Origin of the sequence: Streptomyces sp. B5E4 (genome assembly GCF_039871555.1) — a bacterium.
In the GTDB taxonomy this organism is placed as follows: Bacteria; Actinomycetota; Actinomycetes; order Streptomycetales; family Streptomycetaceae; genus Streptomyces.
Window position 1 is genome coordinate 229,960 of sequence record NZ_JBDPMI010000009.1, and the last position, 44,156, is coordinate 274,115.

Consider the following 44,156-nt stretch of genomic DNA (forward strand, 5'->3'; position numbering starts at 1 on the left):
GTCGCCCACCCCGCGCTCGGCGAGCAGCCGGCGCGCGATGGCGTTGATCGGCGCCCAGTCGAGCTGGGTGGCACGCGCGGCGGGGTTGAGCTCCAGCCAGGTGCCGCAGTAGATGCCCGAGCCGCCGCCGATGTCGAGGATCGAGACCTCCCCGGCATCGGCGATCCCGAGGGCGTCGGCGGCGATGTCGACCGCCGGCACCGACGACGCGGCCAGCGCCGTGACCAGCGCCTCCCAGTGCGGGTTGTCGACGACCTCGACCACCGAGGTGGACAGCGGACCGCCGGCGCGTACCACCTCGGGCAGGTCCGTGAGGGAGCCCATGTGGCCCATCTTGAACTGGGCGAAGCTCGTCAGGCTGGTCGGCAGGTGGTCCACCAGGTAGGTGGCCGCCTCTTCGGTGTTGTGGTAGTCACCGCCGCGCCGCTCGACCAGGTCCATGCTGACCAGTCCGTCGAGCAGGGCCTGCGTGCCGCGGACGGACAGCCCGGCGCGGCCGGCGAGGGCATCGACGGTCCGCGCACCGTCCTCGATGTGCGTGAACAGCGCGTACTTCGCCGCGGTCCCCACGATGCCGGTGGCCCAGTAGCCCGTGATGAGCCGCAGCACCCGATCGGACGTGGGACGGCCGTCGCTCATGCCGCTCCTCCCTTGTTGGCCTGCTGGACAGGAGACGTGGTGCGGGGCGCGGCGGACCCCTCGTAGTGCCGCGACGAGCTGGTGTTGTTGCGCAGCGCCGGGCGCAGCGCCTCGATGACCCGCTCGGCCTGCTGGACGGACAGCTCGGCGTGCATCGGGATGGCGAGCTGGCGCTGGGAGAGGTCCGCCGAGACGGGGCAGGTCTGGTCGGTGTCGTACGCGGGCTGCAGGTGGCTGGCCCAGGTGCCGTGGCCGCAGCCGATGCCCTGGGCGCGCAGGTCGGCGGCGACGCCGGCGCGATCGACGCCGGGGTCGAGCGTCAGCAGGTACGACTGCCAGGCGTGGGTGCGGTCCGCGGGCACGAACGGGACGGTGACGAGCTCTTCGTCCTTGAGGAGTTCGCCGTAGCGGGCCGCCACCTGGTTGCGGCGGTCGAGCAGTTCCTCGATCCGGCCGAGCTGCACCTGGAGGATCGCGGCGGAGATGTCGGACAGTTTGTAGTTGTAACCGATGTCGGTGAAGATCGGGATCGGCAGGCCGATGACCCGGGCCTTGTCGAAGATGCTCCCGATGCCGAACGACGAGCGCAATCGCACATCCGCGCCGATCGCCGGGTCCTCGGCGAGCAGCGCGCCGCCCTCGCCGCAGGTGATCCCCTTGCGCCCGTGGAAGGACAGGCAGGCCACCGGTGCCAGCGAGCCGGCCGGGCGGCCCTGGTACGTGGCGCCGATGGCGCACGCCGCGTCCTCGATGAGGAACAGCTTGTGGCGGTCGGCGAGTTGCCGCAGCTCGGCGTAGTCGGCGGGCAGTCCGACGGTGTCCACGGCGATGATGCCGACGGTGCGCGGGCCGATGAGGTCGGCGACCGCCTGCGGGTCGACGGTGCCGGTGTCGGCCCGTACGTCCGCGAACCTGGGGGTGGCGCCGACGTAGTGCACCGCGTGGGCCGGCGCCGGGAAGGTGTAGTCGGCGACGATCACCTCGGCGCCGGGCTCCACCTTCAGCGCGAGCAGGGCGAGGTGCAGCGCGGCGGCGCAACTGCTCAGCGCGACGGCGTCGGCGACGCTGTAGCGGCGGGCCAGCTCGGCTTCGAGGGCCTTGCCCCGCGGGCCCTGGCCGGCCGTCCAGTCGGAGTCGAACACCTCCTCGACGGCTGCCAGCTCCTGCATGCCCAAACTCGCGTGAACCAATGGAATGCTGTCCATCGTGCCCTCTCGGGTGGTGCTGGTAGGAGACCGGTTACCCGTAGCGAAGCGGCGTGATCTGTTTGACGTCGTAGCGGTCCCGCAGGAGCTGCACCGCGCCGGGGTCCACGGTCTTGCCGCTGGAGAAGATCTCGCAGATCTCCTCGAAGTAGCGCTCGTGGTCGGGCGGCGGGGAGCTCTGGAAGAGCATGCGCGTCGGGGTGCTCGTGGGGTTGCGGAAGGCGTGCGGGGTGCCGCTGTCCACGAACATGCAGCTTCCGGGCCCGGCCCGCAGCGGCTTGCCGCCCTCCGGGGACTCCCAGTTGTGCCAGGTGTCCTCGGTGCGCGCGACGGGCTCGAAGGCGAACAGCTCCAGCTCGCCTTCGAGGACGTAGAAGAACTCCTTGGCGTCCTCGTGCACGTGCGCGCCGACGTCGAAGCCGGGGGGGACGATGACCTCGAAGGTCGAGGCGAAGCCGTTGTCCGCGCCGGTGACCTTGAAGGTCACCTCCTGCGCCTTCGTGATGAGCTTCCGTCCCTGACCGGGGGGGACGACCAGGCTGGTCATGCGATCTTCCCTTCGTGGTGTGTGACGGGGCGCGCGGCGTGCGCCGGCTCAGCCGACGGCGGCGGCGACGGGGGTACCGGCCGCCTGCTGCTGCGGGCCCTCGCCGACCCAGCTCCCCACCGACATCTCGGCGGTGATCCCGGGGCCGAAGCCCGCGATCATGCCGCTGGCGCCGGGCAGGACCGTGTTCTCCTCGAAGAGGCGGCGCAGCGCCTCCAGCACGACGGCGCTGGCGATGTTCCCGTAGTCGGTCAGGGTCGACCAGCTGTGCCGGAACATGTGCCGGTCGGTGTTGAGGAACTTGCTCAGGTCGTCCAGGATCCGGGGCCCGCCGGCGTGGATGATGTAGAAGTCCAGGTTCTCGACGTCCCAGCCGTGGTTCGTGGCCAGTTGGCGCAGCACGGGCGCCAGCGGCTCCATCGTGCCGGGGACCCGGCGGTCGAGCTGGAAGTGGAAGCCGGTGGAGCGGACCGCGTAGGAGATCCACTCCTCGGTGTCCGGGATGAGGTACGAGGCGTTGCGCTCCAGCGTCACGCCCGTGCCCCCGCGGCCGCGGACGACAGCGGCGGCGACCGCGTCGCCGAAGAGGCCGTCGGAGAGCAGCGAGCCGATGCCGTCGTCCTCCGGCTGGTAGCACAGCGAGCACAGCTCGGCGGAGACGATGAGGACGTTGCTGCCCGGGTACGCGCGGCAGAAGTCGTGGGCGCGGTTGATGGCGGCGCCGCCCGCGGCGCAGCCGAGCTGCGCGATGGGTATCTGCCGGGTGTCGGCGCGGAAGCCCATCTTGTTGATGAGCCACGCGGTCAGCGACGGCATGAGGAAGCCGGTGCAGGACACGTAGATGATCGCGTCGATGTCCTTGGCGGTCATGTCCGCGTTCGCCAGAGCCTCTTCGATGACCGGCGGGGTCATCCTCTTCGACTCGACCTCGTAGACCCGGTTACGCTCTTCGAGACCGGGATGGTCGAGGGTCTTCTCGATGGGCTGAACGATGTGCCTTTTCCGAACCCCGGTCTTCTGGATGAGTCGAAGCGCCAACGGAAGCTGCGGCTTTCCCGAGTGCACCTTCTTGGCGAATTCCAGGGTCTCTTCCATGGTGATGACGTATTCCGGCACGCTCACCGCTGGCTTGCAAAGAGTCGACATGCCTGGCATCCACCTTCTGTAGGTAGAGACTTCCCCGAAGTTTCCTGTCGCGCCCACTCGGGGTTACAGCAAATTCGGCCGTGCACCGTCGTTATAGCGGCGGTGCACAAGCGCTATATATCTTTGCTCATTTCGCTTGCGATCGGCTTGGTGGCGACTTGGCAACCCCATTGCAATGCCCGCCGATCATGCGGGGGTGCAGGTCACGCCCGCACGGCGCCCTCCGAGGGGCGTACGGCCGGCCGCGCCGCCCGGACGGGGGCTGGCGGGGACGCCGGCGGCCGGCTCACCGCCGGCGCCGCCGAGTCTCCTCGCACAGGGCGCTGTTGCGCAAGTTGCGTACGACACGGAAGGGCCGGTGCGCCCCGGGAAGGGGGACACCGGCCCTCGTCGTCGGCGGTGTTCAGCGCGAGCCGACGACCTCGCTGCGGCGGCCGGAGACCGCCTCGGTGACGGAACGGGCGATGTGCTGGCCGGTGAGCCCGGCCTGTTCGAGGATGCCGCCGCGGCTGTTGTGGTCCAGGAACTCCTGGGGCAGGCCGAAGCTCGTCACCGGGGTGGCGACGCCCGCGTCGCGCAGGTCGCGGCAGACGGCGTCGCCGAAGCCGCCGGAGATGCCGTTGTCCTCGACGGTGACGACGAGCCGTACGTCGCGGGCCGCGGCGGCCAGCGCCGGGTCGACCGGCTTGACCCACCGCGGGTCGACGGCCAGCGCGCCGATGCCCTGGTCCGCGAGCCGGGCCGCGGCGTCCGCGCACACCCCGGCCATCACGCCGGCGCCGACGAGCAGCACGTCGGTGGCGGTGCCCTCCTCGGGGCGGGCCACGATGTCCATGCCGCCGAGCTTGCCCAGACCCGGGACCTCCTCGCCGGCCGGCGCCTTCGGCCAGCGCAGCAACGTCGGTCCTGTGGAGTCGTCCAGCGCCTCGGTCAGCAGCTCCGACAGCCGCTTGGCGTCGCGCGGGGCGGCGACGCGCATACCCGGGATCATCTGGCTGATCGAGCCGTCCCACATGCCGTTGTGGCTGGCGCCGTCGGGGCCGGTGACACCGGCGCGGTCCAGCACGAAGGTGACCGGCAGCTTGTGCAGGGCCACGTCCATCAGCATCTGGTCGAACGCGCGGTTGAGGAACGTCGAGTAGAGCGCCACCACCGGATGCAGCCCGCCCATCGCCAGCCCGGCCGCCATGGTGACGGCGTGCTGCTCGGCGATGCCGACGTCGAAGACCCGGTCCGGGTGCGCCTTGGCGAACGGCGCGAGCCCGGTGGGGTGCAGCATCGCCGCGGTGATCGCCACCACGTCCTCGCGCTTGCCGCCGATCTTCAGGATCTCGTCGGCGAACACGTGCGACCAGGTCCGCGCGGCCTTCTTCACCGGTGCGCCGGTCAGCGGGTCGGTGTTGGCCCCGACCTGGTGCAGGTGGTCCTCGTCGTTGTTCTCCGCGGGCGCGTAGCCGTGGCCCTTGCGGGTCAGCACGTGCACGATCACCGGGCCGCCGAAGTCCTTGGCGTGGGCGAGCGCCAGCTCAAGACCGGCCTGGTCGTGGCCGTCGATGGGACCGACGTACTTCAGGCCCAGGTCCTCGAACATCACCTGCGGCTGCAGAACGTCCTTCAGACCCTTCTTGATCCCGTGCAGCGTCTCGTAAAGGGGGGCGCCAACCAGGGGGGTCTTGGGCAGCGTCGACTTGATGGAAGCGAGCACGTTCTCGTACTTCTGCGACGTCCGCACCTGCGCGAGGTGCGTGGCGATGGCGCCGTGCGTCGGCGAGTACGAACGTCCGTTGTCGTTGACGATGATCACGACACGGTTCGACTTGGCCGCGGCGATGTTGTTCAGCGCCTCCCAGGCCATCCCGCCGGTCAGCGCCCCGTCGCCGATGACGGCGGCCACGGTCCGGTCGTCCTCGCCGCGCAGCTTGAACGCCTTGCCCAGCCCGTCGGCGTACGACAGGGAGGTCGAGGCGTGCGAGTTCTCCACGTGGTCGTGGGGCGACTCGGCCTGGCACGGGTAACCGGACATGCCGCCCGGCTGCCGCAAGGTGGCGAACTCTTCCTGCCGGCCCGTCAGCAGCTTGTGCACGTACGACTGGTGGCCGGTGTCGAAGATGAGCGGATCGCGCGGGGAGTCGAACACGCGGTGCATGGCGATGGTGAGTTCCACCACTCCGAGGTTCGGACCCAGGTGGCCACTGTTCGCCGACACCGTGGAGATCAATCGGTCCCTGATCTCCGCGGCCAGACCGGTGAGCTCATTCGGCCCAAGGTCCTTGAGATCCTGAGGACCACGGAGCGAATCTAGAAGTGTCATGGAACAACACTCGGGGCGCGAACCGAATTCAGCAAGGAGTCCCGCGAGGCAACATGTTGCCGGTGGCCCGGTATGGCAGACTCTTGTCATTTTTGCGGGCGTTTGATCGATCGGACCGGGTGCCCGCGACCGCCAAGCCGCCACCAACTCGCGGCACAGTCCTGCCCAAGGACCGCCCCCATACTCAAGACTGTGGAGCGGTGCGGCGAGGCAATAAAAAAAGTAACGCGGGAGCGCTCGTCCGCCGCTCCACTATTCACTTTCCCGTACGTACCGGCGAGGGCCACCGGACGTCGAGTACCGCGACGCCGGGCGGGAAGCCCACGCCCCCGCCGATGAGGAGAACGACGTCTCCGCTGTTGCGGCGGTCCCTCCGCCACGAGGTGTTCGAGGGCGCTGAACCGGTCGCCGGGGCGGTTATGGCCCGTCGCCGCGAAGTAGTCGCACGTGGTGCGGGAAACGGGAATCCTCAGCATGTCGGGGCGCCGCTGCGGAAAAGTCCTCCCGGCCGCCGGCACCACCACGCGGGCCACGTCGTCCACGCCGGCGCCGGCCGACGCCGGGGACGAGTCGACCGCGGACATCAGACCGGCTTCCTGGCGCGCGTGCACCCCGGCGGAGGGCCGCCGCAGCGGCCGGACCCCGGCGCGGCACCACACCTCACATTGCACCCGCGAGCCTTGTCGTACAGGTACACGGACGCATCACAAAGCGGCCAGGAAGCCACGTGATCCATGAAACCGGCGCCCCGTCCCCCTGCATCGCGCCGGCCGGCCTCGCCTGCTCGACACACCTGTCAGAGACATTCAGCCAGGAGCGCTCATGACGACCCAGGATTCGGCGACGACTCCGTTCCCGACCTCGACCCCCAGCGCTCTCGACTTCACGTCGGGGGACGCGCTCTACATCGCATCGGCGGCGGCCGAAGCCCTGCCCACCCTGCCCCTGACGGACGCCGTCCGTGAGGGACTGATCTCCGAGGCGGACGCCAAGATCACCGGATACCGCTGCGTCACCATCGCCGAGGATTCGCGCACCGTCGTCGACGTGGGGGCCGCCGCCGCCCGGTCGGCCATCGCCCGGGCCGGCGTGCCGGCCACCGGCATCCGCAACGTGCTGCTCGCCAGCGTGTTCCCCCTCGCGTACCCGCCCATCTACAACGTGCCCGCGGCGATCTCCGAGGCCGTCGGGGTCCCCAGCGCCTTCATCGCCCAGATATCCAACGCGTCCTGTACCGCCGGTCTCGACGCCCTCATCCTCGCCGCGCACCGCCTGCTGCTCACGGGCGACCCCACCGCCCTCGTCGTCGCGGCCGACCTCTGGCGCATGCCCCACATCGACCGCTTCAACGTCGAACAGGGCTACATACTCTCCGACGGCGGCACCGCCGTCGTCCTCAGCCGCGAGGCCGGGTACGCACAGCTGATCGCCTCGGCGACCCTCACCGATCCCGCGCTGAGCGGGCTGCACAGCCACGTGCCCTCGGACCGGACGCCCGTCGACGTCACCGCGCGCGCTCGCGCGTTCCTCAAGACCCGGATGGGCACCGAGGTGGTGCTTCCCCGCCGCCGGGCGGGTCTGGACGCCACGATCGATGCCTGCCTCGCCCAGGCGGGCATCGGTCTCGCCGACGTCGACCACGTGGTCGTCCCGGCGATCGGGGAGCCCTTCCTGAAGCGCAACTACGTGGACCCGCTGGACATCCCCGTCTCTCGCACCACGTGGGACTACACCGAGGTGACCGGCCACATCGGCGCCGCCGACCAGTTCGGCGCCCTCGCCCACCTCGTGGACCGGGGCCGCTGCCGCAGCGGCGATGTCATTCTCATGATCGCCGAGGGGGCTGGATTCCAGTGGAGCGTCATGCTCCTCAAGGTCCAGTAGGTCCTGCCGCCGGGCGACGCCACCGGCGCACGGGATCCGTACTCCGCCGGCGACGGCTCCGGCGCACACCGCCTCACATTTCGGCCAGTTGCCTTGTCGTAGGGGATGGGACGACGAACACGTCGTCCGGCGGCAGGAAGCCCGGGTGCCCCACGACGCGAGGCTCCGTCCCACGCGATCACGTGTGGACGGCACCGCCTGCTCGCCGCATACCGCTTACACGACCCACAGGAGATACCCATGACGGCCTCGGTTCCGGCACCGTCGTTCACCGAGCCGGCGTCCGCGGAGCGCCTGGAGAATGTGGCCGGCGCGCTGAAGGGCAACGGATTCGACGCTGAGATCCTCGACGACGCCGCCGCCGCGCGGGCCCGTGTCAAAGAACTGGTTCCCGAGGGCGCCACCGTGTTCACGGGGGCCAGCGAGACGCTGCGTCTGTCCGGGATCGACGAGGACATCAACAAGAGCGGGCGATACGACGCCGTCAGGCCCCGCACCCTGGCCATGGACCGCAAGGCCCAGAGGAAGGACATCCGGCGGCTGCTCGGCCACCACGACGTCATCCTGGGCAGCGTCAACGCGGTCACCGAAACCGGCTCCCTCGTGATCGGCTCGGCCAGCGGAAGCCAGCTCACCGGCTACACCGGCGGCTCCGACCACGCCATCTGGGTCGTCGGCGCGCAGAAGGTGGTGCCCGACCTGGGCACCGCGATGCAGCGCCTCGAAACCCACTGCCTCCAGCTGGAGGACGAGCGCGCCATGAAGGCGTACGGGATGGGCAGTGAGATCAACCGCGTTCTCATCCTCAGTGCCATCAACCCGGCGCACTTCCCCGGGCGCGGCACCGTCCTGCTGCTCCGCGAAGCCATCGGTTTCTGACACCGCGGCTTCGACGGCCCCGAAGAGACCACCTGACATCACGTCGGCCCCGGCCGGTTGCGCGGCAGCCGCCGGGCGGCCGGCGTTCTTCCCCCGACAATCCACCGGAACCGGAACAGACCGAGCGCACCAGGAGGAACAACCGTGTCTGCCCTGCAGGACAAGGTAGTGATCGTGACAGGCGGCGCCGGCGGGCTGGGCGCGGCGACCGCCGCCCGTATGGCCCGGGACGGGGCCAAGGTGGTGCTCACCGGCCAGAACGCCGAGCGGGGCGAAAAGGCCGCCGCCGAGGTCGGAGGTGTGTTCCTCCGTCACGACGTGACCAGCGAGGACGACTGGAAGGCCGTGGTGGAGGAGACGGTCGCGCGCTACGGCCGGCTGGACGGCCTGGTCAACAACGCCGGGGTCAGCTCCTGGTCGCTGATCGAGGACGAGACCCTGGAGAAGTTCGAACAGGTCCTGAAGGTCAACCTGACCGGGGTGTTCCTCGGGGTGAAGACGGTCGTCGCGCCGATGCGCGCCGCCGGCGGTGGCTCGATCGTCAACATCGGCTCCGCCACGGGTCTGACCGGCCACCCCCTGACCTCGGGATACGGAGCGTCCAAGTGGGGCGCCCGCGGCCTCACCAAGATGGCGGCGGTGGAACTCGGCCGCTACCGGATACGGGTGAACTCCGTCCATCCCGGCCTGGTCTACACCCCGATGACCGCGGCCAACGGTGCGAAGCCCGGGGAGGGCAACTTCCCGCTGGCCCCGATGAACAGGCTCGGGCTGCCGGAGGAGATCGCCGAGGCGGCGTCCTTCCTGATCTCCGACGCGGCGTCGTACATGACCGGCACGGACGTCACCGTCGACGGCGGCTGGTCGGCCGGCGAGACCCCGCTGATGAAGCACGCCCCCGACCCCGGTGACACCGCCTCCTGATCCACCGCCTGCCCGCCCCCGCGCCCGCACGGCCGCAGCTCTGCGGCCGGTCCCGCGATGCGGGGCGGCGATGCGGTTCCGGCCGTTCGTGCCCCCCGGCCCCTCAGGGCCGGGGGGCACCCGGCTGTCAGCCGAGCAACCCGGCCATCCCGTCGAGGCGGCGCAGGGTCTCGTCACGCGGCCCGGCCGGCAGGTTGAACGTGATCTCGTCCACGCCCGCCTCCGTCAGGTCCGCGACGGCCTCCGGTTCGGGCGGGGCCGCGTGCACCACGACCGGCACCCGCCGTCCGGCGCGCTCCCGCAGCTCGGCGATGGCGGGGGCGAGCGCCTTGGGGCTCGCGGCGAACGGGAACCAGCCGTCGCCGTACTCGATGACCCGGTCGAACGTCCCCGGCCCCCAGCCGCCGACCAGCACGGGGATCGGGTGCAGCGGCTTCGGCCAGGAGTACGCCGGCGGGAAGTCGACGTACTTGCCGTGGAACTCGGCCTGCTCGCGGGTCCACAGCTCCTTCATCGCCAGGACCCGTTCGCGCATCAGAGCGAACCGGGTGCGCGGGTCGGTGCCGTGATCGCGCATCTCCTCGCGGTTCCAGCCGGCGCCGATACCGAGGACGGCGCGGCCGCCGGAGACCTGGTCCAGCGAGGCCATCTCCTTGGCGAAGATGATCGGATCGCGCTGCGGGATCAGCGCGATGCCGGTCCCGAGCTGCAGCCGTTCGGTGGCGACGGCGGCGGCGGTGAGCGTCACGATCGGGTCGAACGTGCGGAAGTAGACCTGGGGCAGCTCGCCTCCGCCGGGAAACGGCGTCTCCCGTCCGGCCGGGATGTGGCTGTGCTCGGTCACGAACAGCGAGTCGAACCCGCGCTCCTCCAGCGCCGCTCCGAGCGCGTCGGGTGCGATCCCCTCAGCGGTGACGAACGTCGATATGCCGAATTTCATGGGTGGTCCTCACCGGTCAGCGGAGCTTGATCGTGGTGGGCAGCGAGGAGAAGCCCCGGATGTTGGTGGTCCCGACGCGGGTCGCCCCGTCCGGGTCGATCTCGTACTCGCTGATACGCGTGGCCAGTTCGTCCAGCACGATCCGGCCCTCCAGCCGGGCCAGCGGAGCGCCGATGCAGAAGTGCGGGCCGCCGCCGAAGCTGATCACGCGGTGGGTCTCGCGCCCGAGGTGGAAGCTCTCGGCGTCCGGGAAGACCTCGGGGTCGCGGTTGGCGGCCGCGATCAGCAGCAGGACCCGCGCGCCCTTGGGCATCGGGACGCCGCGCAGGGTCCGGTCCTCGGTGAGGGTACGGAGGATGTACTGGACGGGTGAGTCGTAGCGCAGGGTCTCCTCGACCCATTCGTTGATCCCGCCGTCGAAGGCACGGGCGCGCTGCTCCGGGTTGCGCCACGCCCAGTACCAGGCGTTGCCCAGCATCCGCAGGCTCGTCTCGTAGCCCGCCGTGACCAGCAGTCCCAGCAGGGCGATGATCTGATCGTCCCTCAGCGGCTCGCCGTCGACCTTCGCCTCCACCAGCGAGGTCAGCAGGTCCGTGCTCGGCTCGCGACGCCGTTCGGCGACCCAGCGCATGAAGTAGCCCGCCAGCTCGCCCATCGCCTGGGCGTTCTCGGGCGTCATGTCCCGGGCGCCCAGCGGGCGGTGGAACGCGAGGTTGATCAGGCGGCGCGCCTCCGCCCGGTCCTCGTCCGGGACTCCGATCAGCTCCGATATGACGTCCATGGGGACCGTGGCCGCCACGTCGGTGATGAAGTCGAACGACTCGCGCTCCAGCGCCGGTTCGAGGTGGGTGCGCACGATGTCGCGGATCTTCGGCTCCAGCCCCTTCATGTTCCGGGGACTGAACACCCCGGACACCAGGCCCCGGGTCTTGGTGTGCGTGGGCGGGTCCATGGCGCTGAACGACATCATCTTGTGCGCATCGGGTCCGAAGATGGCGTCGTCCAGCACGGGGCCGTTGGCGCTGGAGTACCCCGCCGAGTCACGCAGCGCGGCGTCGACGTCCGCGTGCCGTGTCAGGGCCCAGATGTCCAGTTCTTCGTTGTGGTAGACGGGCGCCGTCTCCCGAAGCTGTGCGTACAGCGGATAGGGGTCGACGTTGAGCTGCTCGTCGTAGGGGTTGTACTCCACTGCCATCCTCTAGCCTCCACCGTGGTGATCGGTACGTGAGTCCTGCGCTGGCGTTCACCAGGTCCGGATCGGCCGGAACCCGAACGAGCAGGCGGTGCCGGCCGACGCGCCGGCGCGGGAAGGGGCGTCGGGTCGTGAGCGTCCTGCTCAGAGGTTGATGCATGTGTCTCATCAGTACGACAAGGCACGTCGGCGGAATGTGAGGCGTGGGGCAGTGCTTGTGTCCCGGTGGGCTACCTTGGCGAGATGGTCGGGGTGGGTGCGTGGAGAGGACTGGTGACGCGATGACCACCGAGTCGGGGGCGGGGTTCGCGGATTCGGATCCGAGTCTTGGTGTGCTCATGGGTGAGCGGCGCCAGTTGATCAATCTGGCCTACCGGCTGCTGGGGTCGCTTTCCGATGCCGAGGATGCGGTGCAGGAGACCTACGCCCGCTGGTATGCGATGACCAGAGCGGAGCAGGAAGCGATAGAGGCCCCGGGCGCCTGGCTCACCACGGTGACCAGCCGGACCTGCCTGAACCTGCTGAACTCGGCGCGGGTGCGGCGGGAGAAGTACGTGGGCGCGTGGATTCCCGAGCCGCTGCCCGAGCGCACCGCGCGCGCGGGCGGCAGCCACATGGACCCGGCCGACATGATCACCCTGGATGAGTCGGTGAGCATGGCTTTCTTAGTGGTGCTGGAATCGATGACACCGGCCGAGCGGGTGGCCTTCGTGCTGCACGATGTGTTCCGTTACCCCTTCGCGGAGGTGGCCGCGATCGTCGGCCGGTCGTCCGCGGCCTGCCGGCAACTCGCCTCCTCCGCCCGGCGCCGGATCCGCGCCGCCCAGGCCGACGCCACCCCGCGGGACCGGCAGGCCGAGATCGTCAGGGAGTTCAAGCTGGCATGGAAGGCCAAGGACATCGACGCCCTGATCGGGCTGCTGGATCCGAACGCCACCGCGACCGGCGACGGCGGCGGGCTGGTCAGTGCGGTGGCCGAACCGGTCACCGGTGGCCGGCAGGTCGCCGGCGGCTGTGTCGCGCTCGCCGAGCGGGCCCCGCTGACGATCCTGGAGCGCACCGTGAACGGCCAGCCCGGCTTGGTCAGTCAGCATGACGCCACCACCGTCGCGGTCCTGGCGTTCGACATCGCCCACTCCCGCATCACCCACATCTGGGCCGTGCTCAACCCGGAGAAACTCCGCCCCTGGAGCGCCGGGCTGACACCGTCCGTGTGATCTGCCCCCGGGTGGCAATATCTTGCCCCGGCGAATCCCCTGAGCCCGTCCCGCCGCATGAGGATGAGGGACGCGCGCTGGACACATTCGTCTTCTTCACCCCGGAGCGCGTGTCACTCCGGTCACCGGCCCTCTTCTCCGCGACCGGGCGGAACCGTCCCGGCATCGCGGAGACGGGGGCAGGCGGAGGCGCAGGTCACCGCAGTCGCCTTGCGGAGTAAGCTCGTTACCGGCCGTTGTCGACGTCAGCCGCTACCGGCACAGGCGGCAGGCGGCGGGGTGGCACGGCACCGGGTCGGCGGTGGTGGTTCCCGGCTCGTCGTATCGGCGGGTTCCCGCCGGTCACCAAACATGGGAGGCGCCGGTGAGAGGACTTGACCAGATGAGTGATCAGGACTGGCTGGCCGAACGGTTCGAAACCGATCGCCCCCGCTTGCGCGCGCTCGCGTACCGGATGCTCGGCTCCGGCGCCGAAGCAGACGACGCCGTCCAGGAATCGTGGATCCGGCTCAGCCGCTCGCGCACCGACGAGGTGGAGAATCTCAGCGGCTGGCTGACGACGATCGTCGCCCGGGTGTCGCTGAACATGCTCCAGTCCCGCAAGTCACGCCCCGAGGACCTGGTGGACACGGCGGAGGCCGGTGAGCCGCACGGCGAGGCCGCGCCGGCCGACCCGGAGGAGGAGGCGGTCCGCGCCGACTCCGTCGGCGTCGCGCTGCTGGTGGTCCTCGACACCCTCACGCCCGCCGAGCGGCTGGCGTTCGTCCTGCACGACATGTTCGCCGTCCCCTTCGGCGAGATCGCGACGATCGTCGACCGCTCCCCCGCCGCGACCCGTCAGCTCGCCAGCCGCGCCCGCCGCCGCGTGCAGCGGTCCGCCCCGACCAGGACCACGGCCGTCGGCGTCTACGAGGGCAACGCGAGCACCTTCAGGACGGGCAAGTCCGATCTGGCCACCGCGTTCTTCGCCGCGTCCCGCGACGGCAACTTCGAGGCGCTGCTGGCGATGCTCGACCCGGACATCGTGCTGCGCTCCGACGCGACCGCCGTGCAGATGGGCGTCGACGCCGAGCTGCGCGGCGCCGACGCCGTCACCCGGCTCTTCGCCGGCCGCGCCTGGGCACCGGTGCCCGCGCTCATCGAGGGGCTGACCGGGCTGGTCTGGGCGCAGGGCGGCCGTCCGCACCTCGCGTTCCGCTTCACCGCCGACGACGACTCCCGTATCACCGCGATCGACGTCCAGGCCGAGCTGGCGGACATCGACATCGCGCTCGCCATCTAGCGGCGCTGTCCGTGCGGGCCGGGCGGGTGCCGGCCCGCACGGACAGCGCGAGGGCCGGTGTTCCCGTGACGGGAACACCGGCCCTCACTACGACCCCACGGCTCTCCTAGTCCTTGAGCGAGTCGAACGCCTTGAGCAGCTTCCGCTGGACGTCGCTGATCTGGTAGTACGCGCCGAGCTTGTAGTACTCCTCGCGGGGCGAGAGCGTGAGCCCGTAGACGAGGGTGCGTGCCTCGCCCGCGTACGCGTACGGGGCGTTGTTCGCGTACTTCGAGAACTTCGTGAGGTCCTCTTCCCGCTCGGCCGGGGCCAGCGTGGGGTCCGTGCTGATCACGGCGAAGCAGAGCCGCTCGATCTTGCCGGTCTCCCAGTTCAGGGTGGGGTAGACGGAGAACGAGCGCTTCGCGAACTTCAGCCCCACCTCACCGGTCTCCGTCAGCCCCATGTCGCGGATCATCGACTGGACGGACTCGGGCCCGAGGGTGTCGGAGGACAGCTCGCTGAAGTACAGGTTGATCTGCTTCTTCTTGTAGTCGATCGACGTCATCTGCACCTTGTCGAGGCCGTAACGCGCGAACAGTTCGGCGTTCTCCCGCACGCTGGGCGGCATGGAGGGGATCTCGGCGAGCTTCGACGCGGGCTGCAGGTCGTCGGTGGGGAAGAACGCGTACGTCTTCTTGAACCCGCCGGTGACCTCGCCGTCGAAGGCGAACATACTGACGGGACAGTGCTCCTGGGTGTCGGCGAGCAGTCTGCCGACCGGGTGGTCCGTCTCCGGGGTCAGTCCGTGGGCGAGCGCGACGCGGTACGGGTCGCCGGCCTTCGCCGGCACCGAGATGCTGAAGTCCAGCTCCGTCGAGTGGCGTCCGCTCGCCATCGAGAAGACGACCACGGCGTCTTCGAGTACCTCGTGGTACGCCTCCAGAACCGGCCACACCTTTTCCCGTGAGACGGTGATATCCAGCAATCGGGCGGATTCCTCCATGGCTGAATACACACGCTTGACTTCAGCATCTCCGGACAATGGATCCTCCACGTGTCGATCTCGAGTGAGGGGTCGAAATCAGGGCAGATCACCGGCAGCACTATCAGCTGCGCTATACAACTAGCGTCCGCCATCCGACTTGGCCCCCACTGCACAGTCGGTTGTCGCCGACTTGGCGGCCGCTTGGTCCGGGTCGCCGGCGTCTCCGAAGCCGCAGGAGAGGCCGTTGCCCGAGGTGACGACAAGTGGCGTGCGCCAGCTCGCAGTACGCCGCGGAATGAGCCCGGATCGGCCGGGGCGAGCGACGCCAAGTCAATGTCAACTCGCGACATAGTCCCGGCCAAGGTCCCCGGTGATACTCCGGCCCCGGTACGGGGACCGGCTTTCCGTGCTTTAATCGGGTCCCCGCATCCACCCCGCGGTAAGCCCGTCGGCTACAGACGGGCAGGTGAGGCGTGCCCCGGCAGGCCCGTGACAATATGTTGCCCCGCAATGATCCTTGACACTCGCAACCGCGGTTCCGCAGTCTTTTCCATATGGCTACCGCGGTGGAGAACAAGAAGCAACCGGGCGGCAAGAAGCTCATTCTCGCAGAGCCGCGCGGCTTCTGCGCCGGCGTGATCAGAGCCATTGAGATCGTCGAGCGTGCCCTTGAGATACACGGCGCACCGGTTTACGTACGCAAGCAGATCGTCCACAACGAACATGTGGTCCGCCGGCTTGAGGAGCGGGGCGTCATATTCGTCGATTCCGAGACCGAGGTGCCGGACGGGGCGGTGTGCATCTTCTCCGCACACGGCGTCTCCCCCGAGGTGCGCGGCAACGCGGCGCAGCAAAGCCTCCAGGTCATCGACGCGACCTGCCCCCTCGTGGCCAAGGTGCACCAGGAGGCCCGCCGGTTCGCCCGCGACGAGCGGACGCTGCTCCTGGTCGGGCACGCCGACCACGAGGAGATCGAGGGCACCTACGGGGAGGCCCCGGACCGCACGATCATCGTGGAGGACGCGGAGGCGGCCAGGAAGCTGGAGCTCCCCGAGGGCACGCGCGCCGCGTTCCTCACGCAGACCACGCTCTCGGTGGACGACACCGAGGAGATCGTGTCCGTGCTGCGCGAGCGGTTCCCGGAGATCGTCGGCGCCGGCAGCGAGGACATCTGCTACGCGAGCCAGAACCGGCAGACCGCGGTGAAGTCGATCGCCTGGCGCAGCGACGTCGTGCTCGTCGTCGGTTCCGCCAACTCCAGCAACACCGTGCGGATGGTGGAGGTCGCGCAGGCCGCCGGCGCCGAGGCCTATCTGCTGCCGAACGTGGACCATCTGGACCCCGCCTGGCTGGAGGGCGTCCGCACGGTCGGCGTCAGCTCCGGGGCGAGCGCCCCCGAGGTGCTGGTCGACGAGGTCATCGAGCGGCTCGCGACCCTCGGGTACGCCGACATCGAGACCGAGGTCACCGCCAAGGAGACCGTCGTGTTCCGGCCGCCGTCGGGACTCGAACTGCCGAAGAAGAAGGGCGCCGGCGCCGGCGAGGGCCTTCCCGTCGACGACGCCGCCAGGGAGCTGGTCGGCCGCGCCGTCGCGCGCGTCGAGGAGCTGCTGAGCGCCGAACTCGCCCGCTGGCGGGCGGTCGACCCCCGCGCGGCGCTGCCCATCGAGGGCATCGCGGAGCTCATCGCGGCCGGCGGCAAGCGGCTGCGGCCCACGTTCTGCGTCAGCGGCTACCTGGCGGCCGGCGGTGCCCTCGACGGCTCCCCCGCCGAGGACGCGGTCATCGGCGCCGCCGCGGCGCTGGAACTGCTGCACGCCTCCGCTCTGCTGCACGACGACATCCTCGACAACGCGCCCACCCGCCGCGGCGCGCCGACCCTGCACGCCAAGCACGCCGCCGTCCACGCGGACCAGGGCTGGACCGGCGAGCCCCGCCGCTACGGCGAAGGCATCGGCATCCTCGCCGGCGCCCTGGCGTACGGCTACGCCACCCGGCTCGCCGCCGGGCTGACCGGACCGGCCATGGAGATCTGGACGGACCTGGGCACCGAGATGCTCGTGGGCCAGCAGCTCGACATCGCGCTGGCCGCCGAGCCGAAGCCGGACGCGGAACTCGCCCGCTGGATCGCGGTCTGCAAGTCCGGCCGGTACACCATCCACCGGCCCCTCGCCCTCGGCGCGTCCCTCGCCGGGCGGCAGGACCTGCAGCAGGCGTTCGAGGCGTACGGCGTCGCCGCCGGCGAGGCGTTCCAGCTCCGCGACGACCTGCTCGACGCCTTCGGGGACTCCGAGGCGACCGGCAAGCCGGCGGGACTGGACGTCAGCGAGCACAAGATGAACCTCCTGCTCGCCCTCGCCGCCACCAAGGACGCCCGGGTGGCCGAGCTGGTGGCCGAGCGGACGTGGGACATCGAGGCCCTCAGCGCCGCGATGCTCGCGTCCGGCGTGCGCCAGGAGGTCGAGGAGCACATCGACCAGCTCGTCGGGACCGCCCGCAAGGCACTCGAGGGTGCGCCGCTGGCGGATGGCTGGCGGGAGCGGCTGGACCAGATGGTCGAGCACGTCGCGTACCGCGACCGCTGAGCCCCGCCCCGCAGACCGACCCCGAGGGGCCCGCCACCAGTGCCGGCCCAGCACGACAGAACCGAGAGGATGATCAGACGTGGTGGACCTCGGCATGCCCAAGGTGCCCCAGCAGGTGGCTCCCCGGCGGAAGAGCCGGCAGCTCAGACTGGGCCATGACGACCGAGCCGTGCTGGTGGGCGGCGACGCGCCGGTGAGCGTGCAGTCGATGTGCACGACCGTGACGGCCGACGTGAACGCGACGCTCCAGCAGATCGCGGAGCTGACGGCGTCGGGTTGCCAGATCGTCCGTGTCGCCGTGCCCTCGGCCGACGACGCCGACGCGCTGCCGGAGATCGCGCGCAAGTCGCAGATCCCGGTGATCGCCGACATTCACTTCCAGCCGCGGTACGTCTTCGCGGCGATCGACGCGGGCTGCGCCGCGGTCCGCGTGAACCCGGGAAACATCAAGGCGTTCGACGACAAGGTCGGTGAGATCGCCAAGGCGGCGGCGGACGCGCAGGTGCCGATCCGTATCGGCGTGAACGCGGGCTCGCTGGACAAGCGGCTCATGGACAAGTACGGCAGCGCGACCCCGGACGCCCTGGTGGAATCGGCGCTGTGGGAGTGCTCGCTCTTCGAGGAGCACGGCTTCCGGGACATCAAGATCTCCGTGAAGCACCACGACCCGGTCGTGATGATCAATGCGTACCGCAAGCTGGCCGCGGCCTGCGACTACCCGCTGCACCTCGGTGTCACCGAGGCCGGCCCCGAGTTCCAGGGCACCGTGAAGTCCGCGGTGGCCTTCGGGGCCCTGCTGGCCGAGGGCATCGGCGACACGATCCGGGTGTCGCTGTCGGCGCCGCCGGCCGAGGAGGTCAAGGTCGGCGCGGCGATCCTGGAGTCCCTCGGGCTCAAGGAACGCCGCCTGGAGATCGTCTCGTGCCCCTCGTGCGGCCGCGCGCAGGTGGACGTCTACAAGCTGGCGAACGAGGTGACCGCCGGGCTCGACGGCATGGAGGTCCCGCTGCGCGTCGCCGTGATGGGCTGCGTCGTCAACGGTCCCGGCGAGGCCCGCGATGCCGACCTCGGCGTGGCGTCGGGCAACGGCAAGGGGCAGATCTTCGTCAAGGGGAAGGTCGTCGCCACGGTGCCGGAATCCAAGATTGTCGAAACGCTTATCGACGAAGCCATGCGTATTGCCGAGGAAATGGAAGCAGACGAAGACACGCCTGTCGGTACGCCGCAGGTCATCACTCCCTGAGCCGAACGCCCACCCAGTGGAATTGCAAACGGAGAATCGCCAAGTGGGCGCCAAGTCGTTGGTATGTGGTGGCCAAGCGGTGTAACCGATGCTGGGTGGGCGTGGTCTCGGGGCGGCACGTTGTGCGGATCTGTTGGGAGTTTCGACGCTGGTATGGGTGGAGGGCCTTGTGAGCCGGAGTCCGATGCACAAGCGTGGTTTGTATATAGGGGTGCTGGCGCAGCGGGCCGCGGTGAAGCATGGTTCGGTGTTGCTGACTTTGGATCATGATTTGGATGTGCTGCCCGAGGCGGGGCGGCGTGTCACGGTGAGTGAGCTCGCTCACTATGTTTCGGATCTTGCTTCCCGGTTGGCGGCGGCGGGGGTGCGGGCGGGGGAGCATCTGGTCGTCTACAAGCGGCCGAACTTCGATTCGTGGATTCTGGGTACGGCTGTTGCTCGTCTGGGTGCGATTCCGGTGATGCTGTCCCCGGCCCTCGACGCGCCGACGGTGGCGGCGCTGATGCAGCGGTTGGGCCGGCCGCATCTGCTGACCGATGAGGCGAAGCTCGGTCTCCTCAAGGGCGAGGATCTGGATGGGCTGACGGCTTCGGTGATCACGGTGGCGTCGTTGGGTGAGTTGGAGGATTCGCCTGCGGTGCGGCCGGTGTTCACCGGTCTGGATGAGCCGGCGATGATCACGCATACGTCGGGGACGACGGGGTTGCCGAAGCTGGTGGTGCACACCGCGCGGACGATGCGGACGCGGTTGCGGCCGCAGTTGTTCATGCTGGGTGTGATGCCCCGGCGGGAGACGGTCGCGATCAGTATCCCGTTCGTGCATTCCCGGCTGTTCGCGGCGATGGCGCTGGTGTTGTTCAAGGGCATGCCGACGCTCCTGGTCAACAACCATGATCCGGAGGATGTCGCGAAGTTCTTCCTGAAGAACCGCCCGGGTCTCATCGAAGCCCTCCCCAACAGTTTCCTTGCGTGGGAGGGGCTGGTGAACGACCCGCGCAGGCCGTTCGCGTCGGTCAAGTACTTCTCCTCCACCTTCGATGCGATCCACCCGCGGACGGTGCGGCGGCTGCTGGACGCCTCCCGCCGCCGCTCGCCCCAGTTCTTCCAGATCTACGGCCAGTCCGAGGTCGGCCCCGCGGTGGGCAGGCCGTACTACCGGCGTCATGCGCGGGAGATGGACGGGCGGTGTGTGGGTTTCGCGCTGCCGGGCAGTGCGAAGGTCCGTGTCACCTCGCAGAACGGCAGGCAGGTCTCGCAGGACAATCCGGGGTTCATCGAGGTCCGGTGGGACGGGATCGCCAAGGCCTACCACGGTGAACAGGACCGCTACGACGAGAACGTCAACCAGGGCTGGTGGCGCACCGGCGACGTCGGTTACCGCACCCGCCTCGGCTGCCTGCACATGCTCGACCGGGAGATCGACACCATCCCGGGGGTGGGTTCCAGTCTGGAGATCGAGGACGCCGTGCTGGACCGTCTCGACGAACTCGTCGAACTCGCCGTCGTCCTGGGCCCGGGGAAGAAGCCCGTGCCGATCGTCTGCACCCGCGGTGACGAGCCCGTCGACCCCGAACGCTGGCGCCAGGCCACCCACGACTACCCCCAGCTCGCCGAGCCGGTCCACATCCCGATGGCCCAGCTCCCCCGCACCGCCACCCTCAAAACCCGCCGCGTCGAACTCACCCGCATCCTCCACGACAAACTCCAAGAACAACCCTGAACCCCCGCCGCCCTGATCGGCGGCGTGCGCGTTTACCAAGGAGAATTCCCATGAGCGTCCGCATGTTCCGTGCCGTGATCAAGGAAGACAAGGTGGAGACCGCGGAGAAGGCCGCGAAGGAACTGTTCGCGGCGATCGAGGAAGCGAAGCCCGAGGGCGTGCGCTATTCCTGGTGCAAACTCGCGGACGGGCGGACTTTCGTTCTCGTGGTGGACCTGGAGGATGACGAGAAGAACCCGCTCCTCACCATGCCCGCTTTCCAGGAGACGATGAACGGCCTGAAGAACGAGTGGATCACGGAGCCGCTGTCGCTCGAGCCGATGACATCCCTCGGTTCGTACCGCCTTTTCTACTGATTCCACCCGGACGACCGCATCGCCCGCCGCGGCACCGGCATGTCCACGTCCGCGGTCAGGGATTTCCACGTGCGGGCGAGGGCGGTCATTCACGGGCTCACCTTCCCGGAACCACGTTCCCGGATGCGGAATGAGCCATCGGCCACGAGCCGTACGGTCGCCACCCCGCGGGGTGGGTGGCCGCGGCCCGGCGCCAGTTGAACACAAGGTCCCCATCAAACGCGTTTAGCCGATGCTCATTGCGCCGCCGGCTGTTTCGACGTGCGCCGGACGGCTTTGGCGAGGAGTTGTCTCTCCACGCGTCTTGTCTGGGTGAAACAGAAACAGCGAAACGGAGGGAACAGGCGAAGATGCGTAGTCTGAAGAGGTTCCGCATGCCGCTCGCCGTCGCGGCGGCGACAGCGCTCGCCGGTGTGGCAGCCGGGCCGTCGGGTCCGGTGGCGGCGGCGGAGAAGGGCTCGGGCACGCTGTCCGGCGACGCTGCGGTCGAGGTGATCGCGAAGGGGCTGCACTCGCCCCGCGACCTGACCTGGACGCCCGAGGGCAGGCTTCTCGTCTCGGAGGCCGGCGGCATCGAGCAGCTCTGTGACAACGCCGACATCATGACGGCGAAGTGCTTCAGCACCACGGGCGCGATCACCGACATCACCGACGGCAAGCCGAAGCGGATCATCGAGGGTCTGGCCTCGAACGTGAACAACGCCGAGGTCGTCGGCCCGAACGCGATGGTCTACTCCGGGGGCAAGCTGCACATCCTGCAGGCCGGCCACAGCATCGGGCTGCCGGGGTGGCTGCCCCGCGACCTGAGCCACACCCTCAAGAGCCAGTACGGCAGGGTGCTCCAGGTCAAGGGGAAGAAGGTCAGGGCGGTCGCCAACCCCGGTGCGGCCAGCTACAAGTGGATGCATGAGAACCCGGACCTCACCTCCGAGGACCCGACGGCCAACCCCGTCTCGCTCGCCGCGAAGCCGGGCGGCGGCTTCTACTACGTGGACGCGGCCGCGAACATCCTCGGTGAGATCGACCGCCGGGGCAACGTCAAGGTCCTGAAGTGGTTCCCGAAGGCCCCGAACGGTTCCGACGCCGTGCCCACCTGCGTCGACGTCGGCCCCGACGGCGCGGTGTACGCCGGGCAGCTCACCGGCTTCGGCAACACCGGGAACAAGGCGGCCAACATCTACCGGTACGACCCGAAGACCGGCGAGCTGAAGGTCTGGGAGAGCGGCTTCGCCACCATCTCCGGCTGCGGCTTCGGCGCCAACGGCGACTTCTACGTCACCCAGTTCGACAAGACGGGCTTCCCGCCCCCCGGTGACCCGGAGGGCGTCGTCGTCCAGATCGCCAAGGACGGCACCCGCACGGTGCTGGGCGAGGGCAAGCTCTTCGCTCCGCAGGGCTTCCTGGCGGGTCCCGACGGCTCGATCTACGTCGCCAACAACACCGTGTGGTACCCCGTCGGCACCACCAACCGGTGGGACCAGGGTGAGGTCGTCAAGATCGGCTGATCCCGGCCGCCGACCGTAGTGGAAAGGCTGTCGTCGACCGGGCGACCGGTCGACGACTTCCTTGCCGCGGCGGCCGGCCCCCGGCCGAGCACGTGGTCACCCAGCAGAACCTCACCCCACTCAAGAGGAGATGAGAGCTCGATGCGACGTCTCGCAAGATGGCGGATGCTGCTCGCCGCGGCAGCGGCGACCACGCTCGCAGGTGTGGCGGCCGGATCGTCCGGACCCATGGCCGCGGCCGCCGACCACGGCAGGGGATCGGGCACGCTCGGCAAGGACGCCGAGGTCAAGGTGGTCGCGAAGGGGCTGTACTCGCCGCGCTCCCTGACCTGGGGTCCGGGCGGCCGGCTGCTGGTCTCCGAGACCGGTACGCCGCCCTTCACGGCGCCGTCCGAGTGCAACATGGTCTCGGAGGAAATCGTCTTCGAGATGAAGTGCTTCGGCCACACCGGCTCCGTGGCCGACATCACGACCGGCAAGCCGAAGCGGATCGTGAAGAACCTGCCCTCGGCACTGAACCTGCAGGACATGATCGGCCCGAACGGGCTGGTCTACGACAAGGGCCGGCTGTACACGCTGCAGGCGGGCTCGCCGAAGGCCCTCCCGACCGACCCGTGGCTCTCCGACGGCCTGCGGAACAAGCTCAAGCCGTACGTCGGCACCCTGCTCGACGTCACCAACCCGAAGAAGCCCCGGGTGGCCGCCCGGCCGGGTGCGGCCGACTGGGAGTACATCCAGGAGAACCCGGACCCCACGCCCGACTACGACGTCACGAACCCGTACTCGCTGACGCCCAGGAAGGGCGGCGGCTTCTACTACGTGGACGCCGGGGCGAACGTGCTCGGCCAGATCGACCGGTGGGGCAACGCCAAGGTCCTCACCAGCTTCCCGCTCAGCCCGGCCGGCTCCGACGCCGTACCCACCTGCGTCGCCCAGGGCCCGGACCGCGCGGTGTACGTCGGCGAGCTGACCGGCCACGGCAACTCCGGCGACGAGGGCGCCAAGGCCGCCAAGGTCTACCGCTACGAGCCGTGGAGCGGTGACCTGGAGGTCTGGCAGCGGGGCTTCAGCGCCATCTCGGGCTGCGGCTTCGGCAAGAACGGCGACTTCTACGTCACGCAGTTCACCTCGACCGGCTTCCTGCCGACGCCCGACGACGACGGCGGCAGCGTCATCCAGATCGGCCGCGACGGCACCCGCACGGAGCTGGCCAAGGGCAAGCTGTTCTTCCCGCACGGCTTCCTCGCGGGCCGCGACGGCTCGGTCTACGTGACCAACAAGAGCCTGTGGTGGCCTCCGGGCACCACCGGCGACTGGGACCAGGGAGAGGTCATCAAGATCGGCTGATCGACGACCGGGCGTCCGTCCAGGGGCCGGGCCGTGGCTGCCAAGCCGTCGGCCCGGCCCTCGCCCGTGTCCGCCCGAGTGGTGCGCGGTACGCACCGGTTCTCATCCGCAGTGTCCGTAACGGAGGGGTCTCATGCGAGTTGGCATCTGGTTCATCGGCGCCCGCGGTTCGGTCGCCACCACCGCCGTGGTCGGAGGGCTGGCGCTGCGCGCCGGTCTGACAGAGCCCGTGGGCTGTGTGACGGCCCACCCGGACCTGGCCGCCGACGCGCTGCCGGGCTTCGGCGACCTGGTCTTCGGCGGCCATGACGTGAGCACCGGCACGGTGGCCAAGAAGGCCGAGCAGCTCGCCACCGCCGGCGTCGTGCCCGCCCGGCTCGTCCACGCGCTGGAGGCGGACCTCGCCGCGGCGGAAGCCGAGTTGCGGCACGCGCCCGTCGGCGGCACCCAGGCCGAGACGGCGGCCGCGATCGTCGCCGACATCGAGGCGTTCGCCGAGCGGAACGCGCTGGAGCGCGTCGTCGTCGTCAACGTCGCCTCCACCGAGGCCGCCGCCCAGCCGCACCCCGCGCACGCGGACCTGGCGGCGCTCGACGCGGCGCTCACCGCCCCCGGCCGGGTGCTGCCGCCCAGCTCGCTCTACGCGTACGCGGCGTTCACCGCCGGCTGCGCGTACGTGGACTTCACCCCCTCCACCGGCGCGCGGCTGCCCGCGCTGGACGAACTGGCCGCCGCGCGCGGCCTGCCGTACGCGGGCCACGACGGCAAGACCGGCGAGACGCTGCTGAAGTCGGTGCTCGCCCCGATGTTCGCGATGCGCAACCTCGCGGTCCGCTCGTGGTCGGGCCTGAACCTCCTCGGCGGCGGCGACGGCGCCAACCTCGCCGAGCCGGGCGCCAACGCGGCGAAGTCCGTCAGCAAGCAGCGCGTGCTGCGCGAGACCCTCGGCTACGCGCCCGAGGGCGACACGCACATCGACTACGTCGCCGACATCGGCGACTTCAAGACCGCCTGGGACCTCATCACCTTCGGCGGCTTCCTCGGCACCCCGATGCGGCTGCAGTTCACGTGGGAGGGCTGCGACTCGGCGCTCGCCGCTCCGCTGGTCCTCGATCTGGCCCGGATCTCCCTGGCCGCCCACGCGGCGGGGCGCACGGGCCCGCTGACGCCGCTGGCCTTCTTCTTCAAGGACCCCCTCGGGGACGGCGACCACGCGCTGCACGCCCAGTGGGCGGCGCTGCGCGCATTCGTCGCCGGCCTCGACGGCCGCTGAGGATGCGTCGTACGAGGTGAACGGCCGGGCGGGTCGCGGTTGCTGCGCGCCCTGCCCGGCCGGTCCCGGCGTGACCGTCACCGCGGTGGCGCGGTCAGTCCCTCACCTCGCCCTTGATGTACTTCTGGACGAACTCGTACGCGAGGTCGCCGAACTGCGTGCCGAACTCCATGGACCTCTCGACGGTCGTCTTGAAGTGCACCCCGGCCCAGACCCGGCTGTAGCCGCAGTCCTTCACGAAGTCGCTCCAGTCGGCGTAGTGCAGCTCCATGTCCGTGGCGGGGACGCTCCCGTGCTCCGTCAGCGTCCAGCCGGCGGGTATGGGCCAGGTCAGGTCCAGGCGGTCGTCGCCGAGGAAGCGCCGGGCGGCCTGCGCCTCGGCGGCGCACAGCGTCGTGGAGCCGGACGGGTAGTCGGGGTGGTCGCCCACGGGGATGTAGCTGGTCCACTCGTTGGCGGGCATGTCGTGGACGGTCCCGATGCCCGCCCCGCCCCAGGCGGACACCTTCTTCTTGCCGTACACGTGCCGGATCGCGCTGAACGGCCGCGGAGCCTGGTACTTGACCTTGTAGTACCAGGCGGCGATCAGGTCCTCGACCTGTGCCAGCGAGCTCGTGTAGATCAGGTGGACCCAGTTGTCCAGGTCCAGATCGTGGGCGATCCCGGCGGCCTTCGTCGACTGGCCGATGCCGAGGAACTTGTTGTCGAAGAACTCCGCCTTCACCTTCCTCTCGTCGTCGAGGCCGGCGGAGGCTTCCAGGATGTCGTCCACCGAGCGCTTGAAACGGCGCGGGTCGGTGTGGTCGAGGTGGTCCGGCGGGGCGAGCGGGAACTGGCTCGGGTGCCGGTAGGTGTCCGGCTTCACCAGCCCCATCTGCGGGGTGACCATGTGCTGGACGGTGAAGATGCCCTTGTCGCCGGGGCCGCCGCCGACCCGGCGGCGGTGCGGGGTCCTGGCCGGCTGCCACTTCGACGGGTTGACCAGTTCGTAGGCGGTGTTGACGGGCTCGAAGCCGGTGTAGTCCTCAAAAGGCTGCCCGTGATATTTCCGGCCCTCGTCGCCCAGAAGGTTCATGCCGTCCCGCGCGCTGGCCCTGAGGACGCCCTTGGCGGCCAGGTTGCCGATGCCCACCGGGCTGCTGGGGTCCGTCGACTGGTCGTCGGGGTCCAGTCCGAGCGTGGTCATGAGCTGGTGGAAGGTCGCCGCCCGCTCCTTGAACACCGAGCCGAACACCACGTTCGCGGCGTGCAACGCGGCGACGTTCTTGTTCCGGTTGGTGTTCGACTCGCTGGCGGGGCGCCGGGGAATGCGGCTGTGCCTGCCGACCGCGGTCGGGTGATAGGGCGCCAGCGCGTCGAACCACGCGGTCATCGTGAGATGGGTGAGATAGACGAGGACGGTCGCGTCCATCGGGCCGAGGGGCTCCTCGGACGGGTTGGCCGCCGTGCTGAGCAGATCCCGGTGGAAGTTGCCGGTGTCGAAGTCGAATTCGATGGCGGCGGCCGGCTTCGCGGCCGAGGCGCCGCCCTGGCCCGCGGCGGCGGTACCCGTTCCCAGGGTCGCCAGCGCCGCGGTCGAGGCACCGCCGAGCAGCAGGGACCTGCGACCTGGTGAGAAGCCTGCGGGGGAGGAATGTTCGGACGTCATCGTGTTCTTCCTTGTCCCTAGCGAGGATGCATGGCACGACTCAGGCGTGGCCCGACCGGGGTCGGACCACGCCTGGGAGACCGGTGTCGGCCGTTTTCCGGCCGACTGGTGCTGTGGTGCTTTACGCCGGGTAGTTCCCGTAACGCCGTTCCCGCCTGCGCAGGTCGTTCAGTGCGGTGTCGAAGTCCGCTCGCGTCATGTCAGGGAACAGAACGGGAGAGAAGTGCAGTTCGGCGTACGGGGACATCAGCGGGAAGAAGGACGACATCCGGATGGCGCCGCCCGTGCGGATGAGGTAGTCGACCTGCTTCGGGACGTAGGCGTTCTCGGCCAGGATCTCCTCGGTCAGCTCGGGGATCTTGCCGTTGAGCCTGTTGAAGAGCTGGACGACCTCCTCGGTGAGGGACATGCCCATGATGTAGTGCAGCGTGAAGCCCGACTCCTTGTTGGACTCGTCCCGCAGGTTCTCCAGCTCGGTGAGGTACTTCTTGGGCACCAGGTCGAGCGAACCGGTGAAGTCGAACCTGCAGTTGTCGTGCGTGCGCCGCGCCACGTCGTTGAACGCGACCAGGAACGTCGTCACCGCGGGCTCGGGGCGGCTGAAGTTCGCGGCCGAGGAGGTCGTGATGTACAGGGTCGTGATGCCGTCTTCCCTCGCCCAGTCCATGAACTCGACGAGCTTGTCCGCCATCGCCTTGTAGCCGTCGTCGAGCGAAACGCCGTTCGCCTTGGACCAGCGGCGCATTCCGTCCGGCAGCAGCATCAGGTTGGTCACTGTCATCCCCTTTGGTGGCGTGGTCGGTGTGTCGGATGGTCGTGCGCACGCGGGAGCGTGAAATGGCCGGAGGTCGTCCGGCGCATCCTGCTGCGGGATCAGTCCTCGACGTCGCCCGAGACGTGCCGCTGCACGAACTCGTGGGCCAGGTCTCCGAACTGCTTGCCGAACTCCACCGACCTCTCGGCCGTCTTCGTGAAGTTCACGCCGCCCCATACCCTGCTGAGGGCGGCGTCCCGGACGAACGTGGTCCAGGTGGCGTAGTTCAGCTCGACGTCGCGGGCCGGGACCAGCCCGGGTTCCGTCAGCGTCGAGCCGGCCTTGAAGGTGTACGTCCACTCCAGGACGTCGTCACCGAGGAAGCGCCGCGCCCCCTGCGCCATGGCGGCGCACAGCGCGGTCGAGCCGGACGGGTACTCGGGGTGGTCGTTCACGGGCACGTAGCCGGTCCACTCGTCGGCGCGGAGGTCGACCGTCCCCTTGCCGGGACCACCCCACGCCCGCACCTTCTGCCTGCCGTACACGTGCCTGACCGCGCTGAACGGCCGGACGGCGTCGTACTCGTGCTTGAGGTGCCAGGAGGCGATCAGGTTGTCGAGCTGCGCCACCGAGCTCGTCATGTACAGGTGGACCCAGCCGTCCAGGTCCAGGTCGTGGGCGATCGCCGCGGCCCTCGTCGCCAGCAGGATGCCCTGGTAGTTGTTGCTGAAGAACTCCGCCTTCGCCTTCTGCTCGTCGGTCAGCGCGGCGGAGGCGCCGAGGATCTCGTCGACGGCGCGCTTGTAGCGGCCCGGCTTGGTGTGGTCGCTGTGGTCGGGCACCGCCAGCTCGAACCCGCCCGCGTCCCGGAAGGTGTGGCCCTCGACCAGCCGGAGCTGCGGGGTGGCGAAGTGCTGGACGGTGAAGATCCCCTTGTCGCCGGGGCCGCCGCCGACGCGGCGCCGGTGCGGGGTCCTGGCGGGCTGCCACCTCGACGGGTCGGTCAGCTTGGAGGCGGTGTTCACCGGCTCGTAGCCGGTGTAGTCCTCGAAGGGCCGGCGGTGGTACTTCCGGCCCTCGTCCCCGAGGAAGTTCATGCCGTCGCGCTTCCGGGCCTCGACGGCGGCCTTGCCGGCCAGGTTGCCGATGCCCACCGGGGTGGCCGGGTCCTCCGACTCGTCGTCGGGGTCCAGACCGACCGCCTCCAGCAGGCCCCGCAGGATGTGCCCCCGCTCCGCGTAGGTGACGCTCACCACCTGGTACGTGGCGTACAGCCCGGCGATGTTCTTGTTCCTGTCGGTCTCGGACTCGCCGGCGGGGCGGCGGGGGAGCCGGGTGCGTACGCCGATAGCGGTCGGGTGGTAGGGCGCCAGCGCGTCGAACCAGGCGGTCTGCATGATGTCCTGGATCCAGAAGATGAGGGTGACGTCCGCGGGGCCGAGGTCCTGCGTCTCGCCGCTCGAGTCGCCCGCCACGGTGAGCAGGTCCCGGACGAAGTTGCCGTTGTCGAGGTCGAAGGCGGGCGGCGGCTCCGCCGCCGGGTCGCCGGGCGCGGCGGCGGCCGTGCCCGTGTGGCCCAGGGCGGCCGTCGCGGCCGCCGAGCCACCGCCGAGCAGCAGCGACCTGCGCCGGGGTGAGAAGCCGGCGACGGAAGAGCTTCCGGACGTCGTCATAATCTGTTCCTTATCGACTGTGCGCCGCTGGAGATGACAGGTCAGCCGGTGGACGTGCCCGGCCCAGGCGAAAGCGGCCGGCGATACCCGGATACACCGGTATCACCAGCCGCTTGAGCTGCAGTTGGGGCGCAGTACCCCTCAGGATGGTGCGGTCTTCGTCTCCTCGGTCAGATCCTCGGACTTCTCGTCCGATTTCTCCTCCTCGGGGCCCTCCGCGGGCGTGGGCAGCGGGCCGCCGCGCAGCATCAGGCCGGCGACGACGGCGCCGACGGCGAAGAGGGCGGTGCACGCCCAGAACACCGTGGTGTAGCCGTCGATCGCCGCGAGGTTGAGCTGGTCCGCCGACGGCTGCCCCTGCACGTTGCTCTCCAGCCAGTTGCTCGTGGCGGTGGCGGCGATCGTGTTGAGCAGGGCCGTGCCGACCGCGCCGCCGAGCTGCTGGCCGGTGCTGACGCACGCCGAGGCGATCCCCGCGTCCCTGGGCTCCACGCCCGAGGTGCCGGTGCGCAGCGCCGCGGCGTAGATGAATCCCATGCCGAGGCCGACCACCATGAGCGGCCCGAGCAGGTGGGTCACGTAGCCCGAGTCCACGCCGATCACGGTCAGCCAGGCCATGCCGAGCGCGCTGAGCAGCAGACCGAAGGTGATCAGCGGCCGGGGACCGTGCTTCGGCATCAGCTTGATGGCGCCGGCACTCGCTCCCAGGGTCGTGCACACGACCATCGGCAGCAGCGCGACGCCCGAGGTGATCGCCGAGTACGCGAGGTTGGTCTGCATGTAGTAGATCAGGAACAGCATCACGCCGAACATGCCGGTTCCGACCAGCAGCACCGTGAAGTACGCCCCGCTGCGGTTACGGTCGAGCACGATCCGGGGCGGCACCAGCGGGTCCGAGGCACGCGTCTGCGAGAACGCGAAGACGACCAGCAGGACGCCGCCGAGCGTGAGGACGCCCCACGTCGAGGTCGTGCCCCAGCCCTCGTCCGCGGCGTTGGCGAAGCCGTAGACCAGGCAGAACATGCCGATCGACGCCAGCACCACGCCCGGGACGTCCAGCCTGGCCCCGGTCTTGGGCTCCCGCTGCATCAGCATGACGCTGCCGACGAAGGCGACCACGGCGAAGATGAGGTTGATGTACATGCACCAGCGCCAGTTCAGCGCGGAGACCAGCGCACCGCCGAGGATCAGTCCCAGGCCCGCACCGCTGGCCGCGACCGCGCTGTAGATGCCGAAGGCCTTGGCCTTCTCCTTCGGGTCGTGGAACGTGGTGGCCAGCAGGGCCAGACAGGCCGGCGCCAGCATCGAGGCGAAGGCGCCCTGGCAGGCGCGAGCCGTCACCAGCATCTCGAAGTTGGTCGCGGCACCGCCGACGGCCGAGGCGCCGGCGAAGCCGACGAGGCCGATGAGGAAGCTCTCCTTGCGGCCGATGATGTCGGACAGCCGCCCGCTGAACAGCAGCAGGCTGCCGAACGGCAGCGCGTACGCGGTCACGATCCACTGCCGGTCGGAGTCCGAGAACTCCAGCGCTTCCTGCGCCGACGGCAGGGCGAGGTTCATCACGGTCAGATCGAGGCCGACCATGAGATAGGCGGTGCAGATGACGGCGAGGATGAGCCACCGCCGTGGATCCCCGAGCGCTTCCGAGCCCGGCCCGCCCGCTGGGGCTGCGCTCCGTGTTTCCATGATCATCTCCTGGTGCCATCGGTCGTACCTGGGGGGTGTCACACATAAGACGGGCACGGTGGGTCGGCGCGTGACATGACGATCGATCGGAACCGGCCAGACTTGCGGGGGTTCGGCGGCAGTCGACGCCTCCCGGTGCCCCCTGCCGGCGGGGGCCTCCCGGCGCGTCCTCGCTGTCGCGCGTGCCGGGAGCCCTCGTCTGCATGCCGATGTGCGGCGGCAGGCGGCGGCTCCGGAGAAGGCGCCTGCCGCCGCGGTGGGCTCAGTCCTCGACCTCACCCCTGATGTGCTTCTGCACGTACTCGTGCGCCATGTCGCCGAACTGCTCCCCGAAGGCGATGGACGTCTCGATCGTCTTGCTGAAGTGCACCCCGCCCCACACCCGGCTGGTACCGCACTTCTGCGTGAAGTCGGTCCAGGTGGGGAAGTGCAGTGCGACGTCCTTGGCGGGGACGATGCCCGGCTCCGTCCGCCCGGAGCCGGCCGGGAAGGTGAACTTCCAGTCCAGCTCGTCGGAGCCGAAGTAGCGCCGCGCGCACTGGGACGCCGCGGAACACAGCGTCGTGGAGCCCGACGGGTACTCCGGGTGGTCGCCCACCGGCAGGTAGCTGAACCATTCCTCGGCGGGCATGTCGTCGACGGTCCCCACGCCGACGCCGCCCCAGGCCTTCACCTTCTTCTTGGCGTACACGTGCCGGATCACGGTGGCCGGCCGCGCGGCGTCGTACTTGACCTTCTGGTTCCAGACGGCGATCAGCGGGTCGAACGTCGCCAGCAGGTGCTCCAGGATGAAGTGGGCCCACCCCTGCACGCCCAACTCACCGTTCTGGTCGTGCTTCCGTGCGATGACCAGCGCCGAGTGGCCGATGCCCCAGATCTTGTTGTCCATCACCTCCGTGATGACCTTCTGCTCGTCGGTGAGCGAGGCCGACGCCTCCAGGATCTCGTCCGCCGAGCGCTTGAAGTCCCTGGGCCGGGTGTGGTCGACGTGCTTGGGCGGCGGCACGGTGAAGTCGCGCGGATCGTCGAAGATGTGCGGCTTGACCATCCGGATCTGCGGGGTGACGAAGTGCTGCGCCACCCAGATGCCCAGGTCGCCGGGACCGCCGCCGACGCGGCGGCCGTTGTGGGCCTGGAGCTGCGGCTGCCAGCGCGAGGGGTTGACCACGTCGAAGGCGGTGTTGACCGGCCGGTAGCCGGTGTAGTCCGCCCAGGGCCTGGGGTTGTACCGGCGGCCGCCCTCGTAGCCGAGGAAGTTCATGCCGTCGTTCTTGCGGGCCTCGAAGACGGACTTGCCGGCGATGTTGCCGATGCCGACCGGGTTGGCCGGGTCCATCGAGTCGTCGTCGGGGTCCAGGCCGATGCCGGTGAGCAGGTCGCGCATGGGCTTGACCCGGCTCGGGATCACCCGCTTGACCAACTGGAACTGGGAGTAGATACAGGCGATGTTCATGTTCCGGTTGGTGGCGGACTCGCTGGACGGGCGGCGGGGAATCCGGGAGTGCACACCGACCGCGGTCTCGTGGTAGGGCGCCACCGCGTCGAACCACCCGAGACCCGTCAGGTGGTTGATCCAGAGGAACACCGTCACGTCCATCGGGCCGAAGATCTCCGATGAGGGCGAGATCCCGGCGCCGTCGTCCTCGGGCTGGAACCACTCGATGTAGTTGTCCTTGTCAAGGTCGAACTCGGCCTGGGCCGCCTTGCCGCCCTCGGCGGCGACGGCCGTGCCGGCGTGACCCAGGGGGAGCAGCGCCGCGGCGGAGGCACCGCCGATGAGCAGCGACCTGCGCCGCGGGGAGAAGCCTGAGACAGGAGAATGTCCGGTCGTCATATGCCTTCCTTGTCCTTGAGAGGGGATTCCTTGCACACCCGAGGACACGGCCCGTCGGAGACGGGCCGTGTCCTGGAGATCGAGGGCCGGCTCAGCCAGTCGTGGCGGACAGGGACAACGGGGGCGGGTCAGGTCCCCGGGGATCATCCCTGTTCTTTGTGCGTCTCCATCAGCCGGACCGGTTCGTATCCGGCCGAGAGCTGGTAGTAGGCACAGACGTCGATGAATTCCCCGTCGGGGAACCATTTGACGCCGAAGAGGTTCAGACGCTCGCCGGGGTACGCGTGCGGCGCGTTCCTCGCGAACCGTGCGATGTGCGGCTCTATGGGCGCGGGCACCGCCGCCGGGTCCAGGCCGCGGCCCGGCGGCGGGGCGAAAGCCACCCGCACGATCCGCGACGCATCCCAGCGGAAGGTGATGTTGGCCCGCATCGACCTGCTGGCGAACTCCAGCATGCCCTCGTCCGCGTCGTGCAGCCCGAGTTCGCGCAGCATGGCGCGGAGCGCGCTCGGTTCCGGACGGCCGTCCGGGGTGAACTGGAAGTACAGATTCATCGTCTGCCGCTTGTAGTCGACCCCTACCATCGCCACTTCGTCCAGGCCGTAGCGGGCGAAGAGGCCGGCGTTGTCGGCCACGGCGGGCGACACGGACGGGACCTCGGCCAGCTTTGCCACCGGCTGCAGGTCCTGGGGGAAGTGCGCGTAGAACTTCTTGAAGCCGCCGGTGACTCCGCAGTCGACGAAGTGCTCCCTGATGGCCCAGCGCCCCTGCAGGTCGGAAAGCAGGGAGTGGACGGGATGATCCGTCCTTTCGATGAAGCCGTGCGCCAGTGCGTGGGGGTACGGGTCACCGAGTTCCGGCGAGGCGGTGAAGCTGTAGTCGAGTTCTCCCGCGTGGCGCCCGCCGGTCTGCAGACTGAGGACCAGCAGGGCGTCCTCGATCGACTCGCCGAATGTGCTCAGAAGTGGCCAGACCTTGTCACGGGCACAAGGCACACCCACTAATTGAGCCGACTTTTCGATGGCCGAGTACACTCTCTCGAGCTCGACAGCTCCGGACATGATGCGTGCGTCCTCCCAATGGTGAACGTGAGCGCGGATACGCGCGGGGAATCCGGACGGTGGGACCGGCCGTTCCGGGACATTTCCCGGTCGGCGTCGGGGAATGGGGTCGAGGACACCCGGCACCGTCGGTGTGAAGACGCGTCAACGCCCACAAGGGCGGACTCCATCGGTGCAATCATATGTATAGGTCCTTCACCCCTGGTCGTCAAGGCCCCGGCGAGCCTGCGCCACCCGGATGCGGCGGCGCCGGTCCGTGTCCTGCCGCGATGCGCGACAGCACCCGGACCGGCACCCGGTGCCCGCGCCCGGATCGGCGACCCGGGCCGGCACCGGTCGATCATCGAACCTTTGTCGCGCAGAGGAGCGCCGGTACCGGGATGACGTCCTTCGGCAGCTCGGCGGGGTCCTTGGCGATCGCCTTGGTCACCTTGAACCCGCATTCCTCCAGCCAGCTCCGGTAGACCGACATCTTCTGCGGCCCGCCCTGGCCCATGGTGCAGCCGATGAAGAAGGCCGGGAAGAAGTCGACGTTGTAGTTGTCGGTGTCCGTGAGGTTCTCGGGGTACACCGGCACGAGCACGTTGACCTGGCCGCCGACCGGCAGCGCCCGGTTGACGCCTTCCAGGATCCGGATCACGTCGCCCTTGTCGAACATGTCCAGGAAATGCTTGATGAGCACGACGTCGAAGCCCCGGGGAATGTCCTCGAAGACGTTGCCGCCGACGAACGCGCAGTGTTCCGCGACGCCGTGCGCCCGGAAGTTCTCCAGGGCGTCCCGCTCCTTCTCCGGCAGGTCGAAGGTCGTCACCCGGAGCCCGGGAGAAGCCTTCGACTCGTAGGCGTGGATCGCCCCGAGGCCGGTGTTCCCGGCGAGGTCGAGCACCTGCGCGCCCGACGGTATGTCGACGTTCCCGAAGAACCAGGGGTCGATGTTGGCGGTGACGTTGTCCATCAACGTCCCCCAGGACTCGCGGAGATCCCTGTGCTCGGCGACGGCGTCGTACATGGTTCCCTCGGCGACGCCGTAGAACTCCTTGAGGCCGACGAGGGTGCCGGTCCGTGCGCTCTCGGTGAGGTGGAAGAGCTGCCTGAGCGCGACCACCTTGATCATGTTCATGTAGGTGAGCGCACGCTTGAGGTCGCGCTCGGGAACCTCGCCGAGCGCGTCGAGGGTGTAGGTGCCGGTGGCCTCGTCGCGGGCGACGAAGCCCTCCTTGATCAGCAGGAACAGAAGCTGCTCCACGGCCTCCGGCTTGGCGCCCACCGCGTCGCCGAGGTCGGCGGCGGTCATGCCGGGCTTGTCGCGGAGCGCGTCGATGATGCCGAGCTCGAAACAGGACAGCAGAGTCATAAAACGGGTGGGGCCCACCATGTAGTCGCGGATGCGTGCGAGTGTGGCTCCTTGTGTCATTTCACTGGCTCCCTTCGAGTTGGTCGTCTCCCCGCAGACGGCGGCGCTACCTGGTGGCGAGGCCGGCGGCCTGCGGCAGGCGGTCGGCGGCGTTGGTGGCCACCGCGAGCACGCCGCCCAACCAGGGCGAGTAGTGGTCCGGATGGGCGGCCAGGTCCGCCCGCAGCTCCTCCGGCGTGACCCAGCGGACGTCGGCCACCTCGGCCGGGTCGGGTTCCAGCGGCACGTCCACCGGGACCAGCCCGACCACGACGTGGTCGTACTCGTGCTCGACCCGGCCGGTGTGCGGGTCCTCGGCCCGGTAGAGGTACACGCCGGCGTCCTGCAGCGGCACGCCGGGCAGCCCGATCTCCTCGATCAGCCGCTCGCCGGCCGCGTCGAGGACGCCCTGCCCGGGCGCCGGGTGGCCACAGCAGGCGTTGGCCCAGCGCAGCGCGAACCGGGTCTTCACCGCGGCCCGCTGCTGCAGCAGGATGCGGCCCTGCTCGTTCAGCAGCATCACCGAGTACGCCCGGTGCAACCGGCCGGGCGCCGTGTGTGCCTCGGCGACCTGGAGGGAGCCGAGGGCGGTGCCGCCCGCGTCGACCAGCTCCACCAGTTGCGATTCCCGCGTAAGCATGACGAAGTCACCTGCCTCCTGTGATGAGTGAATGCGGCACGCCGGCGCCTCGCCGCGCATGCCGGATGTGTACGTGCCCCGGCGGGCTCAGTCCGCGTCGTCCCGGGGGTCGCGGTTCCATCTGCCCAGCGCCATCTCGGCGGTGATGCCGGGGCCGAAGCCCGCGATCACGCCGGTGGCGTTCGCCTGCGGCGTCTCTTCCTCGATCAGCCGGCGCAGGGCGTCGAGGACGACGGCGCTGGCGATGTTGCCGTGCTCGGTCAGCGTGGCCCAGCTGTGCCGGAACATCTCGCGATCGACGTCGAGGAACCGGGCGAGGTCGTCCAGGATCCGCGGGCCGCCGGCGTGGATGATGTAGAAGTCGAGCTTGCCGATGTCCCAGTCGTGGTCGGTGGCGAAGTCCCGCAGTACCGGGGCGAGCGGCTCCATGGTGCCGGGGACCCGGCGGTCGAGCTGGAAGTGGAAGCCGGTGTCGCGGACGGCGTAGGAGATCCAGTCCTCGGTGTGGGGGATGAGGTACGAGCCGTTGCGCTCCAGGTCCACGCCGGTGCCCCCGTCGTCGCGGACGACGGCGGCGGCGACCGCGTCGCCGAACAGCCCGTCGGACAGCAGGGAGCCGATGTCGTCGTCGCCGGGCTGGTAGCACAGCGAGCACAGCTCGCACGAGACGATCAGGACGTTGCCGCCGGGGTGGGCCAGGCAGAAGTCGTGGGCCCGGTTGATCGCCGCCCCGCCGGCCGCGCAGCCGAGCTGGGCGATGGGGATCTGGCGGGTGTCGGCGCGGAACCCCATGGTGTTGATCAGCCAGGCGGTGAGCGACGGCATCAGGAACCCGGTGCACGACACGTAGACGATCGCGTCGATGTCACGTGCGGCGACGTCCGCGTGGGCGAGCGCCTGCTCGATGACCTCGGGGCAGCGCTTCTTGGATTCGACTTCGTAGACCCGGTTGCGTTCTTCGAAGCCGGGATGCCGCAGGGTCTTTTCGATGGGCTGGACGACGTGCCGTTTCCGTACTCCGGTATTCCGGATCAGCCGGAGTGCGAGGGGAAGCTGCGGCTTCCCGCCATGGACGCTCTCGGCGAACTCCAGCGTCTCTTCCATGGTGATGACGTATTCCGGCACGCGCACCGACGGCTTACAGAGCCTGGGCATAGGTACCTTCTGTCGTAGAGATCAGACGGCCGGCAGCCGAATCGCGCGCAGGGTTCCCCTGCCACGCAAAACCGCAGCGGACGTGATCCGCTGCGGTGGGGATGTCGTGCGAGATTGGACACGCCCACGAAGGGCGGACTCGGAGCGACAAGTATATTTATAGATTCTTCGCCAGCCGGCCGTCAAGCCCCCGCTCTCGCCCGAATAGTTGGTCATGCGGGTGACGTGCCACAAGTCACCTACGGTCACGAACCGGAGCGGGGATCCCGTCCCTGACCCAGCGAGCATGCGGGCATGTTCGGTGTGCCGATGCGGCCGGGTCCGATCCGGCTGTCGCGTCGGCGTACGGTGCCGTGGCGAGGCGTTCATTCCGGCTGCATCTCGTCCAAGGTGGCCGTGACGTCGGCGGGGTGGTAATAGACGCGGCCGATTTGCTTGTAGCGGCGCCACCGGTGCATGTGGGCGTAGCGGTAGACGGTGCCCTTGGGTATCCGCCAGATGCTGGCGATGTCGTTTGCCGTCAGACCGGCGCTCGCGAGTTGGTACTTCATCCGACCTCTCCTTGCGTGCGCATCCGGCGGGCGAGTCTGCTCCACCAGGTGACCGGCCAGGTGTGGGCGGCGGAAGCCGTGCAGACGATCTCGGAGGGCGTGGGGTCGCCATGGGTGCGGATCAGGGCGACGAGGGTGCCCTCGCAGCCGATGTCGGGGCATTCGCCGAGGTGGACCCGCCGCACGCGGTGGGGGTCGGCGACCTTGCGTGCCCTGCGGGAGAGTTCCTGGATCTCCTCCGCGACGTCGCCCGCCGCCGGGTGGCGGGCGAGCCACTCGACATGCCGGCACAGGAAGCGCGCGAGCGCCGGGACGTCTCTGGCGGGAGAGCTGAGCCGGCGTTCTTCGGCGACGAGACCCGACCAGGAGGCCAATACCGTACGGATGGCGGCGCGCACTTCGGCGGCGGCGGGATTCATCGCGCCGGTCGCGGAACTCTTTCTGGCGACCTTCCGGATGACCCGTACCCTTTCGGGACCCGCGGTTCCGGTGCAGTCGGAATACAGTGCGGGAAGGTTGAGTAGATTTCTTTCCAGTCGGCCTCGGCACGGCGTGCAGAGGGCTTTTCCGTCACCCGGCACTTCTGGATTTGTCGCTGAGCTTCCGTTGAGTGCACTTCTGCATGACGGGACTCGACATAGTTCGTGCCTTGTGAACATTTCCCCTCCGTGAGCCATCGCGGAGCGCCGGCGGCGTCACCATCGGACGGCTTGGGGGGCCGCGAACCCGCCGTGCGAAAAACAGTCTGCAAGACGGGTGATTCACGTCAAGGGAAGGTCTGGTGCGTAGCTAGATCCTGTCAGTTTGACGGGCGGCGGGGCTCGGCGCACGGGGCCGTGTTTGCCCGGCAAACGGCTCCTGCCAGGGCGTCCTTCGCCCCCGTTACCGTACGTTCCGGAAGATGATGTTCTGGCGACACTATCGGGTGGCCGGTACTGGCAAAACACCATATGTGTCGCCGGCCGACCGCCCGGAGTGGGCGAACGAATATCCGGTTCGTGGGCCCGGCGGTGTTTCGACAAACGGAACTGAATCGTCTTGGCAGCTCACCGCGGTGTGCCTTCCGCGAGCCCGCGTTCCACGGCCGCGATGATCTGCGGCCGCAGTTCCTCAGGACGGATGATCGCGTCCACGGAACCCACCCGCTGCGCGCGCTGGATCGAGTGCACGCCGTCGAACTCCGCGGCGACCTCGCCCAGTTTCTCGGCGCGTACGGCCGCCCACACGCTCTCCAGCCGGCCGGCGAGCTGTGCCCGCTCCCTGCCCGATGCCACGGCCAGACGGGCCTCCAGGTCGGCCACCCGGGCATCCGCGGCGGTACGGGAGTCGACGTCGGCGGCGAAGACCACCGCGGCCGCCGGGGCGCCGCCGAGCACGGAGGCGTACGAACCCTCCACCGCCAGCACCGTCATGCCCGGGTTGAGCGCCTTGGAGAACACCACGAACGCGCCGCCGTGGTAGCGCGAGATCACGCAGAACACGATCGGGCCGCGGAAGTTGACGATCGCCCGGCCGATCTCGGCCCCGTACTCCAACTGCAACTCGCGCATCGACTCCGGCGAGCCGTCGAACCCGGAGAGGTTCGCCAGCACCACCAGCGGCCGGTTCCCGCTCGCCGCGTTCACCGCCCGCGCGACCTTCTTCGACGACCGCGGGAACAGCGTGCCCGCGGTGTACGCGTCCGGGCCGTCGGTGGGCGGGAAGCCGCGCCGCTGCACCGACCGCGACTCGATGCCCACCAGGCACACCGGCCGCCCGCCCAGGTGCACGTCCTGCACCACCGCGGTCTCCGCGTCCGCCATGCCGGCCCAGCGCTCCAGCACCGGGTGGTCCTGGTCGGTGAGTGCGCGCATCACCGTGCGGATGTCGAACGGCTTCTTGCGGTCCGGGTTGGTCGCGGCGGAGAAGATCTCCCCGACGGTGGTGAAGTCGCTGCTCTCGGCGGCGTGCGGGAAGCAGCTGACGTCCCGGTCGACCGGGTCGGTGGTCCCCGCCTTGCGGGGACCGGCCTCGCCGGGCAGCACGTAGGTGTGGTCGTAGTACGACAGCAGCACGTCCCGCGCGGCCTTCAGGTCCGGCGCCCAGTACTGCGCCTGCCCGTTCGGGCCCATCACCCGGTCATAGCCGCCGATGCCGAAGTTGTCCTCGGCGGAGACACCGCCGGAGAAGTCCAGCGACCGCTTGCCGGTCAGCACCATCGCCGAGTCCGGGGTCATCACGAGCACGCCCCGGGTGTGCATCAGCATCGTGGCCTCGGCGTTCCAGTACGGCTGGGCGCCGACGTTGACGCCCGCGACGACGACGTTGACCTCGCCGCCGTCCTGGGTGAAGTGCACGATGCGGCGCAGTGCGCGGGCGATCCAGTCCATGTTCTCGGTGCCCGAGTCCATCGCGATCCGGGCACCCGCGGACAGCGCGTACCACTCGACCGGCACCCGCAGCTTCTCCGCCAGGTCCAGCGCCGCGACCACCCGCGCGCACTCCGCCTCGGAGAGCGCGCCCAGCGCCTTCACCGGGTCGCCGAGGAGGACGACGCGCGTGACGCCCTCCGGGTAGCGCTCGGTCGGCGTGGTGGCCACGCCGGCCACGATGCCGGCCTTGTTGAGGCCCTTCGGCCGCTGTACGGGGGCCAGCGCGCCGGAGTCGTCGAGGTCGTGCTCGGTGAACGTGCCGCCGGCGCCGGCGATCATGTCGAGCAGCTCGTACGGGTAGACCGTGCCGCGGCGCCGCACCCGCAGCACCTTCTGGCCGTAGTCGTCGAGCGGCTGGAGCAGGTCGGTGGGCGGGTCCGTGACGCTGAGGCGGACGCCCGCGGCCACGTCGTACGACACCCGCACCGCGGCCGGCACCAGCCCCCCGTGCGAGTCGCGCCGGCAGCCGAGGAACAGCACCTCCTCCACGCCCAGACCCTGGGTCGTCGGCAGGATGCGCCGGGCCACCGCGTTCAGCTCCGCGAGCGTGAAGTCGCTGGGCGGGCGGACGTTGATGAAGATGCGGTTGGTGTCCTGGCGCTTGCTGCCCGGCCGCCGGATCTGCTCCCTGCGGATCGCGTCCAGGCAGGCGCCGAGCGCCGCCTCGACCTCGGGCAGCGCGAGGATGCGGCCCTCCTCGTCCCGCAGCGGGGTCAGATCGCGGACCTGGGCCATGGCGACCAGCCGCTCGTCGGCGGGGTTGCTCGGCGCGACGCAGCGCAGCAGGTAGACGTCCTCGTTCACGGACGGCAGCCGGGTGAGGTCGAAGTTGCGCAGCCGGCGCAGCAGCAGCCGCTGGCCGATGAGCGGGTGCATCCCGCGCATCAGCTTATCCTCGGCCGGTCCTTCGGGGGAGGGGAGGAAGGTGAAGTGCTGCGGGGCCGCGCCGTTGTGCCCGGCGACCGTCGTGGTGATCCGGTGCAGGCTGGCGGGCAGCGGGCCCGACAGCGCCGCGCGCAGCTCGGCGGCCATGTCGTCGGTCTCCGGCGGGCGGCCGGTCCAGGTGAGGTAGAACTCGGCGACGACGGCGGTCGAGTCCGGCTCCGCGGCGGCCACCTCCGCGACCGTCGCGGCCGCCCCGGCCAGGTCGCCGAAGTCGGCGACGGTCACCAGCAGCCGGTGCGAGACGCCGTCGAGTTCGTAGCGGCCGGTGACGAACGGCCGGCCCGCGACGGTCTCGCAGCGCACCCCGGTCAGCCGGTGGTCGCGGTACGCGCGGCGGACGAGGACCTCCAGCAGCGGGTCCGCCTCGGCGTCCGGCCGGGCGATGCGCTCGCCCACGAGCTGGATGAGCGACTCGGGGCTGGCGACCATGTCGGCGATCCGCTGGTCGCGGTCGGCCGCGTCCGGGTGCGCGTCGAGGTGGTGCAGGTGGTCGCGGATCCGGTTGTAGACCTTGGCGCGGGTACGGCGCAGCAGCGGCTGCGCGTACCAGCGGAACACCAGGCTCCGCGCGAGCCCGCCGACCAGCGGGAAGCGCAACTGCGTCGCCCGGATCAGGCGTTCCAGGGCCTGGCTCACGACCTGGCGCAGCGCTTCGGGCGGCGGCGCCTCGGTGAGCCACTGCTGCAGCAGGGCGGTGATCACCGCGACGTCGGCGGTGGCGGCCTGCCGGGCCAGGAAGATCCGGAAGACCGCCTCCTCCAGCGCGGGCGTACGGTCCAGCCCTTCGACGCCGTAGTGGCCGAGCACCCTGGTCAGCCGGCCCTGGAACGTCTCGGAGAGCCCGGCGCGTTCGGCGTCGAGGCTCTGCAGGTACGTGTGGAAGAACTCGCGCGGGCTGCGCACCCAGGTCTCGGCCGCGGTCTCCTCGTGCTCCGGCTTGTTACGGCTCAGCTCGGAGAGGTCGGCGAAGACCTCCAGCAGCCCCGCCTCCGCCGCCAGCGGGCGCTCCGGCAGCACGGCGCGCACCGCGAGGTAGCCGGCGAGGGTGTCGTCGGCCCCGGCCGGGTCGACGTCGAAGCCGAGGAGCCTGCTGCGCAGGTCCGCGAGGCCGCGCCCGGCGCGCTGTTCCGCGCTCTGCCCGGCGGCTTCGGCCGGCAGGTCCAGGTCGACGCCCGCGGCCACGGGCGCGGCGGCGACGTCGTCCAGCGGCTCCAGGCGCAGCAGCGGCGCACCGGTCTCGACCTGGCTGCCGACGGCGACCAGCGACTCCTTGAGCACCGCCCGGAACGGTGCGCGCAGCACCGTCTCCATCTTCATGCTCTCCAGCACCAGCACCGGGGCGCCCTCGTCGACCTCCTCCCCGGCTCCCAGCGGCGTCGCGACCACCAGGGCGGGTGCGGGCGAGCGGACCACGCCGCCCTCGTCGCGGCTGATCCGGTGCGTCACGCCGTCGACCTCGACCAGGTGGACTGGTCCGTGCGCGCCGGTGACCAGCCGGAAGCCGTGGCCGTTGAGCCGGATCTGCCCGGTGTGTTCGTCGAACCGCTCCAGCACGGCGTCGACGGCCCGCACAGAGCCGTCGTCCGTGTCCGTGCCGGAGCGGAAGCCGACGCGGTAGCGGCCGGGACCGGTCTCGGCGACCGTGAGCCGGTAGCCCGCGCCCCGCAGCGTGAGATCGACCGGCCGGCCGCCCTCGTGGTGCACCTGCGGGCGACCGCCGCGCGCGGTGCCCAGCAGCCGCTGCAACTCGGCCTGCTTCCCGTCCTCGTACGCCTCGATCGCCGCGACGGCCAGCGCGACGCCGGAGTGCCGCGGAGACGCCAGCCCGCCCTCGGCCCGTACCCGGTCGATCCAGCCGGTGTCCGCGCTGGCGTCGATCACCGCGGGCTCGTCGAGCAGGTCGAGGATGAAGCTCTTGTTGGTGGTGCCGCCCTCGATGAGCACGGTGGTCTCGCGCATCGCGTGCCGCAGCCGCGAGAGCGCCTCGGCGCGGTCCCGCCCGTACGCGATGACCTTGGCGATCATCGAGTCGAAGTCGGCCGGGATGGTGTCGCCCTGGCTGACGCCGGTGTCGACCCGGATGCCGGGTCCCGCGGGCAGGCCGAGCAGCGCGATACGGCCCGGGGCGGGCGCGAAGTCGCGGTCGGGGTCCTCGGCGTTGAGCCGGGCCTCGACGGCGTGGCCCAGCTCGGCCGGCCGGTCGCCGGTCAGCCGGCCGCCCGCGGCCACGTGGAGCTGCGCCTTCACCAGGTCCATGCCGGTGGTGGCCTCGGTGATCGGATGCTCCACCTGCAGCCGGGTGTTGACCTCCAGGAAGGCGAACATGCCGTCCTTCGGCTGGTAGAGGAACTCCACGGTGGCCGCGCCGCGGTAGCCCACCGCGAGCGCCAGTCGCTCCGCCGACTCCTTCAGCCGCTCCACCTGCTCGGCCGCCAGCACCGGCGAGGACGACTCCTCGACGATCTTCTGGTTCCGGCGCTGCACGGAGCAGTCCCGTACGCCCAGTGCCCACACGCCGCCCTGGCCGTCGGCGATCACCTGGACCTCGACGTGCCGCGCGTTGACGAGCAGCCGCTCCAGGAACAACGCGCCGTTGCCGAAGGCACGTTCCGCCTCCTGGCTGGTGCGCTGGAACGCGTCGACCAGTTCGTCCGGCTCGTGGACGGCCCGTACGCCCCGGCCGCCGCCGCCCGCGGTCGCCTTGAGCATCAGCGGGTAGCCGATCCGCTCGGCCTCGCGCAGCGCCGTGTCCAGATCCGCGACGGGGCCGCGGCTCCACGGCGCGACCGGGACGCCGACCTCCTCGGCGAGGAGCTTGGCGCTGATCTTGTCGCCCAGCTTGTGCATCGCCTCGGGTCCCGGACCGATGAACGTCACGCCGAGCTTCCCGCACAGCTCGGCGAAGGCCGGATCCTCGGCGACGAAGCCCCAGCCCACCCACGCGGCGTCCGCGCCGGACTCGACCAGGGCGCGCTCCAGCAGGGGGAGGTCGAGATAGGGGCGGTCCGCGGCCTTGCCCAGGTCGTAGCCGAGGTCTGCCGCGCGTACGAACGTGGCCGTGGCGTCGGCGTCGGTGTAGAACGCCACGGTCTCGATCCGCGGTGCGCCGGTGGCGTTGAGCTCGCCGACGGCCTTGATGAGCCGCATCGCGGCCTCGCCACGGTTGATGATCGCCACACGGCTGAACACCGGTCAGACCTCCCAGATTCGCATACCAGTCGGCGGGGGGGGGGGGGGCGGGGG

The 44,156-nt window shown here is 69.9% G+C and carries 32 protein-coding genes (1 of these 32 running past the window's edge); 12 read left to right on the top strand and 20 right to left on the bottom strand.

The window, feature by feature from the left end; genetic code table 11:
- From ABGA99_RS15295 to dxs, 5 genes are all read right to left on the bottom strand, one after another.
- Positions 1-639, bottom strand: partial view of a class I SAM-dependent methyltransferase gene (locus tag ABGA99_RS15295; protein ID WP_347578417.1) — the 5' portion only. 360 nt of this gene lie to the left of the window's left edge; the window shows 639 of its 999 coding nt (coding positions 1-639); its start codon is at positions 637-639; the stop codon falls past the left edge of the window.
- Positions 636-1,844, bottom strand: coding sequence for a DegT/DnrJ/EryC1/StrS aminotransferase family protein (locus ABGA99_RS15300; protein ID WP_347578418.1), 1,209 nt, complete (start codon positions 1,842-1,844; stop codon positions 636-638). Before ABGA99_RS15300 ends, ABGA99_RS15295 begins: the two co-directional genes overlap by 4 nt.
- Before the next feature lie 34 nt (positions 1,845-1,878).
- On the bottom strand, positions 1,879-2,391 hold the full coding sequence (locus tag ABGA99_RS15305; RefSeq protein ID WP_347578419.1) for a cupin domain-containing protein: 513 nt from the start codon (positions 2,389-2,391) through the stop codon (positions 1,879-1,881).
- A 48-nt stretch (positions 2,392-2,439) separates the two neighbouring features.
- The gene (locus tag ABGA99_RS15310) at positions 2,440-3,537 is read right to left on the bottom strand and encodes a type III polyketide synthase (RefSeq protein WP_347578420.1); all 1,098 of its coding nucleotides are present in this window, start codon (positions 3,535-3,537) and stop codon (positions 2,440-2,442) included.
- Positions 3,538-3,940: 403 nt separating this feature from the next.
- Positions 3,941-5,848 carry a 1-deoxy-D-xylulose-5-phosphate synthase gene (gene dxs / locus ABGA99_RS15315; protein ID WP_347578421.1) on the bottom strand — a complete coding sequence of 636 codons (1,908 nt, stop codon included), beginning with the start codon at positions 5,846-5,848 and terminating at the stop codon, positions 3,941-3,943.
- 822 nt (positions 5,849-6,670) lie between these two features.
- Here dxs and ABGA99_RS15320 point away from each other — a divergent pair.
- The 3 genes from ABGA99_RS15320 to ABGA99_RS15330 all read left to right on the top strand — a co-directional run bounded on the left by ABGA99_RS15320 (position 6,671) and on the right by ABGA99_RS15330 (position 9,535).
- The gene (locus tag ABGA99_RS15320; protein WP_347578422.1) at positions 6,671-7,732 is read left to right on the top strand and encodes a 3-oxoacyl-[acyl-carrier-protein] synthase III C-terminal domain-containing protein; all 1,062 of its coding nucleotides are present in this window, start codon (positions 6,671-6,673) and stop codon (positions 7,730-7,732) included.
- A gap of 240 nt (positions 7,733-7,972) precedes the next feature.
- Positions 7,973-8,611, top strand: coding sequence for an LUD domain-containing protein (locus tag ABGA99_RS15325; RefSeq protein ID WP_347578423.1), 639 nt, complete (start codon positions 7,973-7,975; stop codon positions 8,609-8,611).
- 144 nt (positions 8,612-8,755) lie between these two features.
- Entirely contained in the window at positions 8,756-9,535 is a 780-nt protein-coding gene (locus ABGA99_RS15330) for a glucose 1-dehydrogenase (protein WP_347578424.1), read from the top strand.
- A gap of 127 nt (positions 9,536-9,662) precedes the next feature.
- Here the strand turns inward: ABGA99_RS15330 and ABGA99_RS15335 are convergent, their stop codons facing one another.
- Positions 9,663-10,475, bottom strand: coding sequence for an LLM class F420-dependent oxidoreductase (locus ABGA99_RS15335; RefSeq protein WP_347578425.1), 813 nt, complete (start codon positions 10,473-10,475; stop codon positions 9,663-9,665).
- A gap of 16 nt (positions 10,476-10,491) precedes the next feature.
- Entirely contained in the window at positions 10,492-11,670 is a 1,179-nt protein-coding gene (locus ABGA99_RS15340; RefSeq protein ID WP_347578426.1) for a cytochrome P450, read from the bottom strand.
- Between the two features lie 278 nt (positions 11,671-11,948).
- On the opposite strand from ABGA99_RS15340, the gene sigJ reads away from it, so the two are divergent.
- Both sigJ and ABGA99_RS15350 read left to right on the top strand, forming a co-directional pair.
- Positions 11,949-12,884 (top strand): RNA polymerase sigma factor SigJ, encoded by a 936-nt coding sequence (sigJ, locus tag ABGA99_RS15345; RefSeq protein WP_347578427.1) that lies wholly within the window; start codon positions 11,949-11,951, stop codon positions 12,882-12,884.
- Positions 12,885-13,266: 382 nt separating this feature from the next.
- A complete protein-coding gene (locus ABGA99_RS15350) occupies positions 13,267-14,166 on the top strand; it encodes a sigma-70 family RNA polymerase sigma factor (protein WP_347578428.1) in 900 nt (299 codons plus the stop codon).
- A 106-nt stretch (positions 14,167-14,272) separates the two neighbouring features.
- Here the strand turns inward: ABGA99_RS15350 and ABGA99_RS15355 are convergent, their stop codons facing one another.
- Positions 14,273-15,202, bottom strand: a complete 930-nt coding sequence (locus ABGA99_RS15355) for an aromatic prenyltransferase (RefSeq protein ID WP_347578429.1) — start codon at positions 15,200-15,202, stop codon at positions 14,273-14,275.
- Positions 15,203-15,687: 485 nt separating this feature from the next.
- Here ABGA99_RS15355 and ABGA99_RS15360 point away from each other — a divergent pair, with 485 nt between their 5' ends.
- The 7 genes from ABGA99_RS15360 to ABGA99_RS15390 all read left to right on the top strand — a co-directional run bounded on the left by ABGA99_RS15360 (position 15,688) and on the right by ABGA99_RS15390 (position 25,162).
- A complete protein-coding gene (locus tag ABGA99_RS15360) occupies positions 15,688-17,718 on the top strand; it encodes a 4-hydroxy-3-methylbut-2-enyl diphosphate reductase (RefSeq protein WP_347578430.1) in 2,031 nt (676 codons plus the stop codon).
- Positions 17,719-17,812: 94 nt separating this feature from the next.
- Positions 17,813-18,961 carry a flavodoxin-dependent (E)-4-hydroxy-3-methylbut-2-enyl-diphosphate synthase gene (ispG, locus tag ABGA99_RS15365; RefSeq protein WP_347578444.1) on the top strand — a complete coding sequence of 383 codons (1,149 nt, stop codon included), beginning with the start codon at positions 17,813-17,815 and terminating at the stop codon, positions 18,959-18,961.
- A 184-nt stretch (positions 18,962-19,145) separates the two neighbouring features.
- On the top strand, positions 19,146-20,681 hold the full coding sequence (locus tag ABGA99_RS15370; RefSeq protein ID WP_347582820.1) for an AMP-binding protein: 1,536 nt from the start codon (positions 19,146-19,148) through the stop codon (positions 20,679-20,681).
- Positions 20,682-20,731: 50 nt separating this feature from the next.
- A complete protein-coding gene (locus tag ABGA99_RS15375; protein ID WP_347580370.1) occupies positions 20,732-21,037 on the top strand; it encodes a hypothetical protein in 306 nt (101 codons plus the stop codon).
- Positions 21,038-21,387: 350 nt separating this feature from the next.
- Positions 21,388-22,542, top strand: a complete 1,155-nt coding sequence (locus ABGA99_RS15380; RefSeq protein WP_347582821.1) for a ScyD/ScyE family protein — start codon at positions 21,388-21,390, stop codon at positions 22,540-22,542.
- Positions 22,543-22,683: 141 nt separating this feature from the next.
- Entirely contained in the window at positions 22,684-23,889 is a 1,206-nt protein-coding gene (locus tag ABGA99_RS15385) for a ScyD/ScyE family protein (RefSeq protein ID WP_347580372.1), read from the top strand.
- A gap of 133 nt (positions 23,890-24,022) precedes the next feature.
- Complete coding sequence (locus ABGA99_RS15390) at positions 24,023-25,162, top strand: inositol-3-phosphate synthase (protein ID WP_347580373.1); 1,140 nt, start codon at positions 24,023-24,025, stop codon at positions 25,160-25,162.
- A gap of 94 nt (positions 25,163-25,256) precedes the next feature.
- Here the strand turns inward: ABGA99_RS15390 and ABGA99_RS15395 are convergent, their stop codons facing one another.
- The 12 genes from ABGA99_RS15395 to ABGA99_RS15450 form a co-directional block, all read right to left on the bottom strand.
- Positions 25,257-26,810 (bottom strand): DUF6851 domain-containing protein, encoded by a 1,554-nt coding sequence (locus tag ABGA99_RS15395; RefSeq protein ID WP_347580374.1) that lies wholly within the window; start codon positions 26,808-26,810, stop codon positions 25,257-25,259.
- Between the two features lie 121 nt (positions 26,811-26,931).
- A complete protein-coding gene (locus ABGA99_RS15400; protein ID WP_347580375.1) occupies positions 26,932-27,591 on the bottom strand; it encodes an undecaprenyl diphosphate synthase family protein in 660 nt (219 codons plus the stop codon).
- Between the two features lie 92 nt (positions 27,592-27,683).
- A complete protein-coding gene (locus ABGA99_RS15405) occupies positions 27,684-29,237 on the bottom strand; it encodes a DUF6851 domain-containing protein (RefSeq protein ID WP_347580376.1) in 1,554 nt (517 codons plus the stop codon).
- Positions 29,238-29,378: 141 nt separating this feature from the next.
- On the bottom strand, positions 29,379-30,923 hold the full coding sequence (locus ABGA99_RS15410) for an MFS transporter (protein WP_347580377.1): 1,545 nt from the start codon (positions 30,921-30,923) through the stop codon (positions 29,379-29,381).
- 262 nt (positions 30,924-31,185) lie between these two features.
- Complete coding sequence (locus ABGA99_RS15415) at positions 31,186-32,757, bottom strand: DUF6851 domain-containing protein (RefSeq protein ID WP_347580378.1); 1,572 nt, start codon at positions 32,755-32,757, stop codon at positions 31,186-31,188.
- Between the two features lie 143 nt (positions 32,758-32,900).
- Positions 32,901-33,818 (bottom strand): aromatic prenyltransferase, encoded by a 918-nt coding sequence (locus ABGA99_RS15420; RefSeq protein ID WP_347580379.1) that lies wholly within the window; start codon positions 33,816-33,818, stop codon positions 32,901-32,903.
- Positions 33,819-34,158: 340 nt separating this feature from the next.
- Positions 34,159-35,172, bottom strand: coding sequence for a methyltransferase (locus ABGA99_RS15425; RefSeq protein WP_347580380.1), 1,014 nt, complete (start codon positions 35,170-35,172; stop codon positions 34,159-34,161).
- Between the two features lie 106 nt (positions 35,173-35,278).
- Positions 35,279-35,851, bottom strand: a complete 573-nt coding sequence (gene idi, locus ABGA99_RS15430) for an isopentenyl-diphosphate Delta-isomerase (RefSeq protein ID WP_347580381.1) — start codon at positions 35,849-35,851, stop codon at positions 35,279-35,281.
- An 87-nt stretch (positions 35,852-35,938) separates the two neighbouring features.
- Positions 35,939-37,006 (bottom strand): type III polyketide synthase, encoded by a 1,068-nt coding sequence (locus tag ABGA99_RS15435; protein WP_347580382.1) that lies wholly within the window; start codon positions 37,004-37,006, stop codon positions 35,939-35,941.
- 365 nt (positions 37,007-37,371) lie between these two features.
- Complete coding sequence (locus ABGA99_RS15440) at positions 37,372-37,557, bottom strand: helix-turn-helix domain-containing protein (protein ID WP_347580383.1); 186 nt, start codon at positions 37,555-37,557, stop codon at positions 37,372-37,374.
- Positions 37,554-37,976, bottom strand: coding sequence for a hypothetical protein (locus tag ABGA99_RS15445; protein ID WP_347580384.1), 423 nt, complete (start codon positions 37,974-37,976; stop codon positions 37,554-37,556). Before ABGA99_RS15445 ends, ABGA99_RS15440 begins: the two co-directional genes overlap by 4 nt.
- A gap of 627 nt (positions 37,977-38,603) precedes the next feature.
- On the bottom strand, positions 38,604-44,102 hold the full coding sequence (locus ABGA99_RS15450; protein WP_347582822.1) for a carboxyl transferase domain-containing protein: 5,499 nt from the start codon (positions 44,100-44,102) through the stop codon (positions 38,604-38,606).
- Positions 44,103-44,156 lie beyond the last annotated feature (54 nt).

Bases quoted from the DNA above. Each gene is read 5' to 3' on its own strand.
- ABGA99_RS15400 (WP_347580375.1), bottom strand. From the start codon at position 27,591: ATGACAGTGACCAACCTGATGCTGCTGCCGGACGGAATGCGCCGCTGG.
- ABGA99_RS15405 (WP_347580376.1), bottom strand. From the start codon at position 29,237: ATGACGACGTCCGGAAGCTCTTCCGTCGCCGGCTTCTCACCCCGGCGC.
- ABGA99_RS15320 (WP_347578422.1), top strand. From the start codon at position 6,671: ATGACGACCCAGGATTCGGCGACGACTCCGTTCCCGACCTCGACCCCC.
- ABGA99_RS15415 (WP_347580378.1), bottom strand. From the start codon at position 32,757: ATGACGACCGGACATTCTCCTGTCTCAGGCTTCTCCCCGCGGCGCAGG.
- ABGA99_RS15395 (WP_347580374.1), bottom strand. From the start codon at position 26,810: ATGACGTCCGAACATTCCTCCCCCGCAGGCTTCTCACCAGGTCGCAGG.
- ABGA99_RS15420 (WP_347580379.1), bottom strand. From the start codon at position 33,818: ATGTCCGGAGCTGTCGAGCTCGAGAGAGTGTACTCGGCCATCGAAAAG.
- ABGA99_RS15410 (WP_347580377.1), bottom strand. From the start codon at position 30,923: ATGGAAACACGGAGCGCAGCCCCAGCGGGCGGGCCGGGCTCGGAAGCG.
- ABGA99_RS15375 (WP_347580370.1), top strand. From the start codon at position 20,732: ATGAGCGTCCGCATGTTCCGTGCCGTGATCAAGGAAGACAAGGTGGAG.
- ABGA99_RS15335 (WP_347578425.1), bottom strand. From the start codon at position 10,475: ATGAAATTCGGCATATCGACGTTCGTCACCGCTGAGGGGATCGCACCC.
- ABGA99_RS15370 (WP_347582820.1), top strand. From the start codon at position 19,146: ATGCACAAGCGTGGTTTGTATATAGGGGTGCTGGCGCAGCGGGCCGCG.
- ABGA99_RS15360 (WP_347578430.1), top strand. From the start codon at position 15,688: ATGGCTACCGCGGTGGAGAACAAGAAGCAACCGGGCGGCAAGAAGCTC.
- ABGA99_RS15425 (WP_347580380.1), bottom strand. From the start codon at position 35,172: ATGACTCTGCTGTCCTGTTTCGAGCTCGGCATCATCGACGCGCTCCGC.
- ABGA99_RS15325 (WP_347578423.1), top strand. From the start codon at position 7,973: ATGACGGCCTCGGTTCCGGCACCGTCGTTCACCGAGCCGGCGTCCGCG.
- ABGA99_RS15380 (WP_347582821.1), top strand. From the start codon at position 21,388: ATGCGTAGTCTGAAGAGGTTCCGCATGCCGCTCGCCGTCGCGGCGGCG.
- dxs (WP_347578421.1), bottom strand. From the start codon at position 5,848: ATGACACTTCTAGATTCGCTCCGTGGTCCTCAGGATCTCAAGGACCTT.
- idi (WP_347580381.1), bottom strand. From the start codon at position 35,851: ATGCTTACGCGGGAATCGCAACTGGTGGAGCTGGTCGACGCGGGCGGC.
- sigJ (WP_347578427.1), top strand. From the start codon at position 11,949: ATGACCACCGAGTCGGGGGCGGGGTTCGCGGATTCGGATCCGAGTCTT.
- ABGA99_RS15310 (WP_347578420.1), bottom strand. From the start codon at position 3,537: ATGTCGACTCTTTGCAAGCCAGCGGTGAGCGTGCCGGAATACGTCATC.
- ABGA99_RS15445 (WP_347580384.1), bottom strand. From the start codon at position 37,976: ATGAATCCCGCCGCCGCCGAAGTGCGCGCCGCCATCCGTACGGTATTG.
- ABGA99_RS15440 (WP_347580383.1), bottom strand. From the start codon at position 37,557: ATGAAGTACCAACTCGCGAGCGCCGGTCTGACGGCAAACGACATCGCC.
- ABGA99_RS15435 (WP_347580382.1), bottom strand. From the start codon at position 37,006: ATGCCCAGGCTCTGTAAGCCGTCGGTGCGCGTGCCGGAATACGTCATC.
- ABGA99_RS15340 (WP_347578426.1), bottom strand. From the start codon at position 11,670: ATGGCAGTGGAGTACAACCCCTACGACGAGCAGCTCAACGTCGACCCC.
- ABGA99_RS15305 (WP_347578419.1), bottom strand. From the start codon at position 2,391: ATGACCAGCCTGGTCGTCCCCCCCGGTCAGGGACGGAAGCTCATCACG.
- ABGA99_RS15390 (WP_347580373.1), top strand. From the start codon at position 24,023: ATGCGAGTTGGCATCTGGTTCATCGGCGCCCGCGGTTCGGTCGCCACC.
- ispG (WP_347578444.1), top strand. From the start codon at position 17,813: ATGCCCAAGGTGCCCCAGCAGGTGGCTCCCCGGCGGAAGAGCCGGCAG.
- ABGA99_RS15385 (WP_347580372.1), top strand. From the start codon at position 22,684: ATGCGACGTCTCGCAAGATGGCGGATGCTGCTCGCCGCGGCAGCGGCG.
- ABGA99_RS15350 (WP_347578428.1), top strand. From the start codon at position 13,267: ATGAGTGATCAGGACTGGCTGGCCGAACGGTTCGAAACCGATCGCCCC.
- ABGA99_RS15300 (WP_347578418.1), bottom strand. From the start codon at position 1,844: ATGGACAGCATTCCATTGGTTCACGCGAGTTTGGGCATGCAGGAGCTG.